This is a genomic window from Marinobacter salsuginis, assembly GCF_009617755.1.
Classification (GTDB): domain Bacteria; phylum Pseudomonadota; class Gammaproteobacteria; order Pseudomonadales; family Oleiphilaceae; genus Marinobacter; species Marinobacter salsuginis.
Window position 1 is genome coordinate 403,067 of the sequence record NZ_BGZH01000003.1, and the last position, 57,671, is coordinate 460,737.

The window sequence follows — 57,671 nt, forward strand, 5'->3', positions numbered from 1 at the left end:
CCATCAGGAAGTCAGTAAGATCCTCCGCCATGCGCTTGGTGAGCGTTGTCACCAGAACCCGTTCCTTCACTTTCACCCGGGCATTGATCTCGGAAAGCAGGTCGTCCACCTGGGTAGAGGCCGGGCGCACCTCGATTTCCGGATCCAGCAGGCCGGTGGGTCGAACCACCTGCTCCACTACCTGCCCGGCGTGCTCGGCCTCGTAGTTCGCCGGCGTAGCCGATACGAAAATCATCTGCGGCGCAATCCGCTCCCACTCTTCAAATTTCATGGGCCGGTTATCCAATGCCGATGGGAGGCGGAAGCCATACTCCACCAGCGTTTCCTTGCGGGAACGGTCACCTTTGTACATGGCGCCGATCTGGGGAATGGTTACGTGGGACTCGTCCACCACCAGCAAAGCGTTGGGCGGCAGGTAATCAAACAGTGTCGGCGGTGCCTCACCGGGCCGGCGACCGGATAGATAGCGCGAGTAGTTCTCGATGCCGTTGCAGTAGCCCAATTCCAGCATCATTTCGATATCGTACCGGGTTCTCTCTTCCAGTCGCTGGGCTTCCACCAGGCGGTTGTTGTCCCGCAGTTGCTGCAGCCGCTCATCCAGCTCCACCTTGATGTGTTCAACTGCATCCAGAACCGTCTGACGGGGCGTCACATAGTGGGATTTCGGGAAAATGGTAACCCGGGGCACCCGGCGAAGAACCTCGCCGGTCAGCGGGTCGAAATAGCTGAGATTCTCCACCTCATCATCGAACAGCTCGATGCGGATCGCCTCTTTCTCGGATTCCGCAGGAAACACATCGATCACATCGCCTCGAACACGGTAATTGGCCCGGTGGAACTCAACGTCATTCCGGGTGTACTGAAGCTCGGCCAGGCGCCGCAAAATAAACCGCTGGTCAATCTGATCGCCCCGATCCAGGTGCAGCATCATCTTCAGATAGGATTGGGGATCACCCAGACCATAGATGGACGAAACCGTTGCCACGATAATGGCGTCCGGTCTTTCCAACAACGCCTTGGTGGCAGACAGACGCATCTGTTCGATGTGCTCGTTGATGGACGCGTCTTTTTCGATAAACGTGTCCGACGAGGGCACGTAGGCCTCGGGCTGGTAGTAGTCGTAGTAGGAGACGAAATACTCCACGGCGTTGTCCGGAAAGAATTCCTTGAACTCACCGTAAAGTTGGGCTGCCAGCGTCTTGTTGTGGGCCATGATGATCGTTGGCCGTTGAACCTCCTGAACCACATTGGCGATGGTGAACGTTTTACCGGAGCCGGTTACCCCCAGCAGGGTCTGGTGTGCGAGACCGGAGTGAATGCCATCTACCAGCCCCTCGATCGCCTTGGGTTGATCGCCGGCTGGCTGGAACGGTGAATCTACTTTGAACACACCTTCCCTGGCGGAAACGTTTGCCTGATTACTGGCCATAACTGGCGAAAACCTCCGGTAAAACCGAGGCAGGGGCGTTATGGTCCCTACCATTAGAGAAATTTAGCGATACACTGGCTTCATGATACCATCAGTGCGATCGACGGCTGGGCAGAAATCAGCCAGCAGCTCTGGCACCCGGCGGTCGCAGCCCTATCAGACGCAGCTTTAAGGAGCGCAAGTTTGGACCTTCAACTTTCCAGCCGAGTACAGGCTATCAAGCCCTCTCCCACCCTCGCAGTCACCAACAAGGCCGCGGAACTCCGCGCAGCCGGCCAGGACATTATCGGCCTGGGTGCTGGCGAGCCGGACTTCGACACACCTGATCACATCAAACAGGCAGCCATTGAAGCCATCAATAACGGCCAGACAAAGTACACCGCCGTGGATGGTACGCCCGCCCTGAAAAAAGCGATTATTGCGAAGTTCAAACGGGACAACGGCCTGGATTACGAAGCGAACCAGATACTGGTAAGCAGTGGTGGCAAACAGAGCTTTTTCAACCTCGCACTTGCCACACTGAACCCCGGTGACGAAGCCATCATTCCGGCCCCCTACTGGGTTTCCTACCCGGACATGGTACTGGTTGCCGAGGGGAAACCGGTCATCATCGAAACCGGCGCCGAGACACGCTTCAAGATCACTCCGGAACAGCTGGAAAACGCCATCACCGAGCGTACCCGCCTGTTCGTGATCAACAGCCCCTCCAACCCGAGCGGCATGGCCTACACCCTGGAAGAGCTGCAGGCCATCGGCGAGGTGCTGAAGAAACACCCGAACATCATGATCGCCACGGACGACATGTACGAGCCGATCCTCTGGACCGGCAAGCCGTTCTGCAACATCCTGAACGCCACGCCTGAGCTCTACGACCGCACATTCGTTCTGAACGGCGTTTCCAAAGCCTACTCCATGACGGGATGGCGCATCGGCTACGCCGCCGGCCCGGCGAAAATCATCGGCGCCATGAAGAAGATCCAGTCCCAGAGCACCTCCAACCCCGCCTCCATCTCCCAGGCAGCGGCACGGGCTGCGCTGGACGGTGATCAGGCCTGCGTGGGCGAGATGGTCAAGGCATTCAAGGAACGCCACGACTGGCTGGTAGAGGCCCTGAACAAGCTCCCGGGCGTTGAGTGCCTGAATGGCGACGGAACCTTCTATGTGTTCCCCAGCTTCCAGGGCGCCATCGATGCCGATTCCAGCGTCAGCACCGACGTTGAATTCGCTGAAAAACTGCTGACCGACGCCGGCGTAGCACTGGTCCCTGGCTCCGCCTTCGGCTGCCCGGGCCACATGCGACTGAGCTTCGCCACCAGCATGGACAATCTGGAAAAGGCCATTGAGCGCCTGCAGAAAGCGCTCGGCTAAAAAGTTCTGGCCAGGGGTTGACGGGGCGGTATAGCCAACTTAATATACGCGCCTCGTCACACGACGACGTTCCCCGATAGCTCAGTTGGTAGAGCAACGGACTGTTAATCCGTTTGTCGCTGGTTCGAGCCCAGCTCGGGGAGCCACTATTCTGAAAACCCGCTAATTCTTTGAGTTAGCGGGTTTTTTATTGCCCCACTTTTCGGTTTTGACTTCGGTTGTTGATAGCAAGTCCTGCGTTTTGGGGGCGGGCCAGCCAGCAGGTCTTTCCAAAACACGCTACAAGCACGTCCGTGTGCGCTTGAATCGGGCCATCCCTGGCCCTCTACAGTTTTGGAAAGACCTGCTGGCCGGCCCGTTCAGACTAAACAGATATACCGAGTAAAAAGAAAATCTGCAGCTAACGACACAATACGACTCAAGGAACTCTGCCTAATAGAGTGCGGTGCAAAAGGCGGACTATAACTGCGACGACCGGAACGGTGCTGTGGGGGTGCCCTCCCAAAAATGTCTGTGGCCATGGATGGCCACAGCCAAGCGCACATGGACGTGCTCGTAGCGGTTTTTGGGAGGGCGCACCCACAGCACCAGCCCCCCAATTTCGAAAGCTGGGGCAGGATTCAAAAAATAGAACGAGTCAGAGCTCGATCACCTCTGAATGAATAGCCTCCAAGGCAGCCAGCGGGTCATTTGCCTGGGTAATGGGACGACCGATTACCAGGTAGTCGGAACCGGCTTTGAGGGCATCCGTGGGGGTCATGATGCGCTGTTGGTCGCCTTTATCGGCCGTCAGGGGACGGATACCAGGTGTGATCAATTTGAAGTCAGCGCCCTGCTCGGCTTTGAGTTTGGGTGCTTCTTGTGCGGAACAGACGACGCCGTCGAGGCCGCAGTTTTTGGTGAGGGTTGCCAGGCGGGACACCTGGGTTTCCGGGGAATCGATGATGCCGATGCCGGCCAGGTCGTCGGCGTTCATACTGGTGAGGACGGTCACAGCAATCAACAGCGGGCGACCAGTACCGAAGGCTTCAAGGCGTTCCCGACAGGCGGTCATCATTTTTTCGCCGCCGGACGCATGAACGTTCACCATCCAGACACCCAGGTCGGCCGCAGCCGCGACGGCAGCTGACGTGGTGTTGGGAATATCGTGGAATTTCAGGTCCAGGAATACGTCGAAACCTCGCTTCTGCAGACCCTCGACCAGTTGCGGGCCTGAACGGGTGAACAGTTCTTTGCCCACTTTCAGGCGACATTTGGCCGGGTCCAGTTTGTCGACCAGCTCAAGGGCCGGATTCTGGGACGGAAAATCGAGGGCGACGATGATCTTGGGATCGTTAGCGGTTTGCACGTTCACATTTCCTGCGGAGATTCGGTAAAGGTTTATTCGGCTTCAACACCCTGAATAGGGTGGACGGTTTCCCACTGCTTGCAACTCGGGCACAGCCAGTGCAGTTGACGACCTGAGAAACCACAACTGACACAGCGATAAACCGGACGGTTGGCAAGTATCAGGTGACCGATGCGGCTCACCAGCCTGCCCTCATCGGTGGTCATGCCCTTTTCGTAGCCGGCCATTTCCACCAGCCTGAGCAGGCCACGCACGCTCGGGCGTGTTTCCAGTTCCTGCCTGAGCAAATCGATAGCTGCAGGACGCCCCGAGGCACGTTCGACGGACTCGACAAGGGCCAGAAGGAGGCTGGTGCTCGGATAGCTTTCGTAAAGCTTGCGCAGTTTTTTCGCCAGCCGCCCGATGTCACCATGCTCGTGCTCAAGCTTCATCAAGCGGTCGATGGCTTCCGACCCGAACTCGGCGTTCTGCTCGAACACTTTGAGGCACTGGTTGCTGGCCTCCCGGTAACTGCCCTGACGAACTAGAAGCTTCATCAGAATGAGGTTGGCCCGAACACAGGAGCGATCGTAATCGAGCGCCTCCCTGGCCAGCTTCTGCGCAGCCCACCGGTCGTCCTGCTTCAGGGACTCTTCGGACAGCTCACAGGTTAAATAGGCCAGCACCTTGAACATGGCCGGGTCGGCATCGCCCCGGGTAAGCGCTCGCGCGACCTCGGCTGCTTTAGCCCACTCCTTCTCCTGCTGGTAGAGATCAATAAGCTGTTGCGAGGAATGCCGCCCATACTCCTTGTCACCCATCAATTGATGCAGCAGTGCCTCAGCACGGTCAAGCAGACCGGCATTCAGGTAATCCCGGGCGAGCTCAAGGGTGACCTGTGGCGAGAAACGCGGAGGTAACTCGGGCCTGGCCAGAAGATTCTGGTGGATCAGTATGGCGCGGTCCGTCTCACCTTTGTTACGGAAATGGCTTCCGATGGACAGGTGCAAACTGACGGTGTCCTTGTTTACCGCAAGGGACTGAACGAAGTTTTCAACGGCCTGGTCGGAATAGTTGGTGAACAGAAACTGGAGACGGTCCTTAACCGATTCCTCGTCGGAAATCGTTTTTCCGGATCGGTTGTCATTGCTTCCCAGCCGGCCCACAAGCCAGCCAACGGCGACTGCGACAGTGAGCAGCAGCCACTGAAGTACGATATCCATTAAAGAGTCCGGTCGTTCTGGGCCCTGGATTTCTCCAATGCCTGCTCGGCGCGATCAAGTCGTTTCTGAAGGGTTCGCCGGGACACCGAGGTTCGAACGGTGGCCAGCATGGTCATCAGCACGCCTACGAGGGCACCGACAACAAATGCCATGATAATCCAGACGGCAACGCCATGGGGTTGGGTCTCAAACAGCAGGAAGTTGAGGGAGACTGCCATTTGATTGTTGAGCGAGAATACCAGTGCCAGCAGAACCAGGACCAAAACCAACAGAATAATGAGGATCTTCTGCAATCCTGCCATAGCGATAGCACTCCCAAGGGGCCTGAGGGCCCAAATTATACGCGTTCCCTGAGCAGCTGTTAAAAGCCTTTCTTCAAGCTGTCGTTGACCTGCTCTCTCAATTCCTTACCGGGTTTGAAGTGCGGTACATACTTGGCTGGCAGCTGGACGGCCTCACCGGTTTTCGGATTGCGCCCGGTACGCGCGGCCCGGTGGTGAAGGGAAAAACTGCCAAATCCCCGGATTTCTATTCTCTGACCATCGGCAAGCGACTGGGACATGTGCTCAATGATGGTTTTTACAGCCAGTTCGACATCTTTAACGGAGAGTTGTGTCTGCTTCGAAGCAATCAGCTCGACCAGTTCGGACTTCGTCATGAGGCGTTTCCCTCTTTCGTTTTTATTCGGCCGTCGGTTACCGGATTCCCATGACTACCTAGTTTAGCCAAACCAGAAAAAAACACAAAAAAAACGGGCTCTTAGAGCCCGTTTTTTTCATACCAACCGGACGATTAGTCCTTGTTGGCGTTTTGCTGCTGCATCTGCTCCTTGATGAGATCACCGATGGTGGTCGCACCAGAAGAAGTTTCGGCAGTCTTGGTCCGCACATTTTCCAGGGCCTGCTTGTCGTCCTCAACGTCTTTGGACTTCACAGACAGGTTGATGATGCGGTTTTTGCGATCGATGCTGATGATCTTCGCTTCAACTTCTTCGCCTTCTTTCAGCGCGTTGCGTGCGTCTTCAACACGGTCACGGCTGATTTCAGAGGCCTTCAGTACCGCTTCAACTTCGTCGTTCAGGGCGATGGTAGCAGCCTTGGCATCTACTGCAGACACGGTGCCCTTAACGATGGAGCCCTTGTCGTTCAGCTGTACGAACTCGGCGAACGGATCGCTCTCGAGCTGCTTGATACCCAGGGAGATACGCTCACGCTCCGGATCAACAGACAGGATAACGGTTTCAACTTCGTCACCCTTCTTGTATTCACGAACCGCTTCTTCGCCAGTCTCGTTCCAGCTGATATCAGACAGGTGAACCAGACCGTCGATGCCGCCATCCAGACCGATAAAGATACCGAAGTCAGTGATTGACTTGATCTTACCGGAGATGCGATCGCCCTTGTTGAAGTTGCTGGAGAAATCTTCCCACGGGTTGGATACACACTGCTTGATACCCAGGGAGATACGACGACGCTCTTCGTCGATGTCCAGAATCATCACGTCCACTTCGTCGCCTACCTGGACAACCTTGGACGGATGGATGTTCTTGTTGGTCCAATCCATTTCGGAAACGTGAACCAGACCTTCAACACCCTCTTCCAGCTCAGCAAAGCAGCCGTAGTCGGTCAGGTTGGTAACGCGTGCCTTGACCTTGGAACCTTCCGGGTAACGACCCTTGATATCAACCCAGGGATCTTCGCCCAGCTGCTTGAGGCCGAGGGAAACACGGTTACGCTCACGGTCGAACTTCAGGACCTTGACGCTGATTTCGTCGCCAACATTCACGATTTCGCTCGGATGCTTGATGCGCTTCCAGGCCATATCGGTAATGTGCAGCAGGCCGTCAACACCACCCAGGTCTACGAACGCGCCGTAGTCAGTCAGGTTCTTGACGATACCCTTGATTTCCATACCCTCGGTCAGGGTTTCCAGCAGAGCTTCACGCTCGGCACTGTTCTCAGCTTCCAGAACGGCTCGGCGGGAAACAACCACGTTGTTACGCTTCTGGTCGAGCTTGATAACCTTGAATTCGAGTTCTTTGTTCTCCAGGTGCGCGGTATCGCGAACCGGGCGAACGTCTACCAGCGAGCCAGGCAGGAAGGCACGAATACCGGCCAGATCGACGGTGAAACCACCCTTGACCTTACCGTTGATAATACCTTTAACCACTTCCTCAGCTTCGAAGGACTTCTCGAGTACCTTCCAGGCTTCTGCACGCTTGGCCTTTTCACGGGACAGACGGGTCTCACCGAAGCCGTCTTCCACAGCGTCGAGAGCTACATCGACAACGTCGCCGATAGCAATTTCCAACTCGCCTTTTTCGTTAAGGAACTGGGAGGCGGGGATAACGCCTTCAGACTTCAGTCCGGCGTTAACGGTGACCCAGTCGTTATCGACGTCTACAACGGTTCCCTGGACGATGGAACCTGGCTGCATGTCAATTTCTTTCAGGCTTTCTTCAAAAAGATCCGCAAAGCTCTCGCTCATTATGAGTCCTATATGATAAACGCAAGTGTACTCCGTGCCACCAGCAACACGGTCTGTTAACAAGTTCCGGACTAAGCCTGTGGCTGGCAGATAGCGCTACATCCGGCATTTCAACGACAAAAAGGTGTAGTCAGGCCTGACCAGCTGCGGCCATACACCTGTCCAACACCTCTTCTATACTCAACCCCGTAGAATCAATGACTTGCGCATCATCTGCGGGCTTGAGAGGGGCTGCGGAACGGTTCATATCCCGTTCATCACGAACCCGTATCTCCTCTAAAAGGGCGTCAATATTAACATCGACACCCGCGTCCTTCAACTGGCTATAGCGCCGCTGGGCCCTCTCCTCGGCGCTTGCCGTCAGGAAGATTTTTACCGGGGCATCCGGAAACACCACCGTCCCCATGTCGCGACCATCAGCCACCAGGCCTGGCGTTTGCCGGAAGTCGCGCTGGCGCTGCAAAAGAGCGTCCCGGACCGACTGAATCACGGCCACCTTCGAGGCATTATCGCCAGCCGATTCTGTACGTATATCTGCGGTCACATCCTGCCCTGCCAGAATAACCTTGACCGGCTCGCCTGCAGGCGTGGGCTCAAACGACACATCGAGTCCAGCGGCGACCTTTACCAAGCCAGCCTCGTCATCCAGAGACACACCCTGACGTACCGCCGCCAGGGCCGTCAGCCGGTACAAGGCACCACTGTCAAGCAAGTGCCAGCCAAGCTTTCGGGCCAGCATCTGGGTGATCGTGCCTTTACCCGAACCTCCAGGACCATCAACAGTGATCACCGGCGCACTGCTTTCAACCATTATTCAGCCCCCTCGGCTGAGATATTGATCCCCGTTCCCTGCGCAAGTTCCACAAATCCCGGGAAAGAGGTAGCCACATTCGCACAATCAGTGACTGTGATCTCTCCCGCGGCGCGCAGCGATGCCACTGCGAAAGACATGGCAATACGGTGGTCTCCGTGGCTGTTCACGGTACCGCCACCGATGGTCTGCCCGCCATCAATGATGATGCCATCCGGGGTTACGGTGGTTTCCACACCCAGGGCAGCCAGGCCATCGGCCATTACCTGAATGCGGTCGCTTTCCTTGACCCGAAGCTCCTCCGCGCCCCGCAGAACCGTGCGCCCTTTGGCGCAGGTGGCGGCAATGAACAGCACCGGGAATTCGTCAATGGCCAGGGGCACCTGATCTTCCGGAATATCGATTCCCTGCAGCTCCGCTGAGCGGACCCGCAGGTCAGCAACCGGCTCGCCACCGATTTCGCGCTCGTCCAGAATCTCGATGTTGGCACCCATCTGATTCAGGATGTTGATCACACCGACCCGGGTCGGATTCATGCCAACATGCCGCAGGACCAGATCAGAGCCCGGAGCGATGCTCGCCGCTACCAGGAAAAACGCCGATGAAGAAATATCGGCAGGCACATCAATGTTGGTTGCCGTCAGTTTACCGCCACCACTGACGCTGGCCGTCGCACCGTCCCGGTGAACGTGGTAGCCAAAGCCCGCCAGCATGCGCTCGGTGTGATCGCGCGTGGGAGCAGGCTCGGTGACCGATGTACTGCCCTCGGCATAAAGACCGGCCAGCAGGAGACATGACTTCACCTGGGCACTGGCTACTGGCATTTCGTAGTGGATTCCCTGCAACGTCTGGCCGCCACGGATTTTCAGCGGCGGGCGACCACCCTCTGCGGTATCGATCACCGCACCCATGGCCCTGAGCGGATCGGCAACGCGCCCCATCGGGCGGCCAGAGAGGCTCGCATCCCCGGTCAGCTCGGAATCAAAGGGCTGGGCTGCCAGCAAGCCGGCAAACAGCCGCATGGCGGTTCCCGAGTTACCCAGATACAGCGGACCCCTTGGGCCCTGGAGGCCGTGCATGCCAACGCCGTGAATTCGTACGAAACCGTCGTCCGGGCCTTCGATGGTCACGCCCATGTCGCGGAACGCCTGAAGCGTGGCCAGGCTGTCCTCGCCTTCCAGAAATCCTTTCACTTCGGTTACGCCATCCGCGAGGGCGCCCAGCATGATCGAACGGTGCGACATCGACTTGTCGCCCGGAACCCGGATATCACCGGTAATCGCGCCACCGGGCTGAAGACGGAACGTCACCTGCTTTTCACTGTTGTTTGTCACGTAAGCCTGTCCTGAGAGCATCTTCGAAAAATGTTCACGCGCCGCCTTGGCGCGACTGAAAACCCGCAACAACGTGGCGCTGTCCTGATTGGCAATGGCAGTGCGCAGTTGTTCGAGGTCGTGGGTAAAGTGGTCAATCACGCGAAGAACCGCATCGCGGTTCGACAGAAAGATATCGTGCCACATCACCGGATCGCTGGCGGCAATCCGGGTAAAGTCCCTGAAGCCTCCAGCGGCGTACCGGAAGATATCCATATTTTCGTCTTCTCCCGCCAGGGTATCCACCAGGGAGAAAGCGATAAGGTGCGGCAGGTGGCTGGTGGCTGCCAGCACCTCGTCGTGATACGCCACCGACATGGTCAGCACCGTGGCCCCGCAGCCCTCCCATAAGGCCCTGAGCCGGGCAAGATGCGGCTGACTGACGTCTTCAGGCGGAGTAAGAATCACCTTGTGGTTGGCAAACAACTCGGGGTTCGCCGCCCGAATGCCACTTTTCTCGGAGCCAGCAATCGGATGGCCGGGAATGACCCGGGGCGTAAGACTGCCGAACACAGCCTCAACATCATTCACGAAGCTGGACTTCGTGCTACCCACGTCGGTCAGTATGGCGTCCGGTTCCAATGCGGGACGAATCTGCTCAAGAACCGCACGGGTTGCCCTGACTGGTACAGCCAGCACAACCAGATCGGCACCCCGCACGGCATCAGACACCGCCGTGGCCGCCTGATCGATCACGGCCAGCTCTTTGCCAAGCTGCAGTTCCTCATGACGCTGGTCCGCGCCAACGACCGTGTCGGCCAGCCCGTTGCGACGGATAGCACTGGCCAGGGAGCCACCAATCAGCCCCAGACCAATCACCGCGACCCGCTTGAACAAAGGCTCGGAAGACACCATATCAGTCGCTTAGCCCCGATGCGGTCAGGGCCTGGGCCAGCGCCTCGATAAAGCGCTCGTTCTCTTCCGGAAGGCCGACAGACACCCGCAGATGCCGGGGCATGCCATAGCCCGCGATGGGCCGGACAATCACGCCGTGAGCGAGCAGAGACTGGTACACGCCCATGGCCTGCTCTCCCACTTCCACGGCCACGAAATTCCCGGCCGACGGTATGTAGCTGAGTCCCATCCGGTCGAATGCGTCCTGCAACTGACGCAGACCGGCTGTATTCACATCGCGGGAACGCTGGAGATATTCCTCGTCTTCAAGCACAGCCGTGGCTGCGGACAGGGCAACGGTATCCACGTTAAACGGCTGGCGCACCCGATTGAGAATGTCGGCAATGGCCGGTGAAGAGATGCTGTACCCCACCCTGAGTGCGGCCAACCCCCAGGCCTTGGAAAACGTGCGGCAAACGATGAGATTCGGGAAGCGGTCCAACAGTTCGACGCCATCCGGGTATTGATCACCCGTCAGGTATTCGCAGTAGGCCTCATCCAGGACCACAAGTACGTTCTCGGGAATCTTTTTCAGGAACGACTCAATGGCTTCCGCTGTGTGAACCGTACCCGTGGGGTTGTTTGGGTTAGCGACAAACACGAGGCGAGTACGATCGGTGACCGCCTCGGCCATCGCATCCAGGTCGTGCCCCCATTCCCGGGCAGGCACAGAAACGCCCTTGGCGTCGATAGCCTGGGTCACCAGAGGATAAACGGCGAATGCGTACTGGGAGAAAACAACTTCGGAATCAGCATCCGCGAAACAGCGGGTGATCACTTCGAGAACGTCGTTCGAGCCGTTGCCAAGGGTAATCTGATCCATTCCAACGTTGAGACGCTTCGACAACGCCTGTTTCAGGTTGAATCCGTTACCGTCGGGGTACAGACAAAGTTCCGACAACGCCTGCCGCGCCGCCTCAAGGGCTTTCTCGCTGGGCCCGAGCGGGTTCTCATTGCTGGCAAGCTTGATGATTTCCGCCGGGTTGAGACCCAGTTCCCTTGCCAGCTCTTCGATCGGCTTGCCAGGCTGGTAGGGTGAGAGCGCCTGCACGCCGCGAACCGCCAGACTCTGGTAATCAATCGCCATACATTGTCCTCGACATTCTTTGCTCAAAAAGGCTGTTGCAACTACTCAAAGCACGCCAATCGGGTAGGAGCCCAGACGCTTGAGCTCAACCGCCTCTTCATCCACTTCCGCCAGCACCTTACGGACCTGCTCGTCTTCCATGTGTCCCTCGAAATCGATATAGAACACATAGGCCCAGGTACCGCTCGGCGACGGCCGCGTTTCTATCCTGGTGAGGCTGAGGCCGTGGCGATGGAACGGTTCAAGGAGTTGATACAGCGCCCCCGGCTTGTTGCGCATGGACACCAGAATGGACGACTTGTCGTGACCGCTGGCCGGCACCTCCTCACGCCCAATAATCAGGAATCGGGTGGTATTGTCCGGTCGATCCTCGATGCTGTTTGCCAGCTTTTGCAGACCATAGAGCTCGGCCGCCATATCTCCGGCAATGGCTGCTGTTCCCGGCTCCTCGGCGGCACGCCGGGCGGCTTCCGCATTACTGGAAACGGTAACCCGCTCAATACCGTAGCGATGGGTATCCAGCCACTGCCGGCACTGGGCAAAGGACTGTTGATGGGAATAAATCCGGGTGATTTCCTGGTCGCCGTGCTTCGGAGACACCAGTAGATGATGGTGGATCCGCAGTTGAACCTCACCGCAGATCTTGAGCGGCGAGGACATGAACATATCCAGGGTATGGTTGATCATTCCCTCGGTGGAGTTTTCGACCGGTACCACACCGTAATGCGCAGCTCCCGATTCAACCTCCCGGAACACCGCGTCGATAGCCGGCAGTGGCACGCTGACCACCGAGTGACCGAAATGCTTGAGCGCTGCCGCCTGGGTAAAGGTGCCAATGGGCCCCAGGAAGGCAATGTGCATGGGCTTTTCAAGCGCCAGACAGGCGGACATGATTTCCCGGAACAGACGCGCCATTTCCTCACCGGAAAGCGGCCCCGGATTCTGCTCCTTGATGCGCCGAAGTACCTGGGCTTCCCGCTCCGGGCGGTAGAAAAAGACGTCCTGTCCCGGATTAGCGGTCATCTTCACATGGGCTACTTCCTGGGCACAGGCGGCCCTGGCACTGATAAGCTCCATGATCTTCTGATCAATCTGATCGATCTCGTCCCGCAGCTCTCCGAGCCGAACCTGCTCGTCACTCATGATCAGCCACGCTCCTTCGCAAATTCGGTCATGTAGTTAATCAGCGCATCGACACCGGCTTCGGGCATCGCGTTATAGATGCTCGCACGCATACCGCCAACCGAGCGATGTCCGGCCAGGTTCAACAGGCCACGGGCATTCGCTCCCTTGAGGAACTCACCATTCAGGGCGTCATCAGCCAGGGTGAATGGAACGTTCATCCAGGACCGGAAGCGCGGGTCAATCGGGTTGGCGTAAAACTCATTGGTATCGATAAAGTCATAGAGCTTTCGGGCTTTGCGCAGGTTGATCTCACCCATCGCCTTCACACCGCCCTGCTCTTTCAGCCACTTGAATACCAGGCCGGCCAGGTACCATGAGTAAGTGGCCGGGGTGTTGTACATGGAACCGTTATCCGCGATCACCTGGTAGTTCATCATGGTCGGTGTCTCCTTGCGGGCCCTGCCCAGGAGATCCTTGCGAATAATTACCACCACCAGACCCGAGGGACCGATATTCTTCTGGGCGCCGGCATAGATCAGACCGAATTTCGACACATCCACCGGGCGCGAAAGCATCGTGGAAGACATGTCCGCCACCAACGGAACCGCCGGGCTGTCCGGAACAAAATCGAATTCCAGACCGCCGATGGTTTCATTCGGCGTGTAGTGCAGGTACGCCGCGTCAGTACTGATCTGCCAGGATGACTGGTCCGGAATCGTGGTAAAGCCACTGTCTTCCGAACTCGCCACTACGTTCACGTTGCCATAGCGACTGGCCTCGGCAATGGCCTTTTTGGACCAGATGCCGGTGTTCACGTAGTCAGCGGAGCCTTTTTCGCCCAGCAGATTCAGGGGAATGGTGGAAAACTGGCTGGACGCCCCGCCCTGCATGAACAGAACGGCGTAGTCGTCAGACACGCCGGCCAGTTCACGCAGATCTTGTTCAGCAGTCTCGGCAATCTGGACAAACTCGTCGCTGCGATGGCTCATTTCCATCACCGACATGCCGGTACCACGCCAGTCGAGCATTTCATCCCGCGCCTGACGAAGCACGCTTTCCGGCAAGGTGGCCGGACCTGCACAAAAGTTATACGCCCTGCTCATGTTGCTGCTTTCTCTCACGTCTTACTGAATCTGTCTGTGGCAAGTGCCGGCTTATTCTTCGCCGGCACTCTCACCTTCGTCACCTTCTTGCGGGCTCTCGTCGGCAACAATCGGATTGCCTTCGCTGTCGAGCTCTTCGTCGTCGGTTTCCGCGATCCGCTCAACGCCCACCAGGCGCTCGTCTTCCTGGCTCAGCTTGATCAGGCGAACACCCTGGGTATTCCGGCTCAGAACCGACACTTCGTCTGTCCGGGTACGAACCAGCGTGCCCTTGTCAGAGATGAGCATCATCTCGTCGCCTTCAAACAGCTGCAGGGCCGTTACCAGGTTACCGTTACGCTCGGAGCACTGCATCGCAATAACGCCCTGACTGCCCCGGCTGTAGGTCGGGAACTCGTCAATGGCGGTCCGCTTGCCGTAGCCGTTTTCCGAGGCGGTCAGGATAACCCCGCCCTCCTGCGGAATAATCAGCGACACCACATGGTGACCTTCGGGCATCTTGATACCGCGAACACCACGGGCGGTCCGGCTCATCGGGCGAACGGCTTCCTCGTTAAAGCGCACCGCCTTGCCGGCAGTCGAGAACAGCATGACTTCGGCATCACCTTTGGTAATGGCCGCGCCGATCAGGGTATCGCCTTCGTCCAGGGACAGGGCAATCAGACCGGTGCTGCGCGGACGCGAGAAGTTCGGCAGCGGCGTCTTCTTGACCACACCGGCAGAGGTGGCCATCAGGACGAACTGGTCTTCCGGATAATCACGAACCGGCAGGAATGTGGTGATACGCTCACCTTCCTCCAGCGGCAGGATATTCACCATGGGCCGACCGCGAGATGCCCGGCTGGCGCGTGGAATCTCGAACACCCGCAGCCAGTAAACCTTGCCACGGTTGGAGAAACACAGAATCGTATCGTGGGAGTTGGCCACCAGCAGCTTCTCGACGAAATCTTCGTCCTTCATGGAGGTGGCTGCCTTGCCGCGACCGCCACGGCGCTGGGCCTGATAGTCTTCAACGGCCTGGGTCTTGGCGTAACCGCTGTGGGAAATGGTCACCACCAGATCTTCTTCATCAATCAGGTCGGCGATGGTCAGGTCGCGACGGGAGCTGGTGATTTCGGTACGACGCTCGTCACCAAATTCGCTGACGATCGCTTCCAGCTCTTCCCGGATGACCTGGAGCAGGCGCTCGGGGTCGCCCAGAATATCGAGCAGATCCGCGATCTTCTCGAGAATTTCCTTGTACTCGTTCTGCAGCTTCTCGGTCTCGAGGCCGGTCAGACGGTGCAGACGCAGATCCAGAATCGCCTGGGCCTGTTCCGGAGAAAGATGATACAGCCCCTCACGCAGGCCATAGATTTCCGGCAGGTCATCCGGACGGCAGGCGTCCTGGCCGGCACGCTCCAGCATGGCCATCACATCGCCCGGGGACCAGCCCTTGGCAACCAGCTTTTCCTTGGCTTCGGCGGCAGACGGCGAGGCCTTGATCAGCTCGATAATCTCGTCGATGTTGGCCAGGGCAACGGTCAGGCCTTCCAGAATATGGCCGCGCTCACGGGCCTTGCGCAGTTCGTAAATGGTCCGGCGGGTCACCACTTCACGACGGTGACGAACGAACGCATCCAGCAACTGCTTCAGGTTCAGGGTCTTCGGCTCACCATTGATCAGGCCAACCATGTTGATGCCGAACACGGTCTCAAGCTGGGTCTGGGCAAACAGGTTGTTGACCACAACATCCGGGTTCTCACCCCGACGCAGCTCGATCACCACCCGGATACCTTCCTTGTTGGACTCATCCCGCAGCTCGGAGATACCTTCAAGACGCTTCTCTTTCACCAGCTCGGCGATCTTCTCGATCAGGCGGGCCTTGTTCAGCTGATACGGCAGCTCGGTGATGATGATGGCATCGCGGTTGGTCTTGTTGTCGTGCTCGATCTCGTGACGGGCGCGGATGTAAATGCGGCCACGGCCCGTACGGTAGGCCTCAACAATGCCGGCACGGCCATTGATAATGCCCTGGGTCGGGAAATCCGGGCCCGGGATGTATTCCATCAATTCATCGATGGTCAGATCCGGGTTATCAATCAGCGCCAGACAGCCATTCACGACTTCCGTGAGATTGTGCGGCGGAATATTGGTGGCCATGCCAACGGCGATACCGGAGGAACCGTTCACCAGCAGGTTGGGAACCCGGGTAGGCAGAACCTCGGGAATCCGCTCGGTGCCGTCGTAGTTATCAACGAAATCGACGGTTTCCTTGTCCAGATCCGCCAGCAAGGAGTGGGCAATCTTCTCCATGCGGATCTCGGTGTAACGCATGGCGGCCGCGTTATCGCCGTCGATGGAACCGAAGTTACCCTGGCCATCCACCAACGGATACCGCAGGGAGAATGGCTGGGCCATACGAACGATGGTGTCGTATACCGCAGAGTCACCGTGGGGGTGGTATTTACCGATAACATCACCCACCACACGGGCGGACTTCTTGTAGGCCTTGTTCCAGTCGTTGTTCAGTTCGGACATGGCGAACAGGACACGGCGGTGAACCGGCTTGAGGCCATCCCTCACATCCGGAAGCGCCCGCCCGACGATCACGCTCATGGCGTAATCGAGGTAGGACTGTTTTAACTCGTCTTCAATATTGACCGGCAGGATCTCTTTGGCTAACTCACCCATCGAGAAAGGTTCCTTTGCGTTATCTGGAAGTCGTGTCAGGGCCGTTTCCGGGCCCCATAGTTATTCTTCAACAAGCCGCCAAGTCTACCACAGTCGCACCCTCTCCGGGGCAACTGTGAGGCAGCCTTAATCAAACACCACTGTCTTGTTTTCGTAGGTGATCACCCGATCCTCGATGTGAGAACGCAGACCCCTGGCCAGCACGTTCTTCTCGACATCCTTACCAAGGCGGACCATATCCTCGATGGAGTCACTGTGGGTGATCCGGATAACGTCCTGCTCGATGATCGGGCCCTCGTCGAGATCCTGGGTCACGTAGTGGCAGGTGGCACCAATCAGCTTAACACCGCGACTGTAGGCCTGATGATAAGGGCGAGCACCGGCGAAGGACGGCAGGAAGCTGTGATGGATGTTGATCACCTTGCCGGAGTATTTCTCACAGAGCTCGCCGGGAAGGATCTGCATGTAGCGCGCCAGCACCACCACATCGGCTTCGTATTTCTGGAACAGCTCATCAATATGGGCGAAGGCATCTGCCTTGTTTTCCTTGCTGACCGGTACGTGGTGATACGGAATCTCGTGCCACTCCACCATCCGGCGCAGGTCGTCATGGTTGGAGATGACCGCCACTATCTCGGCGTTGATCTCCTTGCTGTGCCAGCGGTGCAAAAGATCCGCCACACAGTGGGATTCCTTGCTGCACATCAGGATCACTTTCTTCGGCTGGGCCGAATCGGCGATGTGCCAGTTCATGTTGAATTCGCGGGCAATCGGCTCGAACGCCGCCCGGAACTGGTCAAGACCAAACGGTATCGAGGTGGCCTTGATCTCGTGCCGCATGAAAAACCAGCCGGTTTGCGTGTCGGAATGGTGACTCGCCTCGGTAATCCAGCCATTGTATGTAGACAGAAAATTACTCACCTTGGCGACAATTCCCACCCGGTCGGGGCAGGAAATCACAAGACGATAGGTATGCTCCATGAAAGCCTTTCCTTAACTGAAATCCGGGAAAGCAGGTACGTCGGGGAATCACCGCCGACATTAACGGCAGGTTAACGGTACGCACCTATGAAAATGACCGGCTATCATAGCCTATCTGAACGCCAGAAACGAGGAATGGAGATATGGACAGAGGCCTCTACCAACGCACAATCAAAAACGTCTCCACGGGGCGCTCAGGCCGCCTTTCGATTGCGGCCGCCCTGGCCTTTTTAATTACCACCACGCCGGCCTTCGGACAGGCCATTCTCGAGGGTGAACGGTTTCACCCGGTTACCGCAACCCAGGGCATGGTTGCCACCAGTCATACACTGGCCACCGAGGTGGCTCTGGAAGTGCTGAAAAACGGCGGGAATGCAATCGATGCAGCCGTTACCGCCGGTTTCGCACTGGCGGTCACCCAGCCTCGTTCCGGCAACATTGGCGGTGGCGGTTTCATGCTGATTTCCAAGGGCGACGGCTCAGATCCGGAAGCCATTGATTATCGGGAAAAAGCGCCCGCTGCCGCCACAGAAACCATGTTCCAGGACGAATCCGGCGAGGTGGTCAAGAACCGCAGCCGTTTTACCCACCTGGCCGCAGGGGTTCCAGGAACGGTTGCCGGCCTGGCACTGGCGCTGGAGCGCCACGGCACCATTACCCTCAAGCAGGCACTGGCGCCGGCGATCAAGCTTGCCCAAGAGGGTTTCGTGGTGCCCCAGCGTTTTACTGAAGGTCTGGAGCAGGCCCGGGAGAGACTCGAGCGATGGCCCGCCACCCGTGACACCTTTTATAAGGAAGACGGCAGCGCCTGGCAGCCCGGCGAACGTTTTCGACAGCCAGAACTGGCGGCAACACTCCAGCGCATTGCCGGCAATGGCGTGAAAGGCTTTTACGAAGGCGAAACCGCCGATCTGATTGCCGGCGAGATGGAACGAAATGGCGGACTCATCACGCGCCAGGACCTCAAAGACTATCGTCCGGTAGTCCGAGAGCCGGTTTACGGCAACTATCGCGGGTACGATATTTTCTCCATGTCGCCGCCCTCCTCCGGTGGCACCCACATCGTCCAGATCCTGAATATTCTGGAAGGCTTCCCGATGGCCGAGTTTGGCCATAACTCCGCGGATGCCATTCATCACATGGCCGAAGCCATGAAACTGGCCTACGCCGACCGTTCAAAATACCTGGGCGACACCGATTATGTGGAGGTGCCGCTGGAGGGGTTAACCAGCAAAGGCTACGCAGACGAACTCCGCAAAGACATTAATCCGGACAGGGCACGACCAGCCAGCGACATCAATCCCGGCCAGCCGGCTGTCTGGGAAAGTCCTGAAACCACCCATTTTTCCGTGGTGGATAAATGGGGCAACGCGGTATCAAACACCTACACCATCAATTTCAGTTACGGATCCGGCATTACGGTGGAAGGCGCCGGATTCCTGCTTAACAACGAAATGGACGACTTCAGTGCCAAGCCCGGTGTACCCAACGCTTATGGTCTGATCGGCGGCGAAGCCAACAAGGTTGAGCCCGGCAAGCGCATGCTGAGCTCCATGTCGCCCACCATCGTGAAAAAGGATGGCAAGAACGTTCTGGTTACCGGCAGCCCCGGGGGCTCCCGGATCATTACCACCACCTTGCAGGTGATCCTCAATGTGATTGATCATGGCATGAACGTTCAGACCGCCGTGAGCGCACCCCGCATGCATCACCAGTGGCTGCCGGATGAAATCCGGATCGAACAGGGCATCAGCCCGGACACCATTCGACTGCTGGAGGAACGCGGGCATAAGGTGGTAGGCGGATCAGCTATGGGCGCCATCCAGAGCATCCTGATTGACGAAGACGGTGTTCTCAATGGTGGCGCGGACCCGAGGAGGAGCACTTCGTCGGCCATGGGCTATTAGCGGGCAATTGACCAGGGTCACTAACCTGAAAGGAGGCTTTATGTATCTTTCTGTACAGCTGAGCTGCTATCCCCTGAAAGAGGAGTACAAGCAGCCAATCAAAGACCTGATCGCGCGCCTGGAGCAGACCGGACTGGAAGTCTACCCGGGGCGAATGAGCACCGAGATTTTCGGCGACTATGATGAGGTAATGGGCGTGCTCTCGGATACCATGAAATGGTCATTCGAGACCTACGGAAAATCCGTCTTCGTGGCTAAGATCATGGAGGGCGACCGGAGACCGAGATGACAGCACCGGGTGGGCCAGACAACCAGCAACAGAAGCCGGACCAGAACCAACAGCCGGCAATCCCGAACCAGTTTGCGTTCCTGTGGCTCAGTGCCGCCATCTTCCTGATGGTGCTCTGGCTTCAGGACGGCGGACAACCCCGGCTTCAGGACCTGGCCTATTCCGAATTCAAGACCGCTGTGATGAACAATCAGGTGGCGGAAGTCACTCTGAAAGAGGAATCCATCACCGGTCTGTTTACCGACAGCGGTGCTGCAGACTTCAGCTCTGACAGCCCCGCACGGACCAGCACCCCGGGGTTCCAGACCATCCGCCCGCCCATGGAAGACCCCGCCCTGCTCAACCTGCTGGAAGAGCACGAAGTTGTAATCCGGGCCACCCCCTCCGGCCTACCCTGGTGGCAGGAAATGATCCGCGGATTCCTGCCCTGGATCCTTCTGTTGGCCCTGATGTTCTGGTTCTGGGGCGCCGCCCAGAAGCGGATGACCCAGGGTGGTGGGCCATTTGATTTCAGCCGTTCCAAGGCAAGACGGGCCCGGAAGGAAACCTCGACGGCAACACTCGATGATGTCGCCGGCATTGAATCCGCCAAGCGGGAAATTGCCGAGATCATCGATTTCCTGAAATCTCCCGAAAAATACCGGGCACTGGGTGCTGTCATGCCCAAGGGCGTGCTTCTGGTCGGCCCGCCCGGCACCGGCAAGACACTGCTGGCCCGGGCCATCGCCGGCGAAGCCGAAGTGCCCTTCTACAGCATCAGCGCCTCGGAATTCATCGAGATGTTCGTGGGTGTTGGCGCCGCGCGGGTTCGGGACATGTTCAAGGAAGCCCGGAAAGACGCGCCGGCGCTGATTTTCATCGACGAACTCGATGCCATTGGCCGATCACGGGGCGCGGGCCTGGGTGGTGGTCATGATGAAAGAGAGCAGACCCTGAACCAGATCCTCACGGAAATGGACGGGTTCGAGGCCCACGAGAATGTTCTGGTACTGGCTGCCACCAACCGGCCGGACGTGCTCGACAGCGCCCTGCTCCGCCCGGGGCGTTTTGATCGCAAGATCACCCTGGATCGCCCCCATAAGGAGGCCCGCGCGGCCATCCTGAAGGTTCATGTGCGCAAGGTACCCTTGGCAAACGATGTCGATCTGGAACAACTGGCTGCGCGCACGATCGGTTTCTCCGGGGCGGACCTGAAAAACCTGGTGAATGAAGCCGCGCTGACGGCAGCCCGGGAAAACCTGCACGAGGTGAACGCCCATTGCTTTGAGCTGGCAAGGGACAGAATCATTCTCGGCGAAGAACGGGACACCAAGCTCACGCCGAAGGAACGGGAGGCGGTTGCCTACCACGAGTGCGGCCACGCCATCATGGCCTATTACATGCCCAACGCCGACCCACTCACCAAATTAACGATCATCCCTCACGGCATGGCCATGGGGGTGACCGAACAAACGCCTCGGGAAGACCACTACACCTACAACGAGAGTTACCTCAAGGATCGCATCAAGGTGATGCTTGGTGGCCGCTGTTCGGAAAAGCTGATTTATGGTGAAGTCAGCACCGGGGCCCAGAACGACCTGAAGGAAGCCACCGCTCTGGTACGCAAAATGGTCGGCCAGTGGGGTATGAGTGAAAAAATCGGCCCCCTCGGCTTAAGCATTGGCGAAGAGCATGTGTTCCTTGGCCGGGAGATGGGCATGCCCAGGGAATTCAGTGAAAAGATGGCCGAGATGATCGATGAGGAAATCCAGTCCCAACTACTGGCGCAGGAGAGGGCTACCCTGGACTTCCTGACCGAGCACCGAAACCAGCTGGAAGCCCTCGCCGCGGCCGTATTGAAGCACGAAACCCTCTCTGCCGAAGACGTCGAGGATATCCTGCGCAAGGAAGACGCTCGCAAGATTGCTTGAGGATTCAGGGAGTCACAGTCACCGGAAGGTTCAGTGCCACCAGCAACCGCTCCGCGCCAGGTTCCTGAAGCAAAGAACAATCACGGCTAAGCACCAGCTGAACTGCTTTCTCCTCGCGCAGAATACCGGCTACGGTAACTGGGTCCGTTGATGGCAGCGACCGTACACGAAGGTCCCGCTCTGGAATACCCAGCTCCAGAAGTATGCGTTGCCGCTCCTCGGGTGGAATATCCGGTCCCGCCCCCAGCAACATCGTTACCGGCCGATGGGAATACCGAATAGCCTCAGCTGCTGCCTGAACCGCGCGGCTATTGGCCTCCCTGTGATCATTCAGAAAAACCACTACCCGGCCCTGCGGCAAAACGCGATGTTCGCACCAGAGCAGAACCCTGCCCGGCGAACGACGAACTAGCCCCTTGGCCGTTGACCCCAGGCGCGCCCCCGGCGCCGAGGACCAACCAACTCGGCCAAGCACCAGAAGATCCCGGGGCCCAGCCAGAGCCAGCACTTCATCAATTACATGGCCACGGGCAATGCTGAGCGTGTGCTTGCCGCCATATGGCGCTACAGCGCCAGCCAAAGCGCGCCGAGCCTGGCTGGCCAGCCTTTGCATTCGCTGCTCAACGCCGGCCGGATCAAAGGGGCGGCTGACGCCAGACGAAGCCCCCACCTCTCGAGCAAACCCATACCCCGCACTTCGCAACAGGTTCAGTTCCTCAACAAACACGCCAAGCACTTCAGCACCGGTGGACCCTGCAATCTCTGCCGCAGCCTTCAACGCCGCATAGCTCATTCTCGAGCCATCCAGCAGTACAAGCACACGGCCGGCTTCATCACTGCTCACAGCCCGAGCTCCAGGTGTGTCAGTCACTGTCCTTACCTCCGCCGTTGTTTGCATCTCCATTGCTATCCCGCTTTTTGCTGGCCTCCGCAAATTTCTCGAGGCGCTCGGCGACCCGGCGATTGAAGCTGTTAGCTGGAAACTCGCCATTACTGTCCAGCTCCCCGGCCTCCAGGCCGGTCAAAAGCTCAATGGCTTCGTTGATATGGGAGATCGGATAGATCCGGAATCGGTCCTCGGCAATCGCCTGCCTGACATCGGCCCTGAGCATCAAGTGCTCAACATTGCTTGCCGGCAGCAGAACGCCTTGGCCCCCAACCCCACCTGCTTCCCTGCAGACATCGAAAAAGCCTTCGATCTTCTCATTCACGCCACCCACCGCCTGAACTTCACCATGCTGGTTCATGGATCCTGTTACGGCGAAGGACTGCCTGATTGGCACCCGGGAAATGGCTGAAAGCAGTACACAGGTTTCTGCCACCGAAGCGGAATCGCCCTCAACACCACCGTAGGATTGCTCGAAAGCCAGGCTCGCCGACAGCGACAGCTCACCATCACCGGCATACCGGCTTGCCAGGAACCGGGACAGTATCATCACGGCCTTGCTGTGAATCGGGCCACCCAGTTTTGCCTCCCGCTCAATATCCACCACCTGCCCCTTGCCCGGCCGGGCCGTAGCGGTAATCCGGGTGGGCTGTCCGAACATCGACGCGCCCAGCCTGAGTACCGATAGGCCATTCACCTGAGCCACTTCTTCTCCCGAAGTGGCAATTATCACCACACCCCGGCTGATTTGCTCCCGGCTTCTTTCCCGAACCCGGCTGGCCCGGTATTCCCGCTCATCAATAGCCTGCTGCAGATGGCTGGCCTCGACGGTATCGGCGCCCGCCTGGCTGGCCCAATGGTCAGCCTCACTGAGTATGTCCCGGAGCACGCGATCGTGGGCGGTCAGTTTGCGTTGGTCCGCCGCCAGCCGGCTTGCATGCTCAATCAGCCTGGCTACGGCACCTCGCTCCAGCGGCCGCATTTTCAGGGCCCGGGCCATGGTGGCGATCATCCGGGCGTAGAGTTTGTAGCAGTCATCGTTACGATCAAGATCATCCTCAAAATCCGCCTCAACCTTGAAGAGGTCCAGGAAATCCGGATCGTAATGGGACAACAGGTAGTACAGCATCCGGTCCCCAAGCAAAACCACTTTGACCGACACGGGAATCGGCTCCGGCTGCAGACTGACGGTACTTACCAATCCATAGAGCCGCTCCAGGGACTCGATGCGGATTTCACCGGATGACAGAATCCGCTTCAGGCTTTCCCAGGCCATGGGCTGAGTCAGCACCCGCCGGGCATCGATGATCAGATAGCCGCCGTTGGCGCGGTGCATGGAACCACCGCGAATCAGCGTGAAGTCGGTATAAAGGTTGCCCTGACGGGCCCGATGTTCAATCTGCCCGGCCAGGTGCTGATGATTGGGCAGATCCTCGTAGATAACCGGCGCGCCGACGGTTTCGGCGTTATCCACCAGCAAATTGACCTTGTACCGCGCCAGCAGCCCTGCCGGTGGCCCGTTATCACTGTCCTGAAAGGATTCGGCATGCTCCACCACGTCTTCTCGGACCGCGTCCAGGTAATCGACAACCTCCGGGAGATGTGACCACTTTTCCCTCAGTTCCCCGATCGGGCCGCCGAGAGTCAGCTGTACCATCTCTTCATTCAGGGCATGGACCCGCTCACGCACTTCTTTCCGCATCCTGGGAATCTGCTGGATGGTCTGCTGCAGCTTTTTCTGCAGTTCCTCAACCTTGGATTCAACCAGTTGCTTTTCTTCATCGGAGAATTTCTTGTATTCCTCGGGATCGATCACCTCACCTTTGCGCATGGGGGCAAAGGTAAAACCGGCTGGTGTGGTGATCATGGCAATGTTGTTGCGGTTGGCCTCTTCCTGGATCTCGAACAGCCCCTGGTGCTGGCGCTTGGCCATCTCTTCCTGCAGCTCCTGTAAGCGGGCCTGGTACTCCTCGCTCTCAAAGGCCGCCGGAATGGCCGTGCGAAGCTCCTCAGCCAGATCACTCATGTCTTTCTTGAATTGCTGTCCCTGCCCCGCTGGCAACTGGATCGCACCCGGCCGATCTGAAAAGCGGAAGTTATAGACATGGCACCAATCCGGAGGAACCGGTTGCCTGGCTGCGTGCCGGGAAAGAAAGCGCTCAACAAGTTCATGCTTCCCTGCCCCGGCGGGCCCGAGGACAAACAGGTTGAAACCCTCAGCCCGGATACCCGCGCCGAATTCCAGTGCTCGCAGAACCCGGTCCTGACCGTAGGGTTGATCCAGGTCTTGCAGGTCATCGGTGGTCAGGAAATCCAGTTTTTCCTCTGGACAAGCGTGATAGACCTGGTCTCCGGTTAACGGGGCGGGTAATGGCATTACATCCTCCTGATGGTTTCCACCCGGGTGTGGAATACGCCGATGATGTCGGACGAGTCATCCGGGGGGGCGGCGCCCCCTCATCAGGAAACTATAGATTATGGCCGGCGCCCTGCTCCAGCCATCGGGGCACTAACGCCACTCGAGGGTCTTGGGCTCGGGCGAATGCTCACAGAACAGGTGGCCGACATCCGGCACCGCAAAGCAGCGATCACCGCGCTGGGGTTGGCGGGCGTTGAACTCGGTATGGCTGATGCCAACCTCCCACAACTCGTCACACTCCCAACCATCGGGCTTGAGTTCGATCCGCACTTCGGCACCGATCAGGTTGATGGCCTCGATACGGAACGGCAGATGGGCCTGGTCACTGGCGGACTGGGTCAGGCGAACTTCGTGGGGCCGAAGATAGAGCTGGGCGTCGTCGTTTTCGCAGCCTTCAGGTAAGCGAATCCAGGCGTCGCCCTGGCTCATGACGCCCTCGCGGATCTTGCCGGAAAGCACATTCACCTGGCCCAGAAATTCGAACACGAACCGGCTGTCCGGACGACCGTAAAGCTCCAGGGGCGTATCAACCTGCTCTATCCGGCCATTGCTCATCACCACCACCTGATCGGAGAGTTCCAGCGCTTCTTCCTGATCGTGGGTCACGAACACACTGGTGAAGTGCAGCTCGTCGTGCAGACTTCGCAGCCAGCGGCGCAGGTCTTTCCGCACCTTGGCATCAAGCGCGCCAAAGGGCTCATCCAGCAAGAGAATCTCCGGCCGCATGGCCATGGCCCGGGCCAACGCAATACGCTGCTTCTGGCCACCGGAGAGTTGCGCCGGGTAACGGCCCGCCAGATGTTCCAGCTGCACCATCTCCAGCAGGTCTTTCACCCGCTTGCGGATCTCCGGTTTGCCCGGGCGCTCCTTGCGCGGAAGCACGTTAAGGCCAAAGGCCACGTTCTCGGCCACTGTCATGTGGCGGAACAACGCATAATGCTGGAACACGAACCCCACGCGCCGGTCCCGCACGTGCAGGTCGGTCACATCCCTGCCACTGAACCGAATTCTGCCCGCCTCGGGGGTTTCCAGGCCGGCAATGATCCGCAGTAGCGTAGTCTTGCCCGAGCCGGAGGGACCCAGCAATGCCGTGAGCTGGCCGTCCGGAATGGTCAGATTGATATCATGCAGGGCCTGAAACTTGTCGAAAAACTTGTTGATACCCTGTATCTCGATACTCATTGGAAACCCTTAGTTACGACTCTGACGCCATTCAACAATGGCCTTCACGACAAGAGTGATCAGCGCGATACCTGCAAGCAGTGACGAAGCTGCAAACGCGCCCACCGTGTTGTAATCCTGGTAAAGCAGCTCTACCTGCAACGGCAGCGTATTGGTTTCGCCCCGGATATTGCCGGAAACCACCGATACGGCGCCAAACTCGCCCACTGCCCGGGCATTGGTGAGGATAACGCCGTAAAGAAGCGCCCAGCGGATATTTGGAAGGGTGACCCGCCGGAACAGCTGCCAGCCGGAGGCACCCAGTACCACACCGGCCTCTTCCTCTTCCCGGCCCTGCTGCTGCATCAGTGGAATCAGTTCCCTTGCCACAAACGGGCAGGTTACGAAGACCGTAACCATCACGATGCCTGGCCAGGAGAACATCAGTTGAATGTCGTATTCACCAAGCCACTGGCCTACCCAGCCATTGCTGCCATAAAGCAGAAGGAAAAGTAGACCGGCAACTACTGGGGAAACAGCGAATGGAATATCAATCAGTGTGGTCAGCAGCTTGCGCCCGGGGAACCGGAAACGGGTCACCAGCCACGCAAGGAAAACGCCGAATACCATGTTCAGCGGCACGGTGAGCAGCGCAACCACGAGCGTCAGACCGATGGCGTGAAGCGTGTACTCGTTGAGAATATTGCTGACGTAACCGGCCCAGCCCTCGGCAAACGCCTGCACAAAAATCAGCACCAGGGGCATGAACAGCAACAGAACGGTCAAAGCAACAGCCAAACCGATCAGCATGCGACGAACCAGCGGGCTATCGCCCACGCGACGATGTTTACGCGCAGCCATACCCTAACCTCCGTGCAGGCGCTTGAGGTAGCGCCCTTGCCAGACGTTGATCGCCAGAAGCAGCAACAGCGATACCGTCATCACGACCGCGGCAATGGCACTGGCCGCCGGAAAATCGTACTCCTCCAGGCGAACAAAGATCATCAGACTGATCACTTCACTCATGTAGGGCGAGTTGCCGGCAATGAAGATGACCGCACCGTATTCCCCCAGGCTTCGGGCAAACGAAAGCGCACCGCCGGTTACAACAGCCGGCCAGAGTGTGGGAAACAGGATCTTCCGAAAGACCGTCATGTCCGAAGCACCCAGGCTCATCGCCGCCTCTTCATCTTCCGGTGCCATTTCCTCAAGTACCGGCTGAACCGTGCGCACCACGAACGGCACGCTGGTAAACGCCATGGCCACCACAATACCAACCGGCGTAAAGGCGACTTCAATTCCAAGCTCGGCCAGGTACTGCCCATACCAACCGCTTTCGGCAAACAGGGTCGCCAGTGTGATCCCGGCCACTGCGGTTGGCAGAGCAAATGGCAGATCCATGATAGCATCCAGCAGCCGCTTACCCGGGAACTCGTAACGCACCAGCACCCAGGCCATCAGCAGGCCGAACACGCAGTTAAAAAGGGAGGCCGCCAGCGCCGCGAGGACGGTCACCCTGTAGGACGCAACCACCCGGGGATCGGTGATGACAAACCAGAACTGCTCCCACCCCATGCCGGCGGCACGGATAAACAGGCCGCTGATGGGCAGAAGCAGCACCAGGCTGATAAAGAAAAGCGAAATGCCGAGGCTCAGTCCGAACCCCGGCAAAACGCGTTTGGTGGCGGGAGCGCTCAGCCGCTTTGAAGGGCGCTCCGAAACGTCAGTGGTGGCCATGGATCAGATGCGCATCCCTTAGCGGCGACGCTGCAACTGGTCCAGCTTGCCGCCACTGGCAAAGTGGGTCTCCATGGCGTTTTCCCAACTGCCGGCGATGTCCTGAATCGGCATCAGCTTCAGTTCCGGGAACTTGTCAGCCACTTCCGCTTTCACGGTTTCGTTATGCACCCGGTAGTTGAAGCCGGCCAGCAGGCGCTGGGCTTCTTCGGAGTAAAGATGCTTCAAGTAAGCTTGAGCCAATTCTTCTGTGCCCTTCTTCTCAATGTTCTTGTCGATCCAGGTCACCGGAAACTCGGCCAGGAAACTCACTTTCGGAACCACAACCTGGAAGTTCTTGTCCGGGTTCAGCTCCGGGATGTTGTTTACTTCGGACTCAAAGGTCAGCAGCACATCACCCAGGCCGCGCTCGACAAACGTGGTGGTGGCGCCACGGCCGCCGGAGTCGAAGACCTTCACCTGACCAAGCAGATCGCTCAGGAACGCGTCAATCTTCTCCTGGTCGTCACCGAACTTGTCCTGGGCGAAGCCCAGCGCCGCCAGGTAGGTGTAGCGGCCGTTACCGGAGGTTTTCGGGTTCGGCATGATCAGCTCGACGTCTTCCCGGATCAGATCATCCCAGTTCTGGATGTTCTTGGGGTTACCCTCACGCACCAGGAACGCCATGGTGGAATAGTAAGGAGAGCTGTTGTTCGGCAGGCGTGATGCCCAATCCTCGGGAATCAGGTTGCCGCGCTCGGCGAGAATGTTCACGTCAGTGACCTGGTTGTAGGTCACCACATCGGCACCGAGGCCCTGAAGAATGGCGCGCGCCTGCTTGGAGGAGCCAGCATGTGACTGCTGGATATCGACTGTCTCGCCTGTTTTTTCCTTCCAGTAGTCCTGGAACAGAACGTTGTATTCGGCAAACAGCTCGCGCGCAATATCGTAGGAGGAGTTCAGAAGCTCACGCTCCTGGGCAGAAGCCGGCCCCGTCAGCGAGAACGCCAACGCCAGCGCACTGAACCACAGGCCCTTACGGGCTTTGGAACCAGAAAAAATTGAATTCGGCATAGTAGGCAGAGCTCCCAGTTAACTCGGAATCTTGATATACGCCAGAGGAATAAAGATGGCGCTTTGTTAGAACGCAAAGATAAGGTCGGAGTTCTAAAACAACAATGCCTTAACTAGATGATTTATTGCTGCCGTAAAAACTTAAAGTTATAAGAGGCATCTGTTACAGACAGGCGTCAAATTTGATCGCGCCGGACTGGTACCCGGCGCATCTTCCACTACTATCAAGGTAAGTCAGCGCTGGAGAAGACGTTGCCGTGGGACTGTCGATCAAGACAACGGAATTTGCGCCGGAAGACTTTGAACGTTTTGCCGCCAAGGTCCGCACAGACCTGAAAGCGCTCACTCGTCTTTTGAACCGGCCCGGCTTTGGTGAGGGTGAGAGTTCCATTGGCGCCGAGGTAGAGTTCTACATCGTAAACTCTGACCTGCGCGTGCAACCAATCAACACCGACATTGCCGCCAGAGTCCAGGACCCCCAGCTTACGGTTGAGCTCAACCGCTTCAATCTCGAATACAACCTCAGCCCCCAGGCCTTCAAGGGATCACCGTTTGCCAGAACGGAGCAGGAGCTGCTCACTGCGATTCGGAGAATCGATGAGCACGCCGCGCCATTGGATGGAGAGTTGGTACCGATCGGCATTTTGCCGACACTTCGCCAGTCCGACATGGGTGCGCAGGTGATGACAGACGAACCTCGTTATCACGCGCTATCCAAAGCATTGCTCGAACAACGGGGCGAGCCGTTCAGCATCCATATTGGCGGTAACGATGTGATTAACCTGGAGGCCGACGATGTCTACATGGAAGGCGCCAACACCTCTTTCCAGTTGCACTGGCGCGTGCCAGCCCATCGTTTTGTGGATTATTTCAATGCCGTACAACTCGTCACGCCGGTGGTCCTCGCTCTGGCGAGCAACTCACCCAGTCTGTTTGGCCACCACCTGTGGGACGAAACCCGGATTGCCTTGTTCAAACAATCCATCGACAGCCGATCACCCAACCATAAAACCTGGCGCCATCCGCCACGGGTCTATTACGGAAACGGTTGGACGCGCAGCGCCTGGGAGCTTTTTGCCGCCTCGGCATCGCTCTACCCACCCATCATTCCCCTGATGTCGGAGGAAGATCCGATGGCGGTGATTGATCGTGGCGAAGTGCCAAAACTGGCCGAACTGCGACTGCACCAGGGAACCACCTGGCCCTGGAACCGGGCCATCTATGACCATACCGAAGGCGGCCATCTACGCATTGAGATTCGCTCCATGCCTGCAGGCCCAACTGCCGCTGATATGTGCGCGAACGGACTGTTCATAATAGGGGCAGCATTGGCCGTGCTGGATGACATCGGCCATCTGACGTCGATACTCCCCTTCCATTACACCGAACACAATTTTTACCGCGCCGCAAAATATGGCGTCGGGGCAGAAATCATCTGGCCTCACAAGGATCAGGTGCAGTTGCAGGATACGCCCCTGTTAACCGTTGCCCGGGAGCTTCTGCCCCGGGCCTGTGAAGCCCTTGCGCAGACAGCCGTGGACGAATCGGAAATACGCCGCCTGCTGGGAATCATCGAAGGCCGCATTGAAACAGCCATGTCGGGCGCCCGGTGGCAGCGCCACATCACCGAGTCCCTGTTCAAGACTGTAAGCCCCGATGACGCCTTCCGAACTATGCTGTCTCTTTACATGGCCAACCAGAAGAAAAATACGCCGATCCATGAATGGACATTGTCACCGTGAGCAACTCGAACGTACTCGATTATCTGCATGATCCCTCACCCCGCATGCTGGGCCGCTCCCCTCTTGAATGGCTGGAGCAGCTGCAGAAACCCACGGTTGTCCGTGTTGCTGGTCGCGATCGCTCCCGCACCCGGGCCATGGCGACGCTGCTTCACGGTAATGAGCCTTCGGGCCTGTTTGCGCTTCACCGTTGGCTGCTTGAGCAGCACACCCCTGAGGTCAACATGCTGTTTCTCCTGGGCGGCGTCTACCCTGCGAAAATCCCGCCCACCCTCTCACTGCGACAGCTTCCTGCGGGACGTGACCTCAACCGCTGTTTCAAAGAACCGTTCGCGGGAGAGGAAGGCGCGATTGCAAAGGCCATGCTGTCAGAACTTCATGACGCGAACCCGGAATGCTTGCTGGACGTACACAACACCTCAGGCACAGGGCCGGCTTTCGCGGTGACCATCACCAATGATGCGGCCCACCAGGCGTTGACCTCTCTGTTCACAGACCGCCTCATAATGACAGATCTTCGCCTCGGTGCCCTGATGGAATACTCCGAGCAGGAAGTCCCAACGGTAACCATCGAATGTGGTGGGTCCCAAGATGATCAGGCCCATCAATTGGCGTATGAGGGCCTCGTGCGGTATGCCTCAAGGCCAGACGTGTTATCACTTGAAAAGGCGGAGTGGGACGTGGAGGTACTAAGAAATCCGATTCGGGTGGAGTTGGTTCCGGAAGCAACCATAGAATATCTTACTGAACCCTCCGGCCGGGCTGACCTCACTTTGCCACCAGACATCGAACACCGAAATTTCGGGATCGTATCGCCAAATGAGCCGCTGGGATGGATTGGAAAAAAAGGCCTCAGCGTACTCAACGCCATCGGCCATAACCGGACAGAGAACATGGAGCAGGTTTTTCAGGTCAGAGAGGGGAAAATCTTCCCCGCGCAGGCCATCAAAGCCTTTATGATTACCACCAACCCGGTGATTGCAAAGAGCGATTGCCTCTTCTACGCGGTCAAGGCGACTGGTGAGCCCATTTTCTGACAAGAAACAAAAGGCAAGCGCCCCTTTCATCCCTCCAATCAGGGGTTGGACACTACTTCAACGCTGTCGGCGTGGCATGCGAGTTTGGCCCTGTCGAAGCTGCGTGTCGGGTTGGTGACGTAGCGAACCCCCGACACCCTCACAGTCGCGCCTTTGGAGATACCTCGCATCTGGAGTGCCTTGCCATTGATCTGAGCTGAGGAGCGGCAATAACGTTTCCAGTCATCGCGTCCTTTGGCGTCAACCAAAGCCCCACGGAAAATGCCGACTACATCTGGCATTGGCACATACTCGGGCTCCCAGACCGGCTCGGGGGTGGGTTTGGTCGATTCAAAACTCGCATAGGCTGCCCGACATGCCTCAATGTCGGATTCTGGAACCGTCTTGCCGTGCCTGAGCTCCCTCGACGGGCGCAGGCATGCTTGAGTACATTCTACACTCCTTGCGGACCGACACTCCCCGGCCATCTTCGCCAACTGCTGGTAAAGATTCTGCTCAGCCGAGGCGGCGCTTGTAAGAAACGCGAGCAAAACGGCGAAAATGGAAAATATGCGAACGACGGCTGAGTTCATCGGGTATCCTCTCTTAGTAGTTGTTAACCATCATGGGGCCGTATCTCCTCCTCAGACGGTCAAGGGTTATAAGTAGCCGTTCGTCCAACTGTTCCTCCCACAAAATAACGCTCAGGCAGCCAATGGTTTTATGGCTTGAATGTCAGAACCTGCGGAACAATATTTGCCCTTCCCCCACCTCCCTGAAGAGTAAAGGCGGACGCCATCCAATAGGTTTTACGGCGTGGGTCTGGCTGGATATCGAGGTAGTCTCCCCATGCTCGAGCGTGGGGCTGGTGGCTAGAGGCATCCCCCAGAGCCATCTGCCAGTTTGGCAAAGCATTTGAATCGCTGTCATCCAGCCACCCAACCCCCAGCGTTGGATGGCTGCCTCCGGCACCGCACACCGCTACTATGCCCACATCGCCCCGTTGGTTCGGGCAAACGGACGGATAAGCCCAGGCCCGGTCCGAATTCCACAGATCGGGCTCATCAATCAGCTCATTCGAACTCTTCCGGATTCTCACCACGCGTACGAAGGGAAAAGGGTGCTGAACATCCGCCGAGGCCACCCAGACGAAACCAAGAACACCGCCTGACTCCCACGCTCCGAGAACGCGATCATCCATGCGATTCATCCATTGACTTGTCGCATCATCAGGTTTTGCGTAGGGGCCGTCACGCCAATGCCTCACAGCGACGGAAACTTGCGAGACATCCTCTTCGTCGTCAGGCCATCGGAACACCTCGATAGATGGCTGAAAGTAGCTCAAGCTGGCAAAGATCGCCGTACTTCCCATGCCCCGACAAAAACGGAGAGATCCGAATTCTTCGGTTGACCAGGCTTCCCGGGAGATCGCTTCACGCGCCTTCAATTGATCCAGGGACAGTCGTAACACCACCGCTCTTTGCCAGCGGTCCGTGGTTGTGCTGAACACGTTGAACGACAGCAAGAGGTGGTTATCTGATTCGGCCAGATCGGGGTAATCCAGCCAGGTCCCCGACCACTGTTCGTCGATGTCCGTCGGAGTTGTATCCCACCAGGTCCATGTACCAGGCGCGCCGGATGAACTGACAGCGACACGAATCAGGTTTCCTTGGGTGGTCTTGGAAAACTGCAGAAGCCAGATCCAGAGCCGTCTGGAAGAGCAGTAGTGAATGAGCTGATCGCAACAGAATCCAGCACCTGCGGGAGGCAATTCCGTATAGGGGTCTACAAACACCCAGTTGTCGCCACCATCGGTGGATCGGGAACAGAACCAGTTGCCCGTGACGATAATGCGTTTACCTGAGCATGCCAAAGCGGGTTCCAGGATTGTACCTGCCTGTCCCCCGGTGTCGCCGCTGTTCAACCGCTTGGTATCGACGATAGCTGTCATGGCTTCTTGCCTTTCCGGCCTTTTGAACCCTCATCGATGACGGCCTCAGGCGGTGCCGATGTTTGCTCATCCGGTTCTCCCTCGGCTTCCGGCTCCGGCTGGCTTTCCGATGACGGACGAGAGATTTTTCCGGGCCCCGGCGCCTTTCGACGCGGCGAAATGTTTTGATCTTTCTGATCGAAATCAGGTTTTTCAGCCGGTTGTCCGGAGGCCACCTTGTCGGCTGCGTCTCGTGCAGGTTGCTTTTCAGGTGCCTGGTCAGTCAAAGAATGGTGTTTTCCCACTCCCTTCTTCTCTTTTGGGTCCGCCATTTATGTCACCAGTCGCAAGATATAGCCGCCCATTACGGTCCAGAACAGAACGCTATACCAGCGTTCTCCCAGTTTCCTGTTGATGGTTCTTCCCAGCAAGGTACAACCCGCCATTACCGGTACCAGAATACCTGCCAGAACCAGATGCTCGGTTTGCAGCAAGCCGGACTGACTGAACACCACGGCCTTGGTCGTGTCGCCGACCAGGGACACCAGAGAGGCGGCGCCCACAAAGTAAAAACGCTCAAGCTGCAGGCTGCGAAGTGCAACGCCCTTGAGCGGCCCCGAAGTACCTGAAATACCTGAGGTAGCGCCAGAACAGAACGCTAGCCCAACCCCCCAGGCTTTTTTCGCGCGATGATAGGGCGAAAACTCCCACAAGAGGGTGACAACAATCACCAGCGCAACGGCATACCGAATCCATAGCTCTGGCAGTTTAAGCATCAGAGTCGCGCCCAGTGCGGTGCCCAGCAGAACTGCGATGATGACAGCGCCGGAGGCCCTCCAGGGCAGGGTTTTCCGGTAAACCGCCACCTTCGCAACGTTGTTGCAGGCCAACAACAAAGCAGCCACGGCGATCCCCTCTTTGGTACCGATGGCCATCATCATGGCGGGCACCAGAATCAGGGAACCGCCGAGGCCCGCTGCAGCGGAGACAATAAACGACGCCGGGATGGCCAGCGCCAGAAGGATCAGAGATATCGCATCAAGTTCCATCGGTGCGTCCTTGCTTAAGGGAAAAGTTGATTGCCGGGTCGAGGCCAGACGCTGACAACCCGTGCCGCAGCATGGGGCCAGTTGCGCACCAGATTCTCCACGGAGGTAACCGGACCCGTTGGTACTGCCGAAAAAACATCGTTTGTTGAGCCGACAACAGCCAGGAGCAGTATCCGATGACCGGTCGAAACGCCGGAAAAGTCCACGTTGATCGACACGGCTCGTGGCATTCGAGCAGCCAGGTCAACCGACAAACGGTTCAATGGCGTGCCGTCAGCCGCCAGCGCCACGTTCCATCCCGGAGGTGTTGGCTGCGGCGCTCCGCCGGTCAGGCTGCGGACAAAGGGCACGACGTTTGTGCAATCCGTTCCCAGCAACGTGTTTTGAGAGGCTCCGGAACGCCATAACAGCACCACAAACGCTCCGTTTGCTGCTACCGGCCGGGTGTCTCGATGGTGCAGCAAGACATCAACGGTGCTTCGCTCGCGGTATACCTGCCAGACTGAGTTCCTGACTCGCCGGGGTACCACTGTTTCCATCAGGTCAATCTCCGAACCGGGTAACGCCGGTACGGCTGCATTTTGCCAGGGTGCCCTGTAGACACCCGGCGAGCCGTTCTCGTCAAGTGCGTTGGCCATGACGTCAGCCCACAAGGCAGCATCTATTCGTCTTGCGCCCGGGTTTGCAATGCCTCTCAAGCGGCGGTGGCGCTCAACAAGATCACCCATTTGGTCACTCCACTCACCATTTGGGATAACGCTGGGGTAAATCCACCGGAAGGCGGTCTGGAACGTCCAGAGCTGGTAGCGCAGATTGCCGTTCCAGATGTTGGTTCCCCGGAACGATGGCGCTGTCCCTACCGGTGCCTCTGGCCGTACAACGATATCCGGGCTCGCGAAAAACGGCTCCGCCGTGGCCCCGGGACGACGACGCGGATTTTGCATGGGGGTCGGGAACATGCGGCGGTCATCCCTTGGGTGCACCCGCACATAGGTTCGGGCGGGCTCAGCTGCAGCGAGATTGACCTCCCAAACGCCCCGGGACTGCAAGGTGGCCCTCATCAACCTCGGCGACGTGCCCGCGCCGGACGGATCTTGCCAGATGTGAAGGTCCTGCACGACCGCTTCCGGCAGACCGTTCACAAACAGCTGCCATGGGCCATGGGCATTGCCCGCGATTCTGGTTGCCGTCCATACCGCTGTCGACGTACCAACGTACACGGTATTGGGATTCGCCGGGTCAACCGTAACCGAATACGCCGGATCGATCGGACTGGTTGCGAGAGGGGGCATGGGTGGCAGGGCCTGACCCAGGCCTGTCAGCCGACAACCGCCAGCAGCGTCATCGTAATAAAAACAGGAGTCTGCAGCAGCGGTTGGCGAAACGGCAGCCACCGCTGCGGATGTTGGCGTAGCTGGAACCGCCGGTGTCCAGGTATTGGTCTGGCCGGTTGTCACGAGATAGAAATCGCTGGTTCCCGGAACTGGAGCAATATCTGTGAAAAACGTAGCCTGCGGTGTTACCAGTGGCGCAGCCGGCGCCGCAACGCCCGGGCCGATCAACGCGGTTGACGTCCAACGCCCCGCATTACCGGGATCCTCGCTGTAACGGATAACCCCCTGATTAAATAAGGCCAACAGAGTGCGCTCATCGACCCATTTCACCGTGACCACCGGCCCAAAACCTGCTGGCGGTACCCCAAAGGCCATGTTGGCTGCAGTGCTCGGGGTTCGGTTGCCCGGACGGCCATCCCGCCACTGCACAAAGGTGCCAGCGGCGGTTATGGGTAACACTCTCCACGTGTTCGGGTTGCTGGTACCCAGATTGTCGGTCACCCAAACCCTGTTGGTCCCCAGCGCTACCCTTCCCAGGTTCCCTGCCGCACGTCGAACAGTATCGATACCCGAATAGAAGTTACTGGCATTGGACTCCGGATCGTTGTTGATCAGATTACACGGCGCTCGGTATCGGCCCGCCGGGTCACAGGCCCAATCCGCATTGGCAAATTGCCCCATCACGTAGTGGGACTGAACCGGGTGAAATGTTACCCCACCACCGTCGCCCTGCATCGACGTCTTCATCTCCCAGACGGTGCTTCCCACCCGGACCTGTCGGCCATTGTCCTGACAACCGAGCATCGAAAAATGGCTGGAGGTGGGATGACTGGCACTGAAGATAGATTCGATGGACGCAAGGCCTACGTTTCGGCTGCTGAAGGTATTGGTTTGCCCATCGCGCAGGGAAACGAACACGCCGCCATCGCAACCCACCCAGATTTGCCGGGATCCATCTGCATTGGTGGCTTTCCTGAGAGAATGAACGTCCGGGTGGACTGCATCACCGATCAGACCAGGCTGTGTGGCTCCTGCGTTCGTGCCGACTGGCTGATCGGAAACGCCCGGAGACGGTACGAGGTTGTTGCCATTCACGTCGAAAGCCCAAATGGACGCGTTCCAGTTATTGACCTGAATGAGCGACCCGCCGATATAGACCCGGTCTGTGCGTACCGGCGGTGGAACCAGAGCCGTATTCCGGGTCGTAACGACGATGGCCTGATCATAGTCACGCTGGCCGGGCCAGAGATTGGCGGCGGATGGAACGTTATTCAATGGGTTGGCAACGGGCGCGGCATCACCCGGATTTGCTATTTGCCAGATATGGGGCACAGGATTCCCACCGGCGGGATTAGTGGTCACCTCACCGAGAATATACAAAGCGGTGTTGTCATCATTCACCGCCATGCTCATTCTTCCATCCAATCTTCCCGTGGCCGGGACAGTCGGTGCCGGAAGAAAGTTCTGCGTAATCCAGTTAAATGTGTTGCCGTGATCGTCTGAGAACGCAATGCCTGAGCTTCGAAAACACACAAACAGTCGATTTCCGACATAACACAGATCGGTCGGCGCGCGATTGACCGGGGCCATGGCGGCCCCGTTTGCGGGCGGCGATGGCGCGGGGGCAGGCAACGGCAGGGCTGACCAGGTAAACGAGAGGTTACCGCCAACCATGGATCGAGTGCCCAGATAAAGTCCGCCGCCCTGGATGTTCCAGCCAAGATCCCGACCACCTGAAGTGGCTGCGATCACACGATCTCCGGCAGCTCCGGGTGCGGAGCCGGGAACGCGTACCATGCGTGTTATCGACACGCCCTCCAGAGCGGCAATGCCCGTCGCAGTTTCCCAGGGGTCCGAACTGACCGCACCGGCGGCGGGTCCTGATGCGGCGAGAATGCCAACCCCGCGAATTGCATCAGCGCCATCAACACCCTGCATCGCGTCGAATTCACCGGTACCCACCATCACAAAATCAGCACCGGCGTTGGCACCGAAGTTCACCAGTAAACACCCACAGGCGAATGCGCTGGTGTTGCCACCGAACCGCCTGGGCTCGTTGGCCCAGCCCCCCAGGGGTTCCCAGGTAGCGCCACCGTCGCCGGTATACCAGACGCCACCTTTGGCCGTGCCTGCGTAGGCGCGTTGGCCATCAGGGCTTACGGCCAGATCACGAACCCGGCCAGACACTCGCGGCCTGCCCTCAGCCTGCCCCTGACGAACCACCGAGGGCCCGATCGGCACCCACCGATTGGTATTGTTGGCGGGAAACGCCATGGGGGCGGCGTCAGGGCCAGCCGAAGAACGGGCAGACGTTCGGGCCGGAGGTTCGCCGAATGGACCAATACCCTCGCGCTCCATTAACGCCTTCATGGAGGCCGCCAAGGCCTGTTTGTCGGGTGAACCCGAAATTGATGTTAAGAAGCTATCCCTCGCGACCGCGTTTTTTCGCTTCTCGGCTTTCCTCTTGCGGCGCCGTGCAAGCGCTCGTTCCTGAGCGAGAGCAGGATCAACCGTTACATCACTCATGACTGATCCTCCTCAATGATCCGAATCCAGCCCTCCTGGAACTCGTGAGGTGTTCTTGGCAGAAGTGCTGACTGCGTCGCGGCAACGATGGGGTCGTCTCGCCAGGTCAAGGGGCCGGTCCGACGGGTGAACTGTTGCTTCTCGCCCAGAAGATTGACCTTGGGTAACCGAATCTCTTCAGGATCAACAAGCACCGGACCTACCCGAACAGAGGGGATCACGCGCTTCAGGCCATCATTGATCCACGCGTCATTGAGAGCCAGTGACTTTCTCGGCAGAACGCCGGAGGTAAGGTGCACCTTGCCAGCAGGCAGCATCAGCAGCGTCAGCGTATGGCAGGTACCGGGCCGGACGTAGAAGATATCCTCATCAACCAGATAAGGATGGTCCAGTGGCTGGACATCCGGCACGTGAACCTTGCCCAGCAAACCCAACTGCCCTCGGCGACGACCGCTCTCCCGAGCCAGCGCACCGATGGACTTGTCGACGAGATGGAACTGGTCGTAGTTGTCATCAATAAAATAACCGAGCAGTGAATCGTCGCTGCGCTGGAGATCGCCCAGCCGTACTGGAAACGCCTGATCCCGGAGCGCCTCGAACGCGGCCTTGCGGGTATTCGCCGTTTCAATTGAATCCACTCGCACATCGTCAAGATCGTCGGGTACATCCAACCTCAGTGTCGCCTTGACCACAGCGATGGGACGCCCCACCAGGCCGGCAATCGATGATGAGCCCAAGGTACTGAAGGTATCCACTGTCCAAAGTGTGGTGTCGATTGCCCTGAGCAAACCTGTCAGCGAGCTTTCGGTAGTCGGTAGCTCCCCCTTCCGATGCTGCACATCCGTCCTGATTACCCCGGAAACAAGATTGCCCACGGGCGTTGCATCGGGCGGCAGATCGGCCATAGGGCCAGCGCCCGGGGGCAAGGGCCTCCCCGGAGCTGGCTCCCAGCGGACCGCTCCGGTCAGCTCATGATGACTGATCTGGCCCAATGGATTACCCCTCGTATCAAAAGCTTCGAGAGATTCATCAATGTGGTCAGGTAACAGAAAGCCGGCAACAGGGTTAACCGCCAAGGTTGGCTCCAATTGATTCACAAAGGCTTCAGGAGCCAGTGCCGGATCGCCCTGGTAGGCCGGGTCGACCAACCGAAATAGCCAGCGCCCGCCCCCCTGGATGCGCAGTGGCATCTTCATGGCAGAGGTATCATCTGGAATTTCCAGGGGAGTGGTGGTTTGAATGTCCGTGGTAGGCACATCAAGGACCCGGCCAAATGCATCCACCAAACGAAGCGCCTTAAAGGAGATGGTTCCCCCGAACAAGGTCAAAGGATCGGCAATAACCTCTGGCCGGTCATCGGCGCCAGGCGTGGAGAAGAATCCGCCCAGATAGTTCAGGCCCAGGAGTTGTTCCCTGACCCCATCCAGAGAGGCCGACGCCAGATCCTGGGGTTTGATGAAATCCGCCAGGGTATTCAATGTGTTTTCCTGGGATGCCGTCAGCGTATCGCCTGTGGCCTCCCTCTCCTGCTCCGCCGCAATCCAGCGGCTGATACCTGCCTGAAGAGCCGTCCCCAGGCCCCGATGCAGCGGGCTACGGCCAACAATCTCAATCATCTGGACATCATTGGCGTCGGTTTTTCGCACCATGTCCAGTTCATCGAGCTGCCAATCAGTCAAAGAAGTCGAGCCCTCCAATTCAATCCGCCATTCCAGCCAAAGCGGCACCCAGGGCTGACGCCAGGCGGTAACTCCCAGTGGGCTCGGGCTCAGCCCCTCAAGGTAAGAAGCAACGGCCAGCTCAGCCGTGATTTGTTTTTTAAGGGACGTCTCCCGAAAAGAGAATTGCTGCCAGGTTTCCTTTCCCGGCGCTTGCGGATCCGCAAGGCTGCCAGACAAGGTGTACGCCCCGCTGCCGTCGTAGCGACCATCTGCGGAGTAGAGCCGGAGCATCTCTCCTTCAATGCGGCTCTGATACTGCGGGCGAACCTCGTCCTTGTCGGTGGCAGCGTTGGCCAGCCAGCGGCTGCAGTAGGGATTCAGAACCAGAGCTTCACGTACGATGGTCAACACTTCGGGCGGGATTGCGCCCGATCCCAGCGTGGGCACCAGGTCTTTCGCCTTGACCACGCCTTTGATGCCTTTCACCGCCTCATTGGGGTAACGGCACCGTAAACGGCCATTATCATCGTGGAGTCCGTCATAATGATGGCGCAGGCTTGGCTTGGCACCTTTTATGGCCAGCGACGGGGGCTGGGGCATGAAAAGACGGGGTGCGGGTCGTTCAACGGTGCGCCGGTCTTTGAGCGCACCCCGAATCGCATCGGATCTGAGCTCGATTGGTGGAGCTTTGGGCGCTTGCATTTCCTCGCTAAAGACAACTTTGTCACGCCAACGAGGCAGCGGCGACACCCGTTCGGCGGTGCTCTCCTTGCTCATCCTGGCTCGCCCCTTTCGCCCGACTGACGTTGCGTTAACCGACGCGGAGTCCTCAACGCGCAGGTGATCGAGTTTGGCTGCAGGCAAGGGTTTGCCCGGACGAGAGCTGAACATGTCGTCGTGCTCTCTCTCGGCAATATCCCGGAGGCCGTCCTGAGTGCCCATACGGTCCATCAAATCGCTGGTGAAGGCAGCGGCCAGCATTTCAGCGGCACGCCTCTGGGAAACGCTATCGCCGATGGCATCTGCGCCGAGGGCGGTAACCAGATCATCCGTATCAAACCCGGCCGCGACCGACAGCGCCTCTGAGGATGGTCGCTCGTCAATGACCGGCAAGTTCTTTCCAATGGGCACGCCGGAAATCATGCCGTGAAAAAGCGACATGAAGGTGGGAGATTTCTGGGCAATAAACAACTTGGAGGCTTTATCCACCGGCAGGCCCATTTCCGGAGTCATGTCGGCGTAAGTGAAAGATTCAACACGGCCTTTTGCCACAAAACTGGTTGGAGTTGCCTCAGCTGGCTGCTTCATCTCCCCTTTCGATAACAGACGTTCCAACACGGCCAGATCCGGTTCGTTGCTGGGCGGCTCGGCTTCCGGATCCAGATACCATCCAAGGTCGGCCATCACATCCAGCAAGTCTTTTTTGCTAACCACCGCCAGCGGATCTTTGTCCATGTCCGTATACCAGCCCGCAACGGTGTAGGTACCGGCATCTTTCTCAAAACCGTCTTTCGCGGTCTTTCGAAGTTCTGGCAGATCTTCCAGGGCATCATGGAAAGCGAAACGATTGGCACTGGCATGATAAGACGCGGTCCAGAGGGGCGATCCGCCTACGGTCCCGTCCAGAGGTTCATAGGTAGGCTGTTCCGAGGTACCGAAATTCGATCCGTTAAAGGAGCCCAGAGGCCGAATGCTCGCGGTTTTTGCATCGATCACCCAGCCTCTTATCATGGGCCGTTTAATCCCGACGGGGAAAAGCGCTCGCACCACAACCCAGTGGTTGGGAAGCTCTGTCATTTCCAGCTCGCCGCCTGCAGCTGATTCGCCCCCCCTCAGGAGCGCATCGGGAAGTGCCCAGTGCAGGTGAACACCATTTTCCGGAACCTGCCCTTCAGCAAAAGGCGCAGGGTCGCCAGGCCCACCGGTCACGGACACCAACGGCTCCGGGTTGGATTCTTTTGCAACATAGGCCTGAACATCGATGGGAACCAGGATGCGTTTGTTCCGCCGCAAATCCGGGTCCCAGGTATTGACGGCGGCCAGGTCAGTATCCGCTCGAACCAGCCAGGCCCATCGTTCGTCATAGACCGCTTTCGTGAGGGTCTTTTTCTTCAACAGGTGTTTGAACATAGCGCCCCCTCACAGCTTGAATGTGGCGTTAACCATGGGCTCATAAGCCACGGTCGCCCGGAACATGGCAGATATCGGTGGAACCTGAACCTCCCCAAACACCTGCCGCCATGGGAATCGAATTAACTGCAAGGCGTACTCGGCGCTGTCCAGACCATCGCCCGCGCCGGTTTCATCATGCTCAGCCAGAGCCGCGGATAGCCGCCGAATATCAACAACACCGGATGACCCCACGCGAAACGGCACATCTATGTCCTCCACGTCGAGGTAGCTGAAGTCGCTCTTCCTGCGGGGAGTCAGCGTTGCTGAGCGTTGGTTACCGTTATCCTCGTGTTTGAAGCCAAACTGGACGCCCTGGCGCGGTTCCTCCAGGTGAACAACTTTGGGAACACCATCAAACAGGCAGAGCAAAACGGCGGGGGCCAACCTTTCCAGACGCAGCAGCCGGATTCGTCGGGGATCGTCCTCTTCGAACCGGGCTTCGTCGCCCTCCTCCGGGTCTACATCAAAAGCCCGAACATGCATGCCCGGCCACCCGGATACGGCGGCGGAGCGAAGCAGAAATCCGGTAATGGGACCCGTTTGCCCAGTCAGACGTGGGGCGAGCGTGCGACGACGTACGTTGCGCTCTTCGGTATCCAGTTCGGCGCGGATGGCGTTGTATTGGGCATCCAGTTGGATGCGGTCGTCACTATTCACCGTGCCAACGCTGAGCGCGCCCTGGACCAACGCATCCGTCCAACGCCGATCCATGTAAAACCAGCGAATCGATTCTTGCGGGAGTAGTTCGGAGTCCGCCACCAGATTGGCAAATGGAACCCCGTTGAGCAGCCGCAAGCTGACTAACCAGTTCCTCAGCTCCGCGGGCATCGCGGTGTTTTGGTCAATCCTGAATTCGCTGAGCGGAGCCCGTGCGGTTTTTTCCAGCTCCTGGCCGAGGTTTTCGAGGATGTCCTGGTTTTTGTTGATCATGACTCGTCCTCATCCGTGAAATCTCTGGGGCGGTCCCGCAGGATCACATCCAGATTGTCATTCAAGCCCTCTCTGATCAGGCGATCTGTGACCGGAAATGCAGGGCCGGTCAGGTGTTCGTTGATCAGTTCATTCGACAGCGTGCTGGACACCAGATCGACACGCTGCCGGTCCAGATCCGCCTCCAGGGTTTCCCGCAAATCGACTTTGCCCAGTTCACGTGTAAGCAGGTCTTCTTTGGGCACTTGGACACCCCGCAAACCCTCGAAAACTTTGTTCAGGTCGCCGACGAATAAGGCCGGCGGCAGCCCCAACCCCCGAGCAAGCACGGTGGTGGGCTGACCATTGAATTCAAGAGGCCGTCCGGGTCCGACTTGGGGCATTGGATTTCCCAGAAACTTTTCAGGGGTTCTCACAACAGCATCAGCAAAGAAACGCCCTGAAAGCCGGCCCAGATGGCGGAGGTCGATTTGATCAATGCCTGCCCCGAGCACCTCCTCCCAGAGAGTTCTGTTTTTGATGAGCAGGGATTTCAGTCGGGCAGCGTGATAGTCGTTTTGTCGCCACCGCATCAACGAAGCGATGATTGACGGTTGAGACAGTGTGAGAAGACGGCCCGTTTCAAAGGCAGTGGCCAGTGACAGATCTTCCCGGCCATCCGGTATAACCACTCGTAGCTGGTCTGAACTGTGTGCCAGCTTCAGTCGATCAGCACTGGAATTTCGGGTGGGATGCGGCACCAGCGGTCCTCTGTACCAGGACCGTACCTTGTCACCCTCACGGGTTTGGTGGCCCAGACCCACATGCCCACTTTCGGCAACCTCCAGAGGCAGGCGGCCACTCACGGATTTCTGACCTGGCCCAACATCGCCAAGCAGGCGGGAGTCCAGGTTTTCCATCAATGATCGGAAGGTGGTGTCGCCGGTCGTGGTGAAACTCCAGTGCAGTAAAACCGGGAACCGATATTCGGGGTCCAAAGGCAGGGCCTCGAAGGTTTGAATCACCCGAAAGGGCTCGGCCATATTGAGAGCAATGTCTGCCGAAGTGGAGCCTTTGGACTTTTTGATGGCCCAGGTACCGGAGCCGGAATATGGGACCGCGCCGGCAGTTGCCGCAGCGCCGGACTTGAATTGTGTCGACCGGGAGCCTTTGACGCCCGGAGCCAGAGGCACCGGCTGAGTCAGATTCTGAAGGTCGCCGGCATTGATTCCTGCAGCCCGTGGAGCCAGAGCCGTGCCCATCACCTGATGGTCGTCGTAACTGGCCATACTCTGGTGAACGGTACTCTTGACCATGAAAGGTGTAACGAACGACGGCACCGGATCCGGGGACCGGTCCAACAACACATCGTATTGGCCCTCAAGATTCACCAGGCAGGCCAGATACTTCACCGGGGCATCATTGCCGTCTTCGTCCTTGCCCGGCACAGGCAGACGGTTGCTGATGACAACGGCAAGAAACCCGTCATCATCGCCCATCATCAGTTCGGTATCGTGGATGTCCACCTCCCGGGCATGAGCCAGCAGGTCAACGTCTTTTTTGGTGGGAAAAACCTTATCGATGATTGATTTTCTGATGGCCAGACAGTTGCCCTTGGCGACTTCTTTTAATCCGTCGAGTTCAACGCCCTCGGTTACGCAATTCGCGACATCAACGCCGGTTTCCAGCCTTGCTTCCCCTTCGGCGATGAGCACAAGTGCCAACCAGGGTGTATTGGCGAGTGCGCCGTCAAGGCGGCGTTCCCATGGCAGAGTCCGCCTTTTGATGACCACCTGTGGCAGGCGGCTGCCATAGCTACCAAAAGAATTGGCCGGTGGATAGGTCGACAGAATCTGATCAGGCGGCAGAATGTAGCGCGGCGACCGAATCCTGAGGTGGATATTCTCCTCGTCCACCTTCAGCGCGCCGGCATCCAGACTTGCCTCCGGCGTTTGCGCTGAGAATTTCTGGTTGGCCCTTATTCGCCACAGTCCGGCCTCCAGAGGCGGATTCAGCTTGGCATATAGCTTGAATTTTCCTTCACCAACAGGCATCGCTTGCTTCCTTCTTGCTATCCTCTTTCGCCGGTCCCTGCGTGGATCTGCCCGGCGTTAGTCGTCCTGTGCCGGCACCCATTCGATCTCACAGTTGCTGCCGCCAACGGCACGCAGCCTTGAAACCGTTGCGGGCAATCCCTTTTCCGCAATCAATTCGGCCATCGCCTCAGCCGACGCGACCGCCCCAATCATTCCCGCAATTTCACGGGCACCGCCCTGCAGGGCCCGAACGGAAACACCGGAATGACCGGCAAGGGCATTGATTTCAAACAGCAGCACCGAGCGCGCCCCTGCCTGAACAACCACCGGCTGAACCGGCTGCCTGAGGTGCCGTGCACCGTGCAGCTCTATTTCCACATCACTGGCAGACCGACCCTCACCGGCTTTCAGAATCACACCAACACAGGTAACCGTCTGATCGAACCGGGTGGACACGGCAGCCGCACCACGCACCACATCCTGGGCCAGATGCCATCCCACGGAGGCTTTTCCGGCTGTGCCGTTAAGCGACAGAACGCATCCGGCCCCGAGCGCTGATCGACCGGTCAGGCGAACCAGTCTGGACTGGTCATGCCAGCCCACAATTCTCAGACCGGTGGGGCGACCATCGCCTCCACCACTGGCCTGCACGGCAATTGTCGCAGTGTGTTTCGGGACGGCGATCTGGCGATCCTGAACCTGCTCATCGGCAACCACAGCACCGTTGCCCAATAACATGACCACTCGTGCCGCGCCGGTGATCTTGAGTTCCGGCCGGGTATCTTCCCCATCAATTGCGGCATCCGGAGATCGCATGGTGACAATATCGCCGGGGCGTAGTTTGCTACCGGGCGCCTGTGGAACCGGTCCAGCTTCTGTCCCGAGGCCCTTCACATAGGCGGCCCCCGCACCCGAGCCAACCCGGCCGCCGAGATACGTCTGGCTGGCGCTGGTAACGCTGGTGCGAGGTACAGAGCCGCGAACAACGACCGTCAGATCGTTGAAGCTGGACGGAGCATGGGTTGTGTTCAGTTTGATCGGCAGACTGCGGCCCAGTCGGCCGCGAACAGATTCCGTGGACGGTGCCGGGCGGCGCTTGATGCGTTTGTCCGCAACGGTTGTGGTCGCATCCCGCAGGGCCACGCCCGCCCCGTTGCTCATGAATCCGGTCACGAACGGCTTCGTTGGTTTGATGACCCGGGGGCTCTCATCCAGAGACATGAAGGCGGTCGAACCGTTGCTGGCATTCGACGCCTCCAGGCCATCCATCAGTGTGCCAAACATGGGTGGCGCGGTGCGGGAGTTCTCGTAGATAGCCTGTGCTTTGGCACTGCGCTGCCCTGTGGCCAGCAACCCCTCGGGTAACGCGCCGGTGCCGTCCGCAAACAGATACTTCCGGGCTTCAATAAAGGCTTCCTCAATGCTCGCGCTCTCGGCAACAACTCCCAAAGCGGTGGCCCGGTTCAGGTTGTCGGCCCGCAACGTACCGGCGGCAGACAACGGCAGTGGGCGCCGGCCTGCTTCAACCCGGTAGTAATCGATTTCCGGGCCGGTTTGCGAACTCATGTCCGCCTCGGCAACCATCTTTAACCGGCTGCCGGCGAAAATAACGTCGCCTTTCGGAATGGGACTGGAGGGTTGCTCGGGATCTTCCGGCGGCCCCCAAACACCGATCGGGAAGGCTTCCAGGCCATAGGTAGGGCCTTCCTCGGCAGTCTTTTCGTCCCTCATGCCCTCCACCAGGGGGCGCAGGTCCGAGGTGCGGTCCGTCCAGGTGTTTCCAACCCTGCGCTCAAGGCGAATTTCCAACTCACCCTTCAACCCAGCGGCGTTCATGGGGCTCAACCCCATCGCTACCGCGGCGCCACTCGGCAATTTGGGCGTAATGTCCTTGTCGATGGCCGGGTTGTTGAAGTCAAACCGGGTGACCGGGCCGGTTGCGACAACCGACACTTCGAACTCCGCGAAGACTTCGAAGGGCCGCTCATAACTACCGTCACTGGAGGGTGCCGAGGTTTCACCCTCCGTGGAAGCGGGCAAAGCCCCCTTACCCGCTGCCCCCGAGAGAGTCCGCGCCCGGCCCGGCGCGGTTTCTTCCAGATATTTGGGTACGAACTCATCCCAACCCACGAATATGCCGCGAATCTCGCGGGAACTACCGAACTTCACCTTGATGTCGCAAGGACCCACTTCGATGGTCGCTTTACCCCGGAAATCAGGCCCCTCGACCTCAATACGTGCACCAAGGCTGATGCTGATTCGAATGGTGCCCAGGAAAGTTTTTATCTTCACACCGGCGGAAATGCGGGCGTAGGCGTCCGCCATGAAGTAGAACGGATCGAAATAGACAATGGCGTTCGCACCAAAGGCAATGCGGGCCCAGGCGAAGCCAAAGTCGGCACTGACCTCTACCTCAACCCCTGCCATCAAGGCTTCCGATGTGAGGGCAAAGTAAGAACCACCCTTGATCACAATGGCGTTGGACACCCGCCATTGCAGGCCTAACCTGGCAACAATCGGATACCCGTCACGCTGAAAGCTGGGATGATAGCCGCCCAATGTCAGAACGAACTGGCCGGCATTGGGGCCGAGCCACCAGGTAGCAAAAGCAAAGCCCCCTGTAAGGCGAACCTCGGGGTACAGCAGCCAGCTATTGTCGGTAAGCTGCGCCTGAATCAGGAACAGCCCCTCGGAGGACGAGAACCGGGCAAGCAGCCCCAACTCAATGGATACCAGTGCGGCCTGGGGCCTGGGCAAAGCCATTCGAGCCAGGCCAAATAGATTGAGTTCCAACCCGTTGCCGACGGAAACCGACAACACGGCGACACCATCCACCAGAGAAAAGCTGGTAAAACTGATGCCGGCGGCAAACCAGAAGTTACCCGGCTCCGGAGGGAAGTACTCGGCAAGCTTTCGCAACTCCTCCAATGGATCGGAGGAGACGCTCGCCGCTGGATCCAGAGCCTTGATGAAGGGGTATTCGCCAAACTTTGACAGGTCATCCGGAACGCGTAGCCCCCGTTTGATGCCCAGACCACCCCCAATGCCGGTCAGGAAGAAGGCGGGAGGGCCACCAATGGGGCCTTGAATGGCACCGAACACAAAGAACGAAGGCAGCCCTTTGTCGTCGCTGTATCCGCCGAACAGGGAGAGTCCATACACTCCGAAGCGACCCATCAGCATTCCGACGTAGCCGATCTGTCCGTCCAGGTCTGTTTTCAGAAGACCACCAGCGATAGACAGACCACTGAAGTCCCCGGAAACACCCAGTCCCTTCAAATCGACCGCCCAGTTGGTCAACTCGAAGACGTCACCGCCGAGCCAGTGCAGGCCAAGTTCCTCAACCGATGCCGTTAGCCCGAACAGTGAGACGCGCGCATCGAACAGCAGCGAAATCCCGGTAACGGAACCATCAACTTCGGTGACATCAAAACCGAATTGCTCCAGGTAAAGCGGGCCCAACTGTCTCTGGATCGCCAGCCACCAGGGGCCAGGCGGATCACCTGCCCGCAATGAAATGCCAAGGTCGCCGCCCGGGTTCTTCTGAATCGCCAACGCCGGGCTGAAGGCAGGACGGGCCGAGGGCGACGCATCATTTCCGGCGTCGCTCATGATGTTGTTGGCAACCGCATTGTCGCCGCCGGCCGCCGAGGGCACGATGGCCAGCCCATCAAGCTGAACCTGAACGCCGCCGCCTAACCCTGCCGGCACGGCCTCGCCGTATAAATGAACGCCGATGGCGTCGATACTCATAATACCCAGGTTCAGCAAAGGCCCTGCGTTTTTGCCAACGCGAACGCCCAGACCGGCAATGGAGAAACCCGCATTCAGTTGAAAATCGCTGCCGACCTTTTCAACGAGCAAGATCGACAAACCCGGCGCGATTCCCGGCGACGTCACCCAGTTGGCAACCACTTCGAGATCCACCGTCGGGTCGCTACCACCGAGCGAAATGCGTTCGCCCGAGGGCAAAGACACGAAGATGCCTGCAAGATCGCCGTTGCGGGTGAAGCCGACATCTACTTTGCCATCAATGGTAATTTTCAGGTTGTGGTCGGCCAGGTTGAAGCCGAGCTGGAACAGGCGCTTCAACAACGCTTCCGGGTCGACGATGTCGTCAAACAGGGTGGGATCCAGGGTTGGTGTGCCACCGGTGAACAGAACATTCTGCAGTGCATCAACCGCATCCGTTCCCAATGTACCAAGTGCTTCCAACGTGACACCTGCGGCCATGGAAACAGCCTGGGACAGGAGCGCCAGGGCCACAGCTGCGGGCTCGTTGTCTTCTGTTTCACCGGACGGTGACTCTTCAACAACAACCACCCGCGGCGGCGTCTGATTCAACGCCCACCGGAACTGAACGGACTGGTCACCCGTGCCATCAGTGACGAGACCAAGGGCGGCCATTCGAGTAAAACCAGTGCCGGACACGCCGGCTTCAATTTTCGCTACAGGGCGAAGAATCAAACCATTGCCAACGTCGAAGCCGCTTGCCACATAGGAGACAGCAACGGCTAAGCCGCTCGCGCTGAGTCGCACCCGGTCGAATCCGACCGTTCCGACATCCGCTATCGAAAGAGCCGCGGCCAGTTCAATGGCAGGGCCCGTGGGGCTGGCATCCAGAGTGATCTCCACGGGGTCCGTGCTACCCAGAGACAGTCGACAGATTCCTGTCGAAGGCGTCGATGTCGAAACGACAGTACCCGCAGGGTCGAGAGCATTGGCCAACTGCGAAATTGCGGTAACAACCAGATTGGGCAGGCGGGATAAAAGTACCCCGGCGGGGTCTGCGGCAAAGGTCTGAATTCTGGCGTCGGCAAACTGATTGGATTCCAGGAGATCCAATGCGCTGCCCAACTCAAACACTGCCACGGCCACATTTTTTTGCAGCGACGGCGTCTGGTTGGCCCTTTCGGCAATCAATGCGTTAAGCGCGACCGGGATGGCCATACCTGCGCCAGTCGCCAGAAGTGATCCCAGGCCCGGTCCCGAAGGGTAAATCTGCATGGGCGCTGCTGGGGCAGACCGCAGGAGGTCGATGCGAACATCTGGCGAGAGGGATATAGCAACGCCCTTCCCATCAAAGGTCGCCGAACTGGAAACGAGGGTGCCAATCGAGCCGTTGGTGGCAATGGACAGGCCGCCGCCCAGGCTGATGATGACCGGAGTTGCGCCCAATGAATGACTGGTTTCGATGGCGACGGCCACATTCAGTCGGTCTGATGCCACCCCGTAGGTTACGGACACCTCATTACTGAAATCGAATCCGCCTTCGGTGAAGCCGGGTATCAACAACTGGCCGATCGCATCGAACGCCTGAATCGCCTGGCCAAACGGGTCGGCCTTCCAGGGTGCAGCGCCTGCCTTCAGCCAACCCACCGGGTCCATAAACAGCGCCCAGGGCAGCAACACCCTGCGTGAGGGCAATTCAGAAGGCGGCGCCAGCAAATCCAGGCCATCCATAATCACCTCAATGGCGACCCTTGCATCGTCAGAAGCGGTTTCGCGGAGGTGATTAACCAATCCCGCCAGAAGCGTTGACGGAATGAACGACGCGCCCAGTTTCACCAGCGTGGCCTGCTCGGAAGTGCTTAGCGATGACAGAAGATTGATTGACGTCGCGGACAACGAACCGGGAGTTTGCCAGGCAATAGTCAGTGCGGGTGAAACTCCGCCCGTAGCTGCACTGGCTACAAGCTCAAGACCGCCCACATCCGGCTCGATTGCGCCGATGGAGCCGGAGATGGACGCCGAGGATGCGGAAGCAAATAGCGTCAGGCCCAGTGGAACAAGGTCTGCCGCCACATGGCTTACGTCCAGTGCAAAGGCGCGGGAGTTCAGATCGACGGCAATGGTTGCCGCATCGAGTGCCCAGGATATCTCGGCGCCTGCGCCACCAAATCCTCCAAGCGCCCTGAGTGCGCCGGCAAGGCTGGCCGGAGATGCATCGACCGCCACGTTGATTGCCCCACTGGCATCCAGGATAAGCTGATCAAAACCTTCCGGATCATAACCACCTCCGGCAACCAGCCCGATGTCGGCAAGCAGTTGGCTGAGATCCGGAGATGCCGCAGCCAGGCGCCCCACAACTTCGGCCAGAATCAAATGAACCTCAGACGTGGGCAAGCTTGGCGAGGCTACGCCAGCCCCGTTTTCAATCACCCACTGGTCCCTCCGCACCCCGAAGCAGTTGGCCTCGTGCAGAACTATCCGGGCGCCAGATACCCGCGTGCTACCGGCTAAGGGCAGGTACAACCGGGCAGATACCCAGCGCACCTCAATGTCGTTCTGGCCGGCGCCCGGGCCGCCAACAAGCCAACCATCCTGAACACCGAAATGCAGATCCAGGATGATCTGCCTGTCTGTTTGCACCTCAAAACCATCGCCACCGGGGCCGCGATCGCAGGTCGCCAGTTCAAGAATGGCCCCTGCCCCGAGGAAGACGCCGCCGAGATTGGCATCAATAACCGGAAGATCCACGCCGGCGTGCAGTTTGGTTGGTGGCGTTGCCGGAGGTTCATAGGTTTCGTGGCGGTAGGCAATGGCACCGGCGACCGTTGCAGCAAGGCCCGCCTCCAGGGCTTCGGCGTCAAGGGCACCGAAAACCGCGTCTACCGGAAGGCCGGCCCGGATTGGTTGCTGGTCCGCCCGCAAAAGCTCATCAAAGCTGTCGGGTGTTAAACCAGCTACCAGGGACGCCCGGTCAAGAACATAGCCAAACTGCAGGAGGGCGTTGGATTCTCCGGCAATCTCCTCTTCGTTAATCGTCTCGGGCTCTGGTCGCTGGAGCTGCAAGAGGAGCCGTAAGGCGTCACCGCTCAACCCCGATAACAAGCCATTCAGGGAAACCGGCGCCCAGGGCGAGCCTACCGTTACCACCCGATCAATCGCAGTGATAGTACTCGCCGCCTTGATAGCAGCCGCCCCGGCGGAACCGAAGGCAACAACCGTGATGGGCGTCGCCCTATCCTGCAGCACCTCGATCAGGCGCTGGCATTGCTCGTCTATGGCACCGCGATCCGGTCTCTCTGCCGCGGCTGTTGCTGGAGTCGGCAGGCAAATGGACCAGTGTCCGTTGGCGGACCCCGGAACGCCGGGCCCGCTGACCTCTCCCCGAACATCCAGGCTGTCGCTCCCGAAACAGGTACTCCAGAGGTCCTCACAGCCCACGTAAACCACCGCATCCGGTGCGCTTCCGAAAGCTTCCTGGGGCAACAGGTTAATGGCACCGAATGCCACAAGCTCGCGATAGCTCAAGCCTTCAATGTCGATGCCATTCACACCGGTTGGCAGCGACGCTGGGCGGCCGATCAGGCCGTCGGTGCCCGTGAAGCGATCGATTAACGCCTGAAAGCCCTCGTCCAGCCGGTTCCGGCCCGTCATCAGATCGGCGAGGTCCGGAAGCTCGGTACCTGCCGCCCGAATCGCTTCTGCAATGGAGGCCAACTCCGTCGGCTCACTGGAATCGAAATTGCCGGCTGGAGGTTGATACCGCCCGCGGTGGATGTCGCATCCAGGGTCCAGCCACACCGCAACGCCCGGCGCCCCGGGGGCAGCGGCTATAGCGGCTCGATAGGGCGTGCGTTCATTACCATTGCCCAGCGGTGCCCACTGCCGGAAGCCACTGAACAGGTATGAGAGCGGACTCATCGCCACCCGAACATTGCTGCAATTCAGTACCAGATCACCCATCCAGGATTTAAGAGCTGCTTCCGGGTCGCTCAAAAGCTGCTCAATGGACAGGCGGGCCCCCTCGCCGTTCCAGCCAACCAGGTCAGTAAGCGCGGTGATAATCGGCGAGCCCAGGCGCCGAAGCAACGCGGCAACGGCATTTTCGATGGCACCCCAATCCGGGCTGAAGCGGACCGTGCCACCGCTACTGAACTCCGGCAGCGGCAACGGAACTTCGATGGTTGAACTGTCGGATGCATCGACCGCCTCAACTTCGACTGAAAGGTCTGGCGCATCCACACGCACGGCAAATCCCGTTGAAGCCCCCCAAACCACCGAGGCACCAATCGACCGGGCCGAGACATCAACCTGTCCCATATCCAGCCTGAGGTCAGACCCATCGGCTTCCCGAAGCCGGGTACCCGCGTTTATTCGGCTCAGGAACTCCGCATTCGGCGCCGCAAAATTCAGACGCAACAGCCTTGCACTGACAAAAACGTCTGATCGCTTGTCGTCCAGAACAGTGTTTTCGAGGCGAGCTTCCAAATCAAAATTGACCCAGTCACCGTCGATCGAAACCTCAAGCGCTACAGGGTCCAGATCAATGCTCCAGGGATCCGCTGCGGTCCCGGCGCCCGAAACACTGGTTGAGTTACCGGTTATGAGTTCCTGGGTTGACGTTAGAACAACCGCCATGGCTGCCGGCGAGGCAGCGAGTGAATTCCAGTAGGCGGCCGTTTTGCCCAGTGGGTCGGTAAGGAGTTCAATCGCCGAAGGGCCAGAGATGCCGGTAGGCGGATCAAGCCCCAGCAGTTGGGAACAGATTTCGCCGGGGCGACCGAGAGTGGCCAATGCCGAAACCAGCGCACCGTCCACCAGGCTCTCGGCGGCGTCCAGCGCGGCATCGGGAGACGACAGATCCAATAGCTCATGATTGGTGCCGCCGAGCGTAACGTTATGAGCGGTCAATGCAAAAGCCGGTTTGCCGGCGGCCAGAGTAATACCGGTTTTGATTGACCCAATTGCCGGGTCGCCCGCAAGCAGTGGCGACCCCATACCCGCTGCCTGCCCGAACACGGCAAGAAGCGACAAATTCGGCACGGCTTTGATACTGCCATCCAGGGTTGCCAGGGTCAGCAGGTCCGCCTGCGCCTTAACTTCCGCGCCGGCCTGAGGTCTGAGCGCACCCTCCAGCCAGGGCGTGATGATCAATCCCCCGGCAGCTGACGACGCCACACGCAAACCAGCGGCTCCGGCCAATGATCCGTCGCTGAACTCAATGGCGCTTCGGCCAGAATTGACGGTTCCGCCCAGCAGCGCGGCCCACTGGCCGAGCCAGGCATTGCGAGCAGGCGCGGAAGAAAGGATGGATTCAATCCAGCCGGTCAGCGCAGACACGCCATTTGTAATCAGGGACTCCAGCGGAAATGGCGGAATATTCGGAACAGACCGTAAACCCGCCAAACCAGTGAGCGCCGCAAACGGTGCGGTTGCCGGATTGCTGGTGTCGAGCGCCTCGGCCTGGGCCTGAATCAGGCCCGTCATGAATTCCAGAAAGTCGGAGCCCAGCTCGTTAATGTTATCCACGGTGAGCTCAAAATCCCTGGGTGCATTGGTGCCAGGAAGCTGAAGCCGCTCAAACCCGAGACTGAATTCCAGATCATCAGAGGGGCTGGTTGGAACGTCCACGCCTACGGCCACGGCGCCAATATAGAGGTCCCCCGGCGCAGGAGCATCGTTGGAAATGATGACTCTGATCGCCAGTTCGATGTGCGCGTCGTCCCGGCCCAACACCAGCCAATCGGGTTGCGCCCCGGAAATATCCAGCGCTCCCGCGCCCTCCCGTTCGAACTGGAACACCGGAACATGGGCGCTCACAGAGATTGCAGGCAACGAGCTACCGCTGTCGTATTCAATGCCAAACCCTACTCTGGCGCCGTTGTCGGCCTCATCAACCACTACGAAAATGGTTGCACCGGAGTCCCTGAAAAGCGGGACCCAGACAGCTCTCCCTTGCTCTTCCCTGTCTGGCGCTCCCAGCACGTCGTCGACAAACGCAATCAGTGCCTCTCGCTGCTCATCGAGGTACATCATCGAGCTGAGACCGCGCTTGCTGCCGTTGGGATTGCCCAGTGGGTCCTGGAACCAATCACCCTGTAGTTCGCCATCGCGGGTCAGGCCAACGGCTTCCGCCAGCGTGCCAAATACGTCGAGATTCTGATCAGCACCCATGTCAGACTCCCGGCATCAGTGAAAACCGGGCAACAGGTTGCACCAGCATTTTGTTCGGCGCTGCGGCAATAGCGCCGGGTACAAGCGGCAATCCACGCTTATCGTTACCAACCTCTGCGCAGAGCACAGAAGCCACCTCAAGCACGGATTCCCAGGCGAACGCCTGAATTGCATCCCGCCAGGCCAATATCAGCTCTTCCGGACCCTCCAGGTCTTCGAACGTGGACATTACAAGACCGCTCGGCGACTGTTTGGTGCCAACGCCAATCGGTACCGGAATGCGTAGCTTTCCATGCTCCTCGCACTCCGCTGTCACCGTTACGGTGATAACGCCGCTGGAGAATTGAATACGGGTTTGATCGCTGTGGATGAGCAGCTCGCTGTCGCCTTTGGTCCAGACAACCAGGGGCGTGCTGTTTCTTGGCAGGTCCAGAACAAGGCGAACCACTTCCGAAAGCAAACGCTGAACGTCTTTGCCGGGAACAGTCAGCAGGTCTGGAGACAGGTCGCCGACATCAAGCAGGACGTCAGCGTCTATGCGGTTAAGCCAATCGAATTGGGAAAAATCGACGGTAGTAAATCGGGCGGACGTTGCCATAGCGATCCCTCGCAGCGATTGTCTTGCGCAGGTTTCGAGACCGGCCGGAAAAACATCCATATTCTCCGTGGTAGCCGGACTGCAGCATCAAAACCCTGTTGCGTAAATTTGAGCCGAAAGGCCCATGGAAACAGCAAACAGCGTCATGAATTCAAGCTATGACTTAGAGGAGTATAGGCAGGGACAAGGAGGGTGCAAAAAATTGGAGAAAATTAATTCATATATGCACATAAATCATACACAGTGGCGCCGTTTTCTGCCCCGTAACGGGCTTGTTTCACGGCTTTGCAACGGAGGCGAAACCGCAAGGGACAATCCGTCGCCCTGCCTGCGATTGTTATACTTTTGGCTCTGACCACACGGCATATTCATTGCCATTTGGATCATTGAAGTGAAAACGGCGGCCACCTGGAAAAGTAAAAATATCCTTGACGATCTTTCCCCCAGATAACTCTACCTTTTCAAGAGTAGCTTCCAAGTCGGTACTAAAAAGGACAACCAGCACACTTCCATGGTCCGTCGTGGCTACCTTATCTGACTTGAAAAAACCGCCATCCAGTCCAGCATTCTCGATCGATACGTACTCGGGGCCATAGTCAATAAACGACCACCCAAAGGCATCACCAAAGAACCTTTTTGTGGCTTCCAGGTCCCTGGAAGGCATCTCAACATAATTGATCTTACCGGTTTCTTTCACAGCTTCCTCCTTGATGCGTAGCGAATGATATGGACTCCCCCTGCTCCCACGGCATCAATGTGCCACATTGAGGATGTCTGACGTCTTCAACCAAAAGCAGGGAGAATCATCATGAATGTTACAACCATCGGCATCGATCTGGCGAAAACTGTGTTCAGTATTCATGGCACAAATCAACACGCAAGGTCGTGGTTCGCAAACGCATCATCATCCTTGCCCGGAACAAACTGGAGCTATTTGTTACGCGCTAACTGCTCCACCTTTTGCACAAAATCAACAACCTGCTGCCTACTTGCCCCGCGAAACGGCAGGTAACAGACTGCCGTCTTAAAGATGATTATCGCGTATCCATGCCCGATCTCGGAGCCCACTAGTTCTGAGGGCTTCCAGCTTTTACTGCCCTCATCAGAGTTTTTTCGAATGAGGCCATCCTCAATACTGTACTGATACTTCGTGCCCCGACTCAGCACTATCTGACTGAGACCTGCGCTATGAAAGCCACTTACTCTATTAGAGAAAACGTACCAAATGACCAAGCCTATTGCCGCCAACACTCCGGTTGCAGTCAGGCCTCCCAATAAAGGCGATGTTGCACTGTTGATGATTATTGGCAAAGAGGCAGACCAAAGTAAAAAGGTAGTTATCAGGAAGCCATATCGCCAAGCCGGAGCTTTCCTGACCTTTAAGGAGCCCTCTTCGTTTTTCTCTAACGGGTCTAGCTCAATTTCCAACATATTTACACGTAACGCGAAGCTTTGCGGCTATTTTGGAACCGCGAAGCGGTGGAAAAATTGTCCGGCAACAGCGGCTGGTTATGCATTATTCGTAGTGGCTCCAGAGTCTGAGGACTTTCAC

Annotated in this window: 36 protein-coding genes and 1 tRNA gene (2 of these 37 running past the window's edge); 7 read left to right on the forward strand and 30 right to left on the reverse strand. The window is 58.2% G+C overall.

Annotation, left to right across the window (positions count from 1 at the left end; all coding sequences use genetic code 11):
- Window positions 1-1,429, reverse strand: partial view of an excinuclease ABC subunit UvrB gene (gene uvrB, locus GJU83_RS15975; protein ID WP_153634688.1) — the 5' portion only. Its footprint begins 632 nt before the window's first position; the window shows 1,429 of its 2,061 coding nt (coding positions 1-1,429); it begins with the start codon at window positions 1,427-1,429; its stop codon lies beyond the left edge, outside the window.
- A gap of 183 nt (window positions 1,430-1,612) precedes the next feature.
- Between uvrB and GJU83_RS15980 the strand changes: the two genes are divergently transcribed.
- Window positions 1,613-2,797: a pyridoxal phosphate-dependent aminotransferase gene (locus GJU83_RS15980; protein WP_153634689.1), complete on the forward strand. Its 1,185-nt coding sequence runs from the start codon at window positions 1,613-1,615 to the stop codon at window positions 2,795-2,797.
- Window positions 2,798-2,867: 70 nt separating this feature from the next.
- Window positions 2,868-2,943 (forward strand) — tRNA-Asn (locus tag GJU83_RS15985).
- Window positions 2,944-3,434: 491 nt separating this feature from the next.
- Here the strand turns inward: GJU83_RS15985 and pyrF are convergent.
- The 12 genes from pyrF to purU form a co-directional block, all read right to left on the reverse strand.
- Window positions 3,435-4,145, reverse strand: coding sequence for an orotidine-5'-phosphate decarboxylase (pyrF, locus tag GJU83_RS15990; RefSeq protein WP_153634690.1), 711 nt, complete (start codon window positions 4,143-4,145; stop codon window positions 3,435-3,437).
- Window positions 4,146-4,177: 32 nt separating this feature from the next.
- Window positions 4,178-5,347 carry a lipopolysaccharide assembly protein LapB gene (gene lapB, locus GJU83_RS15995; protein WP_153634691.1) on the reverse strand — a complete coding sequence of 390 codons (1,170 nt, stop codon included), beginning with the start codon at window positions 5,345-5,347 and terminating at the stop codon, window positions 4,178-4,180.
- The gene (locus GJU83_RS16000; protein ID WP_064230620.1) at window positions 5,347-5,649 is read right to left on the reverse strand and encodes a LapA family protein; all 303 of its coding nucleotides are present in this window, start codon (window positions 5,647-5,649) and stop codon (window positions 5,347-5,349) included. The genes lapB and GJU83_RS16000 overlap by 1 nt, the downstream gene beginning before the upstream one ends.
- Before the next feature lie 59 nt (window positions 5,650-5,708).
- Entirely contained in the window at window positions 5,709-6,005 is a 297-nt protein-coding gene (locus GJU83_RS16005) for an integration host factor subunit beta (protein WP_008172061.1), read from the reverse strand.
- Between the two features lie 134 nt (window positions 6,006-6,139).
- Window positions 6,140-7,834, reverse strand: coding sequence for a 30S ribosomal protein S1 (gene rpsA, locus GJU83_RS16010; protein WP_014576794.1), 1,695 nt, complete (start codon window positions 7,832-7,834; stop codon window positions 6,140-6,142).
- Between the two features lie 130 nt (window positions 7,835-7,964).
- Window positions 7,965-8,645 (reverse strand): (d)CMP kinase, encoded by a 681-nt coding sequence (gene cmk, locus GJU83_RS16015; RefSeq protein WP_136629720.1) that lies wholly within the window; start codon window positions 8,643-8,645, stop codon window positions 7,965-7,967.
- On the reverse strand, window positions 8,645-10,873 hold the full coding sequence (locus GJU83_RS16020; RefSeq protein WP_153634692.1) for a bifunctional prephenate dehydrogenase/3-phosphoshikimate 1-carboxyvinyltransferase: 2,229 nt from the start codon (window positions 10,871-10,873) through the stop codon (window positions 8,645-8,647). The genes cmk and GJU83_RS16020 overlap by 1 nt, the downstream gene beginning before the upstream one ends.
- 1 nt (window position 10,874) lies before the next feature.
- Window positions 10,875-11,999, reverse strand: a complete 1,125-nt coding sequence (gene hisC, locus GJU83_RS16025; protein WP_153634693.1) for a histidinol-phosphate transaminase — start codon at window positions 11,997-11,999, stop codon at window positions 10,875-10,877.
- A gap of 45 nt (window positions 12,000-12,044) precedes the next feature.
- Window positions 12,045-13,142, reverse strand: coding sequence for a prephenate dehydratase (gene pheA, locus GJU83_RS16030; protein WP_069184606.1), 1,098 nt, complete (start codon window positions 13,140-13,142; stop codon window positions 12,045-12,047).
- Window positions 13,143-13,144: 2 nt separating this feature from the next.
- Window positions 13,145-14,227 carry a 3-phosphoserine/phosphohydroxythreonine transaminase gene (gene serC, locus GJU83_RS16035; RefSeq protein WP_153634694.1) on the reverse strand — a complete coding sequence of 361 codons (1,083 nt, stop codon included), beginning with the start codon at window positions 14,225-14,227 and terminating at the stop codon, window positions 13,145-13,147.
- A 51-nt stretch (window positions 14,228-14,278) separates the two neighbouring features.
- Window positions 14,279-16,900, reverse strand: coding sequence for a DNA gyrase subunit A (gene gyrA, locus GJU83_RS16040; protein WP_069184604.1), 2,622 nt, complete (start codon window positions 16,898-16,900; stop codon window positions 14,279-14,281).
- Between the two features lie 126 nt (window positions 16,901-17,026).
- Window positions 17,027-17,881 carry a formyltetrahydrofolate deformylase gene (gene purU / locus GJU83_RS16045; RefSeq protein ID WP_069184603.1) on the reverse strand — a complete coding sequence of 285 codons (855 nt, stop codon included), beginning with the start codon at window positions 17,879-17,881 and terminating at the stop codon, window positions 17,027-17,029.
- 143 nt (window positions 17,882-18,024) lie between these two features.
- On the opposite strand from purU, the gene ggt reads away from it, so the two are divergent.
- Genes ggt through ftsH form a run of 3 tightly spaced genes read left to right on the forward strand, consistent with a single transcriptional unit; the run spans window position 18,025 to window position 21,987 of the window.
- On the forward strand, window positions 18,025-19,788 hold the full coding sequence (ggt, locus tag GJU83_RS16050) for a gamma-glutamyltransferase (protein WP_153634695.1): 1,764 nt from the start codon (window positions 18,025-18,027) through the stop codon (window positions 19,786-19,788).
- A 40-nt stretch (window positions 19,789-19,828) separates the two neighbouring features.
- The gene (locus tag GJU83_RS16055) at window positions 19,829-20,077 is read left to right on the forward strand and encodes a thiamine-binding protein (protein WP_069184601.1); all 249 of its coding nucleotides are present in this window, start codon (window positions 19,829-19,831) and stop codon (window positions 20,075-20,077) included.
- Window positions 20,074-21,987 (forward strand): ATP-dependent zinc metalloprotease FtsH, encoded by a 1,914-nt coding sequence (ftsH, locus tag GJU83_RS16060; RefSeq protein ID WP_153634696.1) that lies wholly within the window; start codon window positions 20,074-20,076, stop codon window positions 21,985-21,987. Before GJU83_RS16055 ends, ftsH begins: the two co-directional genes overlap by 4 nt.
- A gap of 4 nt (window positions 21,988-21,991) precedes the next feature.
- Here the strand turns inward: ftsH and GJU83_RS16065 are convergent, their stop codons facing one another.
- The 6 genes from GJU83_RS16065 to cysP all read right to left on the reverse strand — a co-directional run bounded on the left by GJU83_RS16065 (window position 21,992) and on the right by cysP (window position 29,243).
- Window positions 21,992-22,831 (reverse strand): universal stress protein, encoded by an 840-nt coding sequence (locus GJU83_RS16065; RefSeq protein WP_228715197.1) that lies wholly within the window; start codon window positions 22,829-22,831, stop codon window positions 21,992-21,994.
- A gap of 19 nt (window positions 22,832-22,850) precedes the next feature.
- Window positions 22,851-25,250: a Lon protease family protein gene (locus GJU83_RS16070; RefSeq protein WP_153634697.1), complete on the reverse strand. Its 2,400-nt coding sequence runs from the start codon at window positions 25,248-25,250 to the stop codon at window positions 22,851-22,853.
- 132 nt (window positions 25,251-25,382) lie between these two features.
- Window positions 25,383-26,474: a sulfate/molybdate ABC transporter ATP-binding protein gene (locus tag GJU83_RS16075; RefSeq protein WP_153634698.1), complete on the reverse strand. Its 1,092-nt coding sequence runs from the start codon at window positions 26,472-26,474 to the stop codon at window positions 25,383-25,385.
- Between the two features lie 9 nt (window positions 26,475-26,483).
- Window positions 26,484-27,314, reverse strand: coding sequence for a sulfate ABC transporter permease subunit CysW (cysW, locus tag GJU83_RS16080; RefSeq protein WP_153634699.1), 831 nt, complete (start codon window positions 27,312-27,314; stop codon window positions 26,484-26,486).
- Window positions 27,315-27,317: 3 nt separating this feature from the next.
- Complete coding sequence (cysT, locus tag GJU83_RS16085) at window positions 27,318-28,190, reverse strand: sulfate/thiosulfate ABC transporter permease CysT (protein ID WP_153634700.1); 873 nt, start codon at window positions 28,188-28,190, stop codon at window positions 27,318-27,320.
- 18 nt (window positions 28,191-28,208) lie between these two features.
- On the reverse strand, window positions 28,209-29,243 hold the full coding sequence (cysP, locus tag GJU83_RS16090; RefSeq protein WP_153634701.1) for a thiosulfate ABC transporter substrate-binding protein CysP: 1,035 nt from the start codon (window positions 29,241-29,243) through the stop codon (window positions 28,209-28,211).
- A 257-nt stretch (window positions 29,244-29,500) separates the two neighbouring features.
- On the opposite strand from cysP, the gene GJU83_RS16095 reads away from it, so the two are divergent.
- The gene (locus tag GJU83_RS16095) at window positions 29,501-30,985 is read left to right on the forward strand and encodes a glutamate-cysteine ligase family protein (protein ID WP_153634702.1); all 1,485 of its coding nucleotides are present in this window, start codon (window positions 29,501-29,503) and stop codon (window positions 30,983-30,985) included.
- Window positions 30,982-32,022: a M14 family metallopeptidase gene (locus tag GJU83_RS16100; RefSeq protein ID WP_228715198.1), complete on the forward strand. Its 1,041-nt coding sequence runs from the start codon at window positions 30,982-30,984 to the stop codon at window positions 32,020-32,022. The genes GJU83_RS16095 and GJU83_RS16100 overlap by 4 nt, the downstream gene beginning before the upstream one ends.
- Window positions 32,023-32,060: 38 nt before the next feature.
- Here GJU83_RS16100 and GJU83_RS16105 read toward each other — a convergent pair whose 3' ends face one another.
- The 11 genes from GJU83_RS16105 to GJU83_RS16155 form a co-directional block, all read right to left on the reverse strand.
- Window positions 32,061-32,303 carry a hypothetical protein gene (locus GJU83_RS16105; protein ID WP_153634704.1) on the reverse strand — a complete coding sequence of 81 codons (243 nt, stop codon included), beginning with the start codon at window positions 32,301-32,303 and terminating at the stop codon, window positions 32,061-32,063.
- Between the two features lie 419 nt (window positions 32,304-32,722).
- Complete coding sequence (locus GJU83_RS16110; RefSeq protein ID WP_153634705.1) at window positions 32,723-33,952, reverse strand: hypothetical protein; 1,230 nt, start codon at window positions 33,950-33,952, stop codon at window positions 32,723-32,725.
- A gap of 311 nt (window positions 33,953-34,263) precedes the next feature.
- Window positions 34,264-34,980, reverse strand: a complete 717-nt coding sequence (locus tag GJU83_RS16115; RefSeq protein WP_153634706.1) for a sulfite exporter TauE/SafE family protein — start codon at window positions 34,978-34,980, stop codon at window positions 34,264-34,266.
- A 14-nt stretch (window positions 34,981-34,994) separates the two neighbouring features.
- The gene (locus GJU83_RS16120) at window positions 34,995-38,840 is read right to left on the reverse strand and encodes a hypothetical protein (RefSeq protein ID WP_153634707.1); all 3,846 of its coding nucleotides are present in this window, start codon (window positions 38,838-38,840) and stop codon (window positions 34,995-34,997) included.
- Entirely contained in the window at window positions 38,837-42,631 is a 3,795-nt protein-coding gene (locus GJU83_RS16125; protein ID WP_153634708.1) for a hypothetical protein, read from the reverse strand. Before GJU83_RS16125 ends, GJU83_RS16120 begins: the two co-directional genes overlap by 4 nt.
- Window positions 42,632-42,640: 9 nt before the next feature.
- Window positions 42,641-43,603, reverse strand: coding sequence for a hypothetical protein (locus GJU83_RS16130; RefSeq protein WP_039881919.1), 963 nt, complete (start codon window positions 43,601-43,603; stop codon window positions 42,641-42,643).
- The gene (locus tag GJU83_RS16135; RefSeq protein ID WP_153634709.1) at window positions 43,600-45,636 is read right to left on the reverse strand and encodes a hypothetical protein; all 2,037 of its coding nucleotides are present in this window, start codon (window positions 45,634-45,636) and stop codon (window positions 43,600-43,602) included. Before GJU83_RS16135 ends, GJU83_RS16130 begins: the two co-directional genes overlap by 4 nt.
- 57 nt (window positions 45,637-45,693) lie before the next feature.
- Window positions 45,694-55,521 carry a DUF6603 domain-containing protein gene (locus GJU83_RS16140; protein WP_153634710.1) on the reverse strand — a complete coding sequence of 3,276 codons (9,828 nt, stop codon included), beginning with the start codon at window positions 55,519-55,521 and terminating at the stop codon, window positions 45,694-45,696.
- A gap of 1 nt (window position 55,522) precedes the next feature.
- Window positions 55,523-56,119 carry a hypothetical protein gene (locus GJU83_RS16145; protein ID WP_136629743.1) on the reverse strand — a complete coding sequence of 199 codons (597 nt, stop codon included), beginning with the start codon at window positions 56,117-56,119 and terminating at the stop codon, window positions 55,523-55,525.
- A gap of 337 nt (window positions 56,120-56,456) precedes the next feature.
- The gene (locus tag GJU83_RS16150; RefSeq protein WP_083231856.1) at window positions 56,457-56,816 is read right to left on the reverse strand and encodes a VOC family protein; all 360 of its coding nucleotides are present in this window, start codon (window positions 56,814-56,816) and stop codon (window positions 56,457-56,459) included.
- An 819-nt stretch (window positions 56,817-57,635) separates the two neighbouring features.
- A protein-coding gene (locus GJU83_RS16155) for a Txe/YoeB family addiction module toxin (RefSeq protein WP_068440496.1) crosses the window boundary here: on the reverse strand, window positions 57,636-57,671 show its final stretch. The gene runs 228 nt beyond the window's last position; 36 of the gene's 264 nt are visible here — the last part of the coding sequence; its start codon lies beyond the right edge, outside the window; its stop codon occupies window positions 57,636-57,638.

Excerpts from the sequence above, each read along its gene's own strand:
- GJU83_RS16000 (WP_064230620.1), bottom strand. The coding sequence starts at position 5,649 with ATGGCAGGATTGCAGAAGATCCTCATTATTCTGTTGGTTTTGGTCCTG.
- GJU83_RS16130 (WP_039881919.1), bottom strand. The coding sequence starts at position 43,603 with ATGATCAACAAAAACCAGGACATCCTCGAAAACCTCGGCCAGGAGCTG.
- GJU83_RS16005 (WP_008172061.1), bottom strand. The coding sequence starts at position 6,005 with ATGACGAAGTCCGAACTGGTCGAGCTGATTGCTTCGAAGCAGACACAA.
- cmk (WP_136629720.1), bottom strand. The coding sequence starts at position 8,645 with ATGGTTGAAAGCAGTGCGCCGGTGATCACTGTTGATGGTCCTGGAGGT.
- serC (WP_153634694.1), bottom strand. The coding sequence starts at position 14,227 with ATGAGCAGGGCGTATAACTTTTGTGCAGGTCCGGCCACCTTGCCGGAA.
- rpsA (WP_014576794.1), bottom strand. The coding sequence starts at position 7,834 with ATGAGCGAGAGCTTTGCGGATCTTTTTGAAGAAAGCCTGAAAGAAATT.
- GJU83_RS16120 (WP_153634707.1), bottom strand. The coding sequence starts at position 38,840 with ATGAGTGATGTAACGGTTGATCCTGCTCTCGCTCAGGAACGAGCGCTT.
- cysP (WP_153634701.1), bottom strand. The coding sequence starts at position 29,243 with ATGCCGAATTCAATTTTTTCTGGTTCCAAAGCCCGTAAGGGCCTGTGG.
- purU (WP_069184603.1), bottom strand. The coding sequence starts at position 17,881 with ATGGAGCATACCTATCGTCTTGTGATTTCCTGCCCCGACCGGGTGGGA.
- ggt (WP_153634695.1), top strand. The coding sequence starts at position 18,025 with ATGGACAGAGGCCTCTACCAACGCACAATCAAAAACGTCTCCACGGGG.
- GJU83_RS16125 (WP_153634708.1), bottom strand. The coding sequence starts at position 42,631 with ATGTTCAAACACCTGTTGAAGAAAAAGACCCTCACGAAAGCGGTCTAT.
- GJU83_RS16145 (WP_136629743.1), bottom strand. The coding sequence starts at position 56,119 with ATGGCAACGTCCGCCCGATTTACTACCGTCGATTTTTCCCAATTCGAT.
- cysT (WP_153634700.1), bottom strand. The coding sequence starts at position 28,190 with ATGGCCACCACTGACGTTTCGGAGCGCCCTTCAAAGCGGCTGAGCGCT.
- GJU83_RS16140 (WP_153634710.1), bottom strand. The coding sequence starts at position 55,521 with ATGGGTGCTGATCAGAATCTCGACGTATTTGGCACGCTGGCGGAAGCC.
- cysW (WP_153634699.1), bottom strand. The coding sequence starts at position 27,314 with ATGGCTGCGCGTAAACATCGTCGCGTGGGCGATAGCCCGCTGGTTCGT.
- GJU83_RS16075 (WP_153634698.1), bottom strand. The coding sequence starts at position 26,474 with ATGAGTATCGAGATACAGGGTATCAACAAGTTTTTCGACAAGTTTCAG.
- GJU83_RS16110 (WP_153634705.1), bottom strand. The coding sequence starts at position 33,952 with ATGACAGCTATCGTCGATACCAAGCGGTTGAACAGCGGCGACACCGGG.
- GJU83_RS16115 (WP_153634706.1), bottom strand. The coding sequence starts at position 34,980 with ATGGAACTTGATGCGATATCTCTGATCCTTCTGGCGCTGGCCATCCCG.
- lapB (WP_153634691.1), bottom strand. The coding sequence starts at position 5,347 with ATGGATATCGTACTTCAGTGGCTGCTGCTCACTGTCGCAGTCGCCGTT.
- ftsH (WP_153634696.1), top strand. The coding sequence starts at position 20,074 with ATGACAGCACCGGGTGGGCCAGACAACCAGCAACAGAAGCCGGACCAG.
- GJU83_RS16055 (WP_069184601.1), top strand. The coding sequence starts at position 19,829 with ATGTATCTTTCTGTACAGCTGAGCTGCTATCCCCTGAAAGAGGAGTAC.
- gyrA (WP_069184604.1), bottom strand. The coding sequence starts at position 16,900 with ATGGGTGAGTTAGCCAAAGAGATCCTGCCGGTCAATATTGAAGACGAG.
- GJU83_RS16135 (WP_153634709.1), bottom strand. The coding sequence starts at position 45,636 with ATGCCTGTTGGTGAAGGAAAATTCAAGCTATATGCCAAGCTGAATCCG.
- GJU83_RS16105 (WP_153634704.1), bottom strand. The coding sequence starts at position 32,303 with ATGCCAGATGTAGTCGGCATTTTCCGTGGGGCTTTGGTTGACGCCAAA.
- GJU83_RS16020 (WP_153634692.1), bottom strand. The coding sequence starts at position 10,873 with ATGGTGTCTTCCGAGCCTTTGTTCAAGCGGGTCGCGGTGATTGGTCTG.
- hisC (WP_153634693.1), bottom strand. The coding sequence starts at position 11,999 with ATGGCGATTGATTACCAGAGTCTGGCGGTTCGCGGCGTGCAGGCGCTC.
- GJU83_RS16070 (WP_153634697.1), bottom strand. The coding sequence starts at position 25,250 with ATGCCATTACCCGCCCCGTTAACCGGAGACCAGGTCTATCACGCTTGT.
- pheA (WP_069184606.1), bottom strand. The coding sequence starts at position 13,142 with ATGAGTGACGAGCAGGTTCGGCTCGGAGAGCTGCGGGACGAGATCGAT.